Source organism: Actimicrobium sp. GrIS 1.19 (assembly GCF_035984655.1).
Lineage (GTDB): Bacteria > Pseudomonadota > Gammaproteobacteria > Burkholderiales > Burkholderiaceae_D > Actimicrobium.
The window spans coordinates 1-56482 of sequence record NZ_JAXCHT010000014.1 but is presented as its reverse complement, the minus strand read 5'-3'; the positions used below and the strand labels follow the sequence as shown (position 1 = coordinate 56482).

Sequence of the window (56482 nt, the reverse complement as noted above, 5' to 3'; positions counted from 1 at the left end):
CTTTCGGACTGGTGCCGCGGATGTCGGCGACTGTCAGCAGATACAGCGCCGTCAGGTGCCGCTCATCCTTGACCAGTGCGGCAAACTGCGCGATCACGTCGGGGTCGGACAAATCCTGCTTCTGGGCCGTTTGCGACATGATCAGGTGGTGTTCGACCAGAAACACGATCAGCCGGGTGTCGTCCTTTGACAGGCCGTGTTCGCGGCAGAATTTCTCGGCATCGGCCATGCCGAGTTTCGAATGGTCGCCGCCGCGCCCCTTGGCGATATCGTGAAACAGCGCCGCAATATACAGCAGCCAGGGCTGGCCGAAGTTGGCGATCAACTGGCTGCAAAACGGGTACTCGTGCGCATGTTCGGTCATGGTGAACCGGCGCACATTGCGCACCACCATCAGGATGTGCTGGTCGACCGTATAGACATGAAACAGGTCATGCTGCATCTGCCCGACGATGCGCCGAAAGTTCGGCAGATAGCGTCCGAGAATGCTGGTGCGGGTCATGTCGCGCAGGGCATGCGTGATGCCCTGCGGCGACTGGATGATGTCGATGAACAGCTTGCGGTTGAGCGGATCGCGGCGGAATTTCGCGTCGATCTTGAAGCGGGCATGCCACAGGGCGCGCATGGTGCGCGCGGTCATGCCCTTCAGGGCGGTGTCGTGCGCCAGCAGCAGGAACACTTCCAGCATGGTCGACGGAGTGCTGGCAAATGTATCGTCCTGCGCAATGTCGATCAGGCCGTTGAGCGCATTGAAGTGCGCATTGATCGGCACCGGGTTGGCCGGCATCGGAAACAGTTGTGCGCCAATGTTTTGCAGCAGGATCTCATTGAGTTGCGTGACCGCCTTGGCCGCCCAGTAGTAGCGCTGCATCAGGTATTCGCTGGCGCGGCGCGTGTCGGTGGTCTTGAAGCCGAAGGTTTCCGCGATCTGGGTCTGGACGTCGAACACCAGCCGGTCTTCGCGCCGGTTGGTAAGGATATGCAGCCGGATCCGGATGTCCTTGAAGGCGCGCTCCTTTTGCGTCAGCTGCCGTGCTTCGGTGCTGGTGATCAGGCCGCGCTGCGCCAGTTTGCGCCAGGAGTCGCCCAGGCCGGCGGCCTTGGCCACCCACAGGATCACCTGCAGGTCGCGCAGGCCACCCGGGCTTTCCTTGCAGTTGGGCTCCAGGCTGAATGGCGTGTCGTCATACTTGGCGTGGCGCTGGTGCATTTCGAGGCGCTTGGCCTGGAAGAACGCCTGCGGATCCATCGCGGCCGCACAGCGCTCCTGCAAAAATCGAAACAGCTTGCGGTTGCCAGTCACCAGGCGCGCTTCCAGCAGGCTGGTTTGCACCGTGATGTCGGCCGCGGCCTCGCTCAGGCATTCCGGAATGGTGCGGATGCTGTGTCCAACTTCAAGGCCGATATCCCACAGCGTCTGCACCAGCATTTCGAGTTTTTCCTGCAGCGCCGGGCCGGGCGCGTTCTGCAGCAGGATCAGGACATCGACGTCGGAGTGCGGGAACAGCTCGCCGCGGCCATAGCCGCCCACCGCGACCAGCGCGGCACTGGCCGGCAGGCCGACGCTGTGCCACGCCTGCGTCAGCGCGGCGTCGACGCTGCGACGCAGGCTGGTCAGCAACGCATCCGGCTTGCCATCGGCCTGGAAGGTGGCGATGGCGGCGGCGCGTCCGGCTTTGATCTGTTCCTTGAGTGCCAGTGCGAGCGAGGGCATCCTCAGGCAGCGATGGCGGTTTTGATAAACGCCGGCGGCGCTGGCATGCCCGGAGACACGGTCAGCACTTCGTAGCCGGTCGGCGTCACCAGTACGGTGTGTTCCCACTGCGCCGACAGACTGCGGTCCTTGGTTTTGATGGTCCAGCCATCACCCATTTCACGGATTTCGCGGCGGCCTGCGTTGATCATGGGCTCCACCGTAAAAATCATGCCGGCCTTCATTTCATCCAGCGTGCCGGGGCGACCGTAATGCAGGATCTGCGGTTCTTCATGGAACACCGTGCCGATGCCGTGGCCGCAAAATTCGCGCACCACGCTGTAGCCGGCATTTTCGGCGTGCTGCTGGATGACGAAGCCGATGTCGCCGAGGTGATTGCCCGGCTTGATCTTGGAAATACCCAGCCACATGCACTCATAGGTGATCTCGCCAAGGCGCTTGGCCATGATCGACGGCTCGCCGACGTAGAACATCCGGCTGGTGTCGCCGTGATAACCGTTCTTGATGACGGTAATGTCGAGGTTGACGACATCGCCATTCTTCAGGACCTTGTCGCCGGGAATGCCGTGGCAGATCACGTCGTTGACCGAGGTGCAGATCGCCTTTGGATACGGCGTGTAGCCCGGCGGGCAGTAATTCAGCGGGGCGGGAATGGTGTCCTGGACGTTGACCATGTATTCGTGGCACAGCCGGTCGAGTTCGCCGGTGGTGACGCCGACCTTGACGTAGGGCGCGATAAAATCAAGCACCTCGGCAGCCAGGCGGCCAGCAATGCGCATGCCTTTGATGTCGTCGTCGGATTTGATGGAAATGGAAGCCATAGTAAGAAAATGCCTGCTCAGGTCGGTAACAAGTGGTGGAGATGCGAGGGAGTTGCCGAATTATAGTCGACGCTGCACTGCTGCGCTGAGGCATCCCGGCCAAGAAAGTCGTTTCACGCTTGAAATCAGGGCCTGTTTTCGAGTACACTCTCGGGCTAGTCTGGAAAGTTCTTCTGGATGAACGTAGTAAATCGCGAATTCGTTCGACAAGGGTGTCGTTCCCAGCACGGTGAAAATCACGCTGAAAACGGTAACTGAACGGATTCCAGACCCCAACCCTGGAGAAAATTATGTCCGTAACAATGCGTGAAATGCTGGAAGCCGGTGTCCATTTCGGTCATCAAACCCGTTTCTGGAATCCAAAAATGGCCCCGTTCATCTTCGGCCATCGCAACAAAATTCATATCGTCAACCTGGAAAAAACCCTGGCCATGTACCAGGAGGCGATGAAGTACATCAAGCAGCTGTCGAGCAATCGCGGCACCGTTCTGATGGTTGGCACCAAGCGCCAGGCGCGCGAAATCATGGCAGCCGAGGCGCAACGCGCCGGCATGCCATACGTCGACCAGCGCTGGCTCGGCGGTATGCTGACCAACTTCAAAACCATCAAGACCTCGATCAAGCGCCTGAAGGAAATGGAAGCGTCGATCGAAGACGGTTCGGTCGAAAAGCTCAGCAAAAAAGAAGGCCTGATGTTTCAGCGCGAAATGATCAAGCTGCAAAAATCCATCGGCGGCATCAAGGACATGGGCGGCATTCCTGACGCCATCTTCGTCGTCGACGTCGGTTATCACAAGGGTGCCATTACCGAAGCCGCAAAACTGGGCATCCCGGTCATTGGCGTGGTCGATACCAACCACACCCCTGAAGGCGTTACCTACGTTATTCCTGGCAACGACGATTCATCCAAAGCGATCATGCTGTACGCTCGCGGTGTCGCCGATGCGATTCTCGAAGGCCGTGCCAGCTCACTGAACGACGTCGTCGAAGCCGTCAAGTCGGGCGACGAGTTCGTTGAGGTCAGCGAGCAGGCGTAATTTCAGCCGGATGGTTTGAGCTTCAAAAAAATGGGGCAACGCAGTTCGCCCCTTTTTTTCGAGCAAATTTTAAAGATCAATTTGATCCTGGACGACGAGTACGACGTCCTTCATGCATGGAGAATCTGATGACCACAATTACAGCAGCGATGGTAGGTGAGTTGCGCGCAAAGACCGACGCGCCAATGATGGAATGCAAAAAAGCGTTGACCGAAGCCGGCGGCGATGCCGTCAAGGCTGAAGAAATCCTGCGCGTCAAACTGGGCGGCAAGGCTTCCAAGGCCGCCTCCCGCGTGACCGCCGAAGGTGTCGTGACCTCGTTCGTCGCCGGCAATGTCGGTGCGATGGTCGAAGTCAATTGCGAAACCGACTTCGTCACCAAGAACGACGAATTCATTGCGCTGGCCAATGCCTGCGCCAAACTGGCTGCCGAGAAGAATCCTGCCGACGTGGCAGCGTTGCTGGCACTGCCGCTGGATGGCAAGACTGTTGATGAGCAACGCGCCGCACTGATCGGCCGCATCGGCGAAAACATGTCGATTCGCCGTTTCGTGCGTTTTGAGACTGCCGCCAAACTGGCAACCTATCTGCATGGCACCCGCATCGGCGTGATGGTCGAGTTCGACGCTGCCGATGACCAGGTCGGCAAGGACGTGGCGATGCATGTCGCTGCCATGAAGCCGGTGTCGCTGTCGTCCGATGAAGTGCCGGCCGAACTGATCGAAAAAGAGCGTTCGGTTGCGGCCTTGAAGGCTGCCGAATCGGGCAAGCCGGCCGAGATCGTCACCAAGATGGTCGACGGTTCGATCCAGAAATTCCTGAAAGAGGTGTCGCTGCTGAACCAGACTTTCGTCAAGAACGACAAGCAGACCATCGAGCAAATGTTGAAAGCCAACAGCGCATCGGTAAAATCGTTCACGATGTTCATCGTCGGTGAAGGCATTGAAAAGCGGCAAGATGATTTTGCTGCCGAGGTTGCGGCGCAGGTCGCTGCGGCGAAGCAGGCGTAAAGTAGTCGAACGGGCCGTAAGGCCCGTTTCTTCATGTCGGGCAACCACGTCCGCCTTGAGGCCCTATTTCCCACCCATGATTTCAACAACGAGATCATCACAAGGAGTTCAGTTCATGACCCAGCCAGCCTACAAACGCGTGCTTCTGAAACTGTCCGGTGAAGCCCTGATGGGCGATGATCCCTACGGCATCAACCGGGTAACGATCGAACGCATGGTGGCCGATGTTGCCGAAGTCTCGCAACTCGGTGTCGAACTGGCTATCGTCATTGGCGGCGGCAACATTTTCCGCGGTGTCGCACCTGGCGCCGAAGGCATGGATCGGGCCACCGCCGATTACATGGGCATGCTGGCAACCGTGATGAATTCGCTCGCACTGGCCGATGCCATGCGGCAGGCGGGCATCGTCGCCCGCGTCATGTCGGCCATCAGCATCGAGCAGGTGGTCGAGCCTTACGTGCGTCCCAAGGCGTTGCAGTACCTGGAAGAGGGCAAGATCGTCGTGTTCGCTGCCGGCACCGGCAATCCGTTTTTCACCACCGACACCGCAGCGGCATTGCGCGGCTCCGAGATCGGCGCCGAAATCGTGCTCAAGGCAACCAAGGTCGACGGCGTCTACAGCGCCGATCCGAAAAAAGACCCGCACGCCACACGTTACGCCACCATCACGTTCGACGAAGCCATCTCAAAGCATCTGCAGGTGATGGATGCGACCGCGTTTGCACTCTGCCGTGACCAGAAGTTGCCCATCAAGGTGTTTTCCATCGTCAAGCCCGGTGCGCTAAAGCGCGTCATCATGGGTGAAGACGAAGGTACACTGGTGCACATTTAATTTTAACTTTCGCTCGCATCAAGAAGAGGAGAGCAGCATGACCATTGCTGACGTCAAGAAGAATACCGATCAACGCATGCACAAGTCGATTGACACGCTCAAGGCCGATCTGGCCAAGGTGCGTACCGGACGCGCCCACGTAGGCATGCTCGACCATATCCAGGTCGACTATTACGGCAATCCGACCCAACTGACCCAGGTCGCCAACGTGACGCTGGTGGATGCCCGCACCATTGGCGTGCAGCCCTGGGAAAAGAAAATGATCAGCGTCGTCGAGAAGGCCATTCGCGACTCCGACATGGGACTCAATCCCTCGACCCAGGGCGACATGATCCGCGTGCCGACCCCGGCGCTGACCGAGGAACGCCGCAAGGAAATGGTCAAGCTGGTCAAGAGCGAGGCAGAAGATGCAAAAATCGCCATCCGCAACATTCGCCGCGATGCCAACGAGGCGCTGAAAAAGTTGCTGAAGGAAAAGGCCTGCTCCGAGGATGATGAACGGCGCGCCCAGGATGACATCCAGAAGCTGACCGACAAGTTTGTCGCCGAAATCGACAAGATGGTCATTGAGAAGGAAAAGGAAGTGTTGACCGTATAGGCAACGCTGCGACTTTCCACTTTTTTCCATAACACAGACCTGCCATGACGCATCCCAGTTCGACCGTAGCAGTACCGCCAGTGTCGGAAGTTCCTAAACATATCGCCATCATCATGGATGGCAACGGGCGATGGGCGACCAAACGGTTCCTGCCGCGCGTGACCGGCCATGTCAGGGGCGTTGATGCAGTGCGCGGCGTGGTCGAGGCTTGCGTCAAGCGGGGCGTCGACTTCCTGACGTTGTTTGCGTTCAGTTCGGAAAACTGGCGTCGTCCGGCAGAGGAAGTCTCGTTGCTGATGCGGCTGTTCGTGACCGCGCTGGATCGCGAAGTCGGCAAGATGCACGCCAATGGGATTCGCCTCAAAGTGGTTGGCGATCTGTCCCGCTTCGATGACAAGTTGCAGGAAATGATTGCCAGTGCAGAGCGCCGCACCGCATCCAATGCCGGACTGACCGTGACCGTCTGCGCCAACTACGGCGGCCGCTGGGACATTATGCAGGCAGTGAACAAACTGGCCGCAGCGCAACCCGGCCGCGCCGATTTCAGCGAGGACGAGCTCGCCGCTGAATTGTCGATGGCCTACGCGCCAGAGCCCGATCTGTTCATCCGCACTGGCGGCGAGCAGCGCGTATCGAATTTCCTGCTGTGGCAACTGGCGTATTCCGAGTTCTACTTCACCGATACCTGGTGGCCCGATTTCGACGCCGATCAGTTCGATCTGGCGATCGACTCCTACCAGCGCCGGGAACGCCGTTTCGGCCGCACCAGCGCACAAATCATCGAACAGAAAAAGGCGTCCTGATGCTCAAAACCCGTGTCATGACGGCGTTGGTGTTGCTGGCATTTCTGGTGGCCGTGGTGTTGTCGAAATCACCGATATTTTTCGTGATTGCGGCGACCGGATTCTTCGCCGCTGCCGTCTGGGAAAGCCATCGACTGTTTGGCGACAAGCGGCCGTGGCTGGGTGCGGCGCTGTGGACCGCGCTGTTTGCCTTCCTGATGTTCAATCCCGGCTATGTCAACCAGAAGATATTCTTCGGCACTTGTGTCGCGCTGTGGGTGTTGCGCTTTGCCCCGTCACTCAAGTTCGGCCTGCCGTTCATGCAGGGTTTCCCCAATCGCCTGCTCGGACTGGTGTATGCGTTGGCAGTGCTTGGATGCTTCCTGGCGATCGCGGTGCTGTACAGCTGGTCCCCGCTTTACCTGCTGTCGGTCATGGCACTGGTCTGGATTGCCGATATCGGCGCCTATTTTTCCGGCAAGGCCTTCGGCAAGCACAAGATGGCGCCCACGATTTCCCCCGGAAAATCATGGGAAGGCGCCCTTGGTGGTTGCCTCGCCGTCCTGGTGCTGGCCGCGATTTCGGTCGCGATTCCGGGCCTGGCCGATACCTTCGCGGTGCATGTGCAGGCCAAATGGGGCTGGCTCGGGCTGATCGCGGTGATGGTGCTGTTTGACGGCGCCAGTATTGTCGGTGACCTGTTCGAGTCGCAACTCAAACGCCGTGCCAATCGCAAGGACAGCAGCAATCTGCTGCCTGGCCACGGTGGCGTGCTTGACCGCATTGATGCGATGCTGCCGACGCTGCCGTTGGCCGTATTGCTCGGCTATTGGCTGTAACGATGGAAAAGGCGCCAATCCAAACCATCACGATACTGGGCTCGACCGGCTCGATCGGCATCTCGACGCTGGACGTCGTGGCGCAGCATCCGGACCGCTATCGGGTCTATGCGCTGACCGCGCACAGCAAGGTGGCCGAGCTGGCCGCGCAGTGCGTGCAGTTTCGGCCGGAGGTTGCGGTGGTCGGTTCGGCGGCGGCAGCGCAGGCGCTCTCCATCCTGTTGAAAGAGCAGGGCGTCGCCACCGAAGTCAGCTATGGTGAAGCAGCGCTCTGTGCGGTCGCACGGGCTTACGGCTGCGACATGGTGATGGCGGCGATTGTTGGCGCAGCGGGCCTTGCGCCGACGCTGGCCGCAGCGCAGGCTGGCAAGAAAATCCTGCTGGCGAACAAGGAAGCGCTGGTCATGTCGGGGCAATTGTTCATGGACGCCGTGGCCGACAGCGGCGCCGTGCTGCTGCCGATCGACAGCGAACACAATGCGATCTTTCAATGTCTCCCGCAGCAGTTCGGACGCCGGCTCGACGATCATGGCATCGTCAAGATCCTGTTGACGGCGTCGGGCGGTCCGTTTCTGCGGCGCGATGTCGCCACCCTGGACACGGTCACCCCGGACGAGGCCGTGGCGCATCCGAACTGGGTCATGGGCCGCAAGATTTCAGTCGACTCGGCGACGATGATGAACAAGGGGCTGGAAGTCATCGAAGCGCACTGGCTGTTCGGCGCCGCCGCCAACTGCATTGACGTCGTGATCCATCCGCAAAGCGTGATTCATTCGATGGTGTCGTATGTCGATGGCTCGGTGCTGGCCCAGCTGGGAAATCCCGACATGCGTACACCCATCGCGCACGCCCTGGCATGGCCGGAGCGGATCGCCTCGGGTGTCGCGCCGCTGGATCTGACAACGCTGGCGAATCTCGTATTCCAGCAACCCGACCTCGGACGTTTTCCGTGTTTGAAACTGGCGTATCATGCCCTCAACGCGGGCGGCTCCGCACCGGCGGTGCTGAATGCCGCCAACGAGGTTGCGGTGCAGGCCTTCCTTGATCTGCGCATCGGCTTTCGCCAGATCGACCAGCTGATCGCACGCGTGATGGACGCCGCATCGTTCGAAGCGGTGACCACCATCGATGCGCTGTTCGAACAGGATCAACGGGCCCGGCAACTGGCCCATTCACTGATGACATCATGACTTTGCTGCACACCATTCTGGCTTTCCTCGGCGCGCTGATTCCGCTGGTGATCGTGCACGAGCTCGGTCATTACTGGGTCGCGCGCTGGTGCGGTGTGAAAGTGTTGCGCTTCTCGGTCGGCATGGGAAAAATCATTTACTCGCGCAAGGTCGGCCCGGACCAGACCGAATGGGCGCTGTCGATGCTGCCGCTGGGCGGGTACGTCAAGATGCTCGACCTGCGTGAGCAGCCGGACATGCTGCTCAGTCCGGAAGAACGCAAGCGTGAATTCACCAACCAGACCGTCTGGCGACGCATGGCGATCGTGGTCGCCGGTCCGCTGGCCAATTTCCTGACCGCGATTGCGCTGTTCACCGGCCTGTACATCTACGGCATCCCCGAACCGACTCCGAAATTGCGCGCACCTGCAGAGCAAACCGCGGCCTACCAGGCAGGCTTGCGCGGGGGCGAATTGATTACCGCAGTCAATGGCGAGCCGATTCATATCTGGTCCGACCTGCGCTGGAAGCTGGTGCAGCTGGCGGTGGAAAAAGCGCCGGCAAGGCTGGCGGTCGAGCGCGTCAACACCGGTCCGAACGGCGGTACCGTGGGCAGCACCATCACGATCCCGGCCGACGCCCTGAAGACCGATGAAATGGATGGCGACTTCCTCGGGCGCCTGGGATTGGAACTGGGTCGTCCGAAAGCGATACTCGGCAAGGTCGCCGCCGACGGACCCGGTTTCCAGGCCGGCCTGCAGACCGGTGATCAGGTGCGCAGCGTCAATGGTCAGGCGGTCAATGATGGCGATGTGTTCGTCAATCTGGTCCGGGCATCACCGGGTCAGGCACTGCAACTGACCGTGCTGCGCGCCGGACGCGACGTGGCCGTGCAGGTCACCCCGAACAAGATCACGGTCGATGGCAAAAGCGTTGGCCAGATCAAGGTGGAGATCATGAGCGCGCCGGAGATGATCATCGCGCGCTCGGGGCCGATTGATGCGCTGGCGAAGGCAGCGGTGCGCACGTGGGACAGCAGCATCCTGCAGCTCAAGCTGCTGGGCAGGATCGTCACCGGCGAGGCGTCAGTAAAGAACATTTCAGGCCCGATCACGATTGCCGACTATGCCGGACAGACCGCCCGCGTCGGACTGATTACCTACCTCGGCTTTATCGCGGCCATCAGCATCGGCCTCGGCGTCATGAACCTGCTGCCAATCCCGGTTTTGGATGGGGGTCTTTTGCTGTATTATTCGCTGGAAGTTTTGACCGGACGACCGCTGTCCGAACGCGTCGGACAGTTCGGCCAGCGCCTCGGGATCGGCCTGTTGATGACGTTGATGCTGGTTGCTGTCTTCAACGATATCGTCCGCCTCATCACCTGATTCCTGGTCGTCATTGCCCGCCTGAATGTCATTGAACCCGCACTTACAATAACGATAGCCAATGAAATTACACTCTGCGCTTTATTCCCTTCCCGCTGCTCCACGTCATCTGGTCGCTCTTGCTGTCATTGCCCTGTGTTCCGGGCAAGCGATGGCGATCGCACCGTTCACCGTCAAGGACATTCGCGTCGAAGGAATTCAGCGTACCGAAGCCGGCACCGTGTTCAGCTATTTGCCAGTGCGTGTCGGCGACACATTTACCGACGACAAGGCCGCCGCGGCAATCAAGGCTCTGTACGCAACCGGATTCTTCAAGGACGTGCGGATCGAAGCCGATGGCGATGTGCTGGTGGTGCTGGTCGAAGAGCGCCCGGCGATTGCCGCCGTCGAGTTCACCGGCATCAAGGAATTTGACAAGGACCAGCTCAACAAGGCATTGAAGGACATCGGGCTGGGCGAATCGCGCACCTATGACAAGTCGCTGGTCGATCGCGCCGAGCAGGAACTCAAACGGCAATATCTGAGCCGCGGCCTGTACGGCGTGGTCGTCACCACCACGGTCACGCCAGTCGAGCGCAATCGCGTCAATGTGACGTTTGCCGTCGACGAGGGCGATACCGCCCGTATCCGGCAGATCAGTATCGTTGGCAACAAGGCCTTCAGCGACAAGGAAATCCGTAGCAATCTGGCCCTGACCACACCGGGCTGGTTCACCTGGTACACCAAGGCCGACCAGTACTCGAAGCAGAAGCTGACCGGCGATATCGAAGCGCTGAAGTCGTTCTACCTCAATCGCGGCTATCTCGAATTCCAGGTCGAATCGACGCAAGTGTCGATCACGCCGGACAAGAAAGATATTTACATCACGATCAACATCAGCGAAGGCGAGAAGTACACCGTCTCGTCGGTCAAGATCGAAGGCGAGACCTTCGGACGCGAAGACGAATTGCTGTCGCTGGTGCAACTGAAAGCCGGCGACCTCTATTCGGGCGAGAAGCTGACTGCCAGCATCAAGAAGATCACCGAGCGCATGGGTAACTTCGGCTACGCCTTTGCCAACGTCAACGCCAATCCCGATATCAATCGCGAGAAAAAGGAAGTGGCATTCACGGTGCTGATCGACCCGGGCAAGCGCGTCTATGTCCGCCGCATCAACGTCGCCGGCAACACCAAGACCCGCGACGAAGTCATTCGCCGTGAATTCCGCCAGTTTGAAGACTCCTGGTACGACGGTGAAAAAATCCGCTTGTCGCGCGATCGGGTTGACCGACTGGGCTACTTCAAGGAAGTCACCATCGACACGCCGGAAGTTTCCGGCACCAGCGATCAGGTGGATATCAACATGGCGGTGACCGAAAAGCCGACCGGTAACATCCTGCTCGGCGCGGGCTTCTCGAGCAGCGAAAAACTGACGCTGACCGGCTCGATCCAGCAGGCCAATGCCTTCGGCAGCGGCAATACGATTGGTCTGGACGTCAACACCAGTCAGCGCAATCGCACCATCGCGCTGTCGGAATCCAATCCGTATTTCACTGATGACGGCGTCAGCCACAGCTATGAAGTATTCCTGCGCACCACGCGCCCACCGGACATCAACACCGGCGATTACCGCGTGCAGCAGCTCGGCGCCAACACCAAGTTCGGTGTGCCGTTTTCGGAACTCGACACGGTGTTCTTCGGCCTGGGTGTCGAGCGCACGCGGGTGGAAACCTTCACCGGCGACCCATTGCATAACGACAGCCCTGAGCTGTACAAAACCTACGTCACCAACTTTGGCGATGGCACCAATGCCACCACCACCAGCTTTCCATTGACTGTCGCATGGCAGCGCGACAGTCGCGACAGTGCGCTGTCGCCGCAAAGCGGCCGCTATCAGCGTGCCAATCTTGAGCTGGCCCTGATCGGCGACCTGCGCTACTACCGCGCCATTTATCAACATCAGTACTTCCGGCCACTGTTCCGCACCATCACGCTGGCCACCAACGCCGAATTCGATTATGGCCGGGGCATGGGCGGGAAAGCATTCCCGGTCTTCAAGAACTTCTATGCCGGCGGTATCGGCTCGGTGCGCGGCTATGACAGTTCGTCGCTCGGACCGAAGGCGACCAATGGCGATCCGCTGGGCGGCTCGTCGCGTCTGGTGCTCAATGGCGAGTTGCAATTCCCGTTCCCGGGCGCCGGAACCGATCGCAGCCTGCGCTGGTATGTGTTTGCCGACGGCGGTAACGTCTACGCCGACAAGGCCGCGCTCGAATTGAAGCAGCTGCGCTACTCGGCCGGTATCGGGATCAGCTGGGTGTCACCGGTTGGTCCATTGCGCCTGAGTTTCGGCAAACCGTTGAACGCGAAGCCGGAAGACCGGATTCAGCGATTCCAGTTCCAGCTTGGCCAGGGCTTCTGACCAGCGGTGGCATAATCATGTTTTGCATTTGCGGAGAATCGCCTTGAAGTTAACGACAACATCCTCGACGGCCATTCGCATCGCTGCGTTTGCTGCACTGTGTTTGGCGCAGCAGGTTCAGGCGCAAACCCAGGAAGCCAAGATCGGCTTCGTCAATACGGAGCGCATTTTCCGCGAAGCGACACCGGCCAAATCGGCGCAGGTCAAGATTGACCAGGAATTCTCGAAACGCGAAAAGGAATTGCAGGAAACCGCTGCACGCCTGAAAGCATTGTCCGAGAAGCTCGACAAGGATGTCGCCGTCATTGCGGAGGGCGATCGCCTCAAGCGCCAGCGCGAACTGACCGATCTGGACAAGGATTTTCAGCGCAAGCAGCGTGAATTCCGTGAAGACTTGAACCAGCGCAAGAATGAAGAACTGGCCTCGGTCCTGGAACGCACCACGCGCGTGATCAAACAGATTGCCGAGGCTGAGAAATACGACATTGTGTTTCAGGACGCGGTCTATGCCAGCCCACGCATCGACATCACCGACAAAGTTCTCAAACTCCTCAATAAATAATTCTGACGAAAGCCATCATGAGTACTCGGCTGGTTGAATTGGTCGAACGCTTCGGTGGCCAGTTGCTTGGCGACGCCGACTTGCGTGTCGACGGCATCGCGGCGCTGGATCAAGCCAGCGCGGCGGACATTACCTTTCTTTCCAATCCCAAACTGCGCGCTGCGGCAAGCCAGACTTGTGCCGCTGCAATCATCCTGTCGGCCGCCGACGACGCCGTCATCGGCGCCGCGTTCAAGGGCAGCCGCATCGTGACGGATAATCCGTACGCGTACTTTGCCCGGGTCGCGCAATTGTTCGCGGCGCAGAATGCCATTCCGTTTGCGCCCGGCGTCCACCCGTCGGCCAGCGTCGAGCCCTCGGCAGTGATCGCATCGAGCGCCCACATTGGTGCGCAGGCGGTGATTTCGGCCAATGCCGTCATCGGCGAGCATGCGGTCATCGAGGCCGGTTGCTTCGTCGGCCATGGCGCGAAGATTGGCGTCGCCACGCATTTCCATGCCAAGGTGGTATTTCATGCCCGCTGCGAAATCGGCGCGCGCGGCATCATTCACTCCGGTGCGGTGATTGGCGCCGATGGTTTCGGTTTCGCCAACGAGCGCGGCGCCTGGATCAAGATTCCGCAAACCGGTCGGGTAATGATTGCCGATGATGTCGAAATCGGCGCCAACACCTGCATTGATCGCGGCGCGCTGGCCGATACCGTGATCGAAGAGGGCGTCAAGCTCGACAACCAGATCCAGATTGGCCACAACTGCCACATTGGCGCGCATACCGCGATGGCCGGTTGTGTCGGGGTTGCCGGCAGTGCGGTCATCGGCAAGTACTGCACCTTCGGCGGTGCGGCCATGGTGCTGGGACACTTGACGATTGCGGACAAGGTCCACATCTCGTCGGGCAGCATGGTGACCCGCTCGATAGCGGAGGCGGGCCAGTACACCGGCTTCTATCCGCTGGCCAAAAACGCCGATTGGGAAAAAACTGCGGTCGCCGTGCGCAATTTAGGGTCGATGCGTGAGAAAATCCGGCAACTCGAAAAATCCATCAAATTGCTCACTGAAAAGAATAATGAAAACCCTGGACATTAACCAAATCAAAGAATATTTGCCGCACCGTTATCCGATGCTGCTGGTCGATCGCGTGCTGGACTGGGACTCGGGAAAATCGATCTCGGCGATCAAGAACGTGACCGCCAATGAAGAATTTTTCAATGGCCATTTTCCGCACAAGCCGGTCATGCCCGGTGTGCTGATGATCGAGGCGATGGCGCAGACGGCAGCACTGCTATCGTTCCTGACCATGGGCCAAAAGCCCGATGAAAACAGCGTGGTCTATTTCATCGGCATCGACGGCGTGCGCTTCAAGCGCCCGGTCGTGCCTGGTGACCAGATGCGCATGGATGTCGAGATCGTGCGGCACGCCCGCGGCATCTGGAAATACCACGCCAAGGCCAGCGTCGACGGGCAGACTGTGGTCGAAGCCGATCTGATGTGCACCATGCGCAGCGCCAGCGACGCGACCCAGTCGACGGAGCAGTAATGACGACATTGATCCACCCGACCGCGCTGATCGATCCGAAGGCCGAACTCGACAGCTCGGTCGAAGTCGGTGCGTATTCGATCATCGGCGCGCATGTGCGGATCGGTTCCGGCACAAAAATCGGACCGCATGTGGTCATCGACGGCCACACCACGATCGGCAGCGACAATACGTTTTTTCAGTTCTCCTCCATCGGCGCCGCACCGCAGGACAAGAAATATGCCGGCGAGCCGACCCGGCTCGAGATCGGTCACCGCAACACCATCCGTGAATTCTGCACCTTCAATCTCGGCACCATCCAGGATGTGGGCGTTACCCGCCTGGGCGACGACAACTGGATGATGGCGTATGTCCATCTGGCGCATGACTGCCAGATTGGCAATCACACGATTTTTGCCAACAATGCCCAGCTGGCCGGACATGTGCACGTCGGCGACTGGGCCATCCTGGGCGGTTTTGCCAACGTCCACCAGTTTTGCCAGATTGGCGCGCACGCGATGATCGGCATGAGCACCAGCCTGACGCAGGACGTGCCGCCGTATTTCACCGTGGCCGGCAACCCTGCCGCGGTACACGGCGTCAACAGCGAAGGCATGAAGCGGCGTGGCTTCAGCGCGGCACAGATCTCGGCCATCCGCGCGGCTTACAAGCTGATTTACAAATCCGATCTGACCATGGAACAGGCCAAGGCCGCGCTGCAGGTTGAATCGGCCAATGGCGACGCAAGCTGCGTCGCGGCACTGGAACTGCTGCGCAGTTTCCTTGACAGCAGTACGCGTGGCATCGTCCGCTGAGGCCGGGAACGGGCCGGTGATCGCGATGGTCGCCGGTGAAAGTTCCGGCGATCTGCTGGCCAGCCGCTTGCTGTCCGGATTGCGGCCGCAGTTGCCGCTGGCACGCATGCACGGCATCGGTGGCCCGAAGATGGCCGAATATGGCTTCGTCAGTGACTGGCCGATGGAAAAACTCTCGGTGCGCGGCCTGTTCGAGGTGCTGGCGCACTATCGCGAAATCAAGAACATCCAGAATTCATTGCGCGCCGGCCTGGTGGCGGAGCGCCCGGCGGTCTTCATCGGTGTCGATGCGCCCGATTTCAATCTTGGCCTCGAAGCGGACCTGAAGCACGCGGGTATTCCGACCATGCATTTCATCAGCCCGTCGATCTGGGCGTGGCGCGGTGGCCGCATCAAGAAGATCGAACGCGCGGTGTCGCACATGCTGGTGGTGTTTCCGTTTGAAGAAGCGATCTATCGCAAGGCCGGCATCCCGGTGACCTATGTGGGGCATCCGCTGGCCGAGGTGATCCCGATGGTGCCGGATGTTGCCGCCGCGCGCATCCAGCTCGGTTTGCCGGTCGACGGCAGCGTGGTCGCAATTCTCCCTGGCAGCCGCATGTCGGAGCTGAAGTACAACGCCGTCGCCTTTGTCGAGACCGCCCGCCTGCTGCTGCTGCGCGAACCCGGCATGCGCTTCGTGGTGCCGATGGCAGGCGAGAACCTGAGCCGCTACTTCCATGAACTGATCGCCGCCGCCGAGTTGCGCGATGTGCCGATTCAGGTATTGCAGGGGCAGTCGCACGTCGCGATGGCCGCAGCCGATGCGGTGCTGGTGGCGTCCGGCACGGCGTCGCTGGAGGTGGCGTTGTTCAAGAAGCCGATGGTGATTGCCTACAAGATGCTGCGCGCAAGCTGGGAAATCATGCGTCACATGGGTTACCAGCCGTGGGTCGGCTTGCCGAATATCCTGGCGCAGGAATTCATCGTCCCGGAATTGCTGCAGCAGGCCGCCACTCCGCAGGCCATGGCCGATGCGCTGTGGACGCAGCTCAATGACCATGCCGGGCGCGCCACGCTCACCGAGCGCTTCACGCAGATGCACCATGCGCTGCTGCGCGACACGGCGCGCGAGAGCGCGAATGCGGTCATGAACCTGATCAATCGCGCACACCAGTGATCGAGCCGCTGACCATGCCTGCCTCCCTTGCCCTGTTTGACCACGATGGCGAACTGGTTTGCGGCGTCGACGAGGCCGGTCGCGGACCGCTGGCCGGGCCGGTGTTCGCCGCCGCCGTCATTCTCGACCCGGCGCGCCCGATCGCCGGTTTGCGCGACTCCAAGAAACTGACCGAAGCGCGTCGCGACGCGCTCGCCATCGAGATCAAGGCGCATGCCTTGTCGTGGGCGATCGCCGAATGCTCGCACGCTGAAATCGATCAGATCAATATTCTGCAGGCATCGCTGCTGGCGATGCGCCGCGCGGTGGAAGGATTGCATCGCGTACCCACGCTGGCCCTGATCGATGGCAATCGCTGCCCGGTCATGGCGATCCGCTCGGAAGCCATCGTCGGTGGCGATGACAAGGTCGATGCCATTTCGGCCGCCTCGATTCTCGCCAAGACCGCGCGCGATGCGGCGCTGTATGCACTGCATGAGATCTACCCGGAATACGCCTTCGATCGCCACAAGGGCTATCCCACCGCGCTGCACATGGAGCGATTGCGCCTGCATGGCGTCTCGCCGGTGCACCGGTTGTCGTATGCGCCGGTGCGCAAATTGCTGGCGGGCGGTCAACCATGAAACCCATTACCTCGCGCGAGAATCCGCTCTACAAGGAGCTCAAGCAACTGGCCGGCAGTTCGCAGGCACGCCGCAAGGCCGGGCGCACGCTGCTCGATGGCGTGCATCTGTGCGAGGCGTATTTGCAGCATCTGGGAGCGCCGCGTTTGTGCATCGTCAGTGAAAGCGCGCGCCTGCATCACGAAGTCGTGCCAATTGCGGTGCAATGCGAGGGCGGCGCCAGCCAATGCATTCTGTTGCCGGATGCGCTCTACAACGCGCTAAGCCAGGTCGAGCACGGCGTTGGCCTGATGTTTGTGGTCGACACGCCCGAGCTGACGGCGCCGGCCGCCTTGACCGGCTCTGCCGTGCTGCTCGACAACCTGCAGGACCCGGGCAACATGGGATCGATCCTGCGCAGTGCTGCTGCGGCCGGCATCGAATTCGTGCTGTGCAGTCCCGGCACGGCATTTACCTGGTCGCCGAAGGTGTTGCGCGCCGGCATGGGCGCCCATTTTGTGCTGAAGATTGCCGAAAACGTCGATCTCGCCGCGGTCATCCGCAGTGCCAGCGTACCGGTGCTGGCCACCAGCTCGCATGCCCGGCAAACGATTTTCGAGACCGACCTGAGCCAGCCGGTGGCCTGGTTGTTCGGTCATGAAGGGCAGGGCGTGGCGCAGGAGTTGCTGGCGCTGGCTACACACCAGGTCGCTATTCCGCACCTCGGTGCGATGGAGTCGCTCAATGTGGCTGCCAGTGCGGCGGTCTGTTTCTTCGAACAGGTGCGGCAACGCAGCGCCGCGCCGCGTTGACCAATTGGAGTCGCCATGGAACACCGCTTCCTGCTAAACATGTTGTTCTTTCTGGTGGCGGCGGTCGTGATGGTGCCGCTCGCCAAGCGCCTCGGCATGGGCGCGGTGCTTGGCTATCTATTGGCCGGAACGGCAATCGGACCGTGGGGACTGGGCCTGATCGACAACGTCGACGACATCCTGGAGTTTTCCGAATTTGGTGTCGTGCTGCTGCTGTTCCTGATTGGTCTCGAGCTCGAACCTGCGCGCTTGTGGGCGTTGCGCCGGCCGATCTTTGGCTGGGGTGGGGCGCAGGTCGCGCTGGTCAGTATCGGATTGGGCGCGGCGGCGCTGGCGCTGGGGGTGGACTGGAAGACTGCCATGGTGGCGGCACTCGGGTTGTCGCTGTCGTCCACCGCAATCGTGCTGGCCACGCTGGGCGAGCGCAAGCTGCTGCAAACACCGGCCGGTTCCGTCGGTTTCTCGATCCTGCTGTTCCAGGACATTGCCGCGATTCCGATGATCGGCTTGATACCGCTGCTCGGTGGCGTGGTGAGCGACAGCAGCGCACCGATGTGGCAACGCGTGGGCAAGCTGGTCGCCGTGCTGGCGGCGCTGATCATCGGCGGTCGTTTCCTGGTCAACCCGGCGTTTCGCTTCATCGCCCGCACCGGCCTGCGCGAGCTGTTCACCGCCTTCGCCCTGCTGCTGGTGATCGCCATTTGCCTGCTGATGCAATCGGTCAGCCTGTCGATGGCACTCGGCACCTTCATGGCGGGCGTGGTGCTGGCGGATTCGGAATACCGGCACGAATTGATCAGCGATCTGGAACCGTTCAAGGGCCTGTTGCTGGGCCTGTTCTTCATTGCGGTTGGCATGTCGGTCGATATCGGCGTCCTGCGCGCGCAGCCCTGGCTGATTCTGGCCGCTGTCAGCATCCTGCTGACGATCAAGCTCGGCATCCTGTATCTGCTGTCGAAACGCTTTGCGATTCCATCGAGCCAGCAGTTGTTCTTTGCGATGCTGTTGTCGCAGGGCGGTGAGTTTGCCTTTGTGATTTTTGGCGCCGCCACCGACGCCAGCGTGCTCAGTGCCGGCAATGCGGCGATCCTGGTGGTGGTGGTGACGCTGTCGATGGTGGCGACGCCCTTGCTTCTGCTGTTGCATGACAAGCTGATTGCGCCGCGCCTGCGGGCCGCAAAAAAAGTCCGCAAGGACGACCAGATCGAGGAACAGGACAACCCTGTCCTCATTGCCGGCTTTGGTCGTTTCGGCCAGATCATCGGCCGCCTGCTGTTCGCCAACAAGATTGGCGTGACCGTGCTGGATCACGATCCCGATCAGATCGAATTACTGCGCCGGTTCGGCTACAAGGTGTTCTATGGCGATGCGACCCGGCTTGATCTGCTGATCGCGGCCGGCATCGGCAATGCGCGCACGCTGGTGGTGGCGATTGACGACGTCAGCCAAAGCCTCGCGCTGGTCGACACGGTGCGGCGGAATTTCCCCGATCTGACCATTCTGGCGCGCGCGCGCAACGTCACCCATTTCTACCAGCTCAGAAATCGCGGCGTCACGCTGTTGCAACGCGAAGTCTTCGAATCTGCGTTGCAGCTGGGCGCGCAGGTGCTGGAGCAGCTGGGGTTCGAGGCGGAGCGCGCGCAACAGGCGGCGGCGACGTTTCGTGCCCACAACCTGAAGACGCTCGAAACGGTCTATCCGCATTACAAGGATATCGACAAGGTCGTCTCGCTCACGCGCAAGGCACAGCAAGAGCTGGAAGAGATGTTCTCCCAGGACGCCGCCGCATTCCACGCCGACCAGCAGGCTGCGTCAACATAGCCTTGGCGTGCTGGTGCGGCGCCTCAGGCGTCGGGCGCTTGCTTGAGCAGTGCCTCGAACTGCGCGATCGGCACTGGTCGACTGAACAGATAGCCCTGGTACGCCATGCAGCCATGCAGCTGCAGAAAGGCCAGTTGCGACTCGGTCTCGACACCTTCGGCGATCACATGCAGGCGGAAATTTTTTGCCAGGTCAATGATGGTCTTCACCATGACCGCGTCGTTCGGGTCGGTGGTGATGTCACGCACAAAACTCTGATCGATCTTGATCTGATCCAGCGGCAGTTGTTTCAGATAGGCGAGCGACGAATAGCCGGTGCCGAAGTCATCCATTGACAACTTCACGCCCAGTCCCTTGAGCGCGTACATCTTGCTGACCACGTCGTTGACATCGTTGAGCACCACGCTCTCGGTCAGTTCCAGCTTCAGTCGTGCCGCCACCGTGCCGTGCCGGCGCAGCATCGCCGCCAGCGTCTCGACAAAGTCCGCCTGCCTGAACTGCTGCGCGCTGACGTTCACCGCCAGCGTCAGGTCGCGCGTGGCGGCATGGCCGGCCCATGTCACCAGCTGCCGGCAGGCGGTCTCGAGCACCCAGCCACCGATATCGAGAATCAGCGAGCTTTCCTCTGCAACCGGAATGAACTGCATGGGCGGAACCATGCCGCGTTTGGGATGCAGCCAGCGCACCAGCGCTTCGGCGCCCAGCGCACGCTGGTCACTGTCGACCTGAATCTGGTAGTACAGCTGCAGCTGGCCGTCGGGTACCGCATGACGCAAATCGGCTTCCAGTGCGGCGTGCACTTCGACCGCCAATTGCATCGCTGGATTGAAGAAGCGCACCGCATTGCGGCCGGCATCCTTGGACTTGTACATGGCAATGTCGGCCTGGCGCAGCAAATCGCCGGGCGTCTCCTGGTTGCCGTGATACATGCTCACGCCAATGCTCGATGAGCAATGTTGTTCGTTGCCTCTGAGCTGATAGGGGCGGGTCAGGGCGAGGCGAATTTTTTCGGCAACCAAGGCAGTTTTCTGGGATGCCGTTCCGAGCTGCTCGTCCACTTCAACCAGCAGGACGACGAATTCGTCGCCGCCAATGCGGGCAACCGTATCGACCTCGCGCACGCAGGACCGAATGCGCGCTGTCGCTTCGATGAGCAGCAGATCGCCGAATTCATGTCCGAGTACGTCATTGACGGTCTTGAAGCGGTCCATGTCAATGAACAGCACGGCGCCATAGCAATTGCAACGCGTCGAGGCCGATAATGCCGAGTGGAATCGGTCGGTCAGCAGGCGGCGGTTCGGCAATCCGGTCAAGTCGTCGAAAAAGGCCAGGCTATGGATTTGCGCCTCCGCCTGTTTGCGCGCACTGATATCGTCGAAGTCGATGACGACCTGATTGAGGCTGCCGTCGGCTTGGAATTCCGGAAATGCATTCACCAGCAGCCACACCGGCTTCGCCGTTTTCGTTCCCGTTACCCCAAGCACCAGCCCTTCCATCGGTTTGAGCGAACGAATCACGCGGTTGACCGGGTACTCGTAGGGCGCCATCACCTGTCCATCCTCCGCAATGAAATTCCAGGCCGGATCCAGCGCGATTTTGCCGCGCATCTGGTCGTCGGACAACCCGAGAAGTTCAGACGCACGCGGGTTGCTGAACAGGATGCGGGTATCGGCGCCATGCACCACGATCGCGATGTGCAGGTTGCTGAGCAATTCGCGGTATTGACGTTCGGCGCGGAGTAGTAGCCGCTGTTTCTCCTGCAGTGCTTCCTCCGCCTGTTTGCGATGCGTGATGTCACGGGAGGAGTTGAACAGCACCAATTTGTCATTGAGATTGAGCGACTGGCCGCTGATCTCGACGTCGATCAGGCTGCCATCCTTGCGTCGATGGCGCGTCTCGAACTGGATGCGGACCGGCGCACTGAACTGCTGTGCCAGTCCGGTTCGAATTTCGCTTTCCGACAGCTGCGCATCCCATTGCGTGATGTGCATGCCGATCATCTCGGCGCGCTGGTAACCCAGCATGCTGCAAAATGAATCGCTCGCCTCGATCAATCTTCCGCTCAAATCGATGATGTGAATGCCGTCGCTGGCGTTATGCAGCAGCGCCAGGTTCTTCTCGTTCTCGGCCTGCAGTGCGACGCGCGTCTGCTCGTGCCGGGCGCGACTGCGCAAGGTCTGGATGCCATAGGAAATATTGCCGGCCAGCTCCTCCAGCAGCGTGACTTCCGCCGCGCCAAACGAGAACGGGTCGGCGGCATAGGTGCTGAAGACGCCACACACGCGATTCTCGGCAAACAGCGGCAGCGCAATGCTGGCGCGATAGCCGCGCTGGATCGCGCTGTCGCGCCACGGCTGCATCTGCGGGTTGGTCTCGTAGTCCTGGTTCACCGTGGTGGCCCCGGTCTTGATCGCAGTCCCGACTGGACCGCGGCCGAGGATGGAGTCGGACCAGGTGACAGTGGTGTGTTCCAGATAGCCCTGTTCGAATCCGGACTGGGCGACCGGCCGCACCGATTTTTCCGGATCGTCTTCGGCAAAGCCAATCCAGGCCATCCGGTAGCCGCCGGTGTCAACGGCGAGCGTGCAGATCGCACGCAGAAATTCTGCCTCGGTATGCGCCTGGATCATTGCGGTGCTGCAGGCACTGACCAGTTTGAGCGCGCGCGTGAGCGCGTCGCGTTGCGCATCGTTGCGTTTGCGTTCATCAATATTGACGGTGATGCCAACCAGTCGCCGCCCGGGCGCGTCGCGATCGGACAACTTGCCCTGTTTGGCGAACCAGACCCATCTGCCGTCGTTGGCGCGCAAGCGAAATTCACAGCGATATTGCGCGGTGATTCCGGCCAGATAGTCGGCCAAGCAGCTATCCAGCAACGCGATGTCGTCGGGATGCACGAAAGCCAGCATGCCGTCGTGCAGACAGGCGGCCGTCTCGGCGTCGCCATAACCAAGGCTGTCGAACAGGCGGGTCGGTTTGCGGGTCACTTCACCGGTCACCAGATCGTGATCCCACAGATCCAGTTCGGCCGCCTCCTTTGCAAATTGGAGATGCGCGCCAATGATGTTGTGTACGTCCCGATACGTCATGTGCTACTCCAGAACAGGTCGTCGTCGATGGCTCATTGAAATTTTGCGCCGCAGCCCGAACAGAAGCGGGCGTCGGTCAGCCTGGCTGCACCACATTCGCTGCAAAATCGATCTTGTGCGGCAGTTGCCGCCGGCGCCTTTGCCAGTCGCTGCAGATCGTCGGCCACGCTGCCCGGGCTGCCCTGCATCGCCGCTATCTTGTGCAGGTCATCCGCATTGGTCGGCGCGACGAACATGGAGCGATCGCGTGCGAAGGCCGACAGATGCGTTGCCAGGCCACTGGTGTTTTCGCTCTGACCATTCATGGCGGTAATCCAGCGCTTGCTCTCCTTGCCGAACACCACGGTTTCGAGACGGGCGGTCCAGACCCGCATCGTCATCGAATCGACATGGATGGCATTGCTTTCGGTGCGTACCGTGCTGGAAAAATCATTGCCGAGCTTGTTGCGTGCGGTGGTGTATTGCCCCGACAAATCCAGCCAGATGATTTCCGACACAAAATCGAATCGTCCCCACAGCCGCTGCGATGCCTCGAAACAGAAGCGTCCGACCGAAAAGGCAACGAAGGCAAAGGTGATGTTGGCGGTGATCGACATGTCAATGCCACCGGCTTCGAAGCGCATCACGAACAGCAGCAGTGCCACCGCTGCGGTGCACAGCATCAGCAATCCGTACACGTTGAGATACACCAGCCAGCGGGTGCGGTCGCCGGCCAGCGCGCTCGACAGCGACAACGATTGCAAACCCTTTGACGGCAGCGGCTGGGTCTCCTCGACGATCTCGCCGGTGAAGCTGCCGGTGGCGCTGTCGGAATTGATGACCGGGTCGATGCGCGCGTAGCGGCGGTTGGGGATTTTTTCGACCCATTTCTGCTGCATCACGCGATCGAACTCGCCGATGATCTGGGCTGGATGGGTATTGATATTCAGGCGCAGTACTTCGCAGCTGATGGTGGTTGCTTGCGCGGTAGCCAGCTGGCGCATCAAGGCGACAAAAAACAGCGCCACCGAGACCAGTACGGCGACCAGCAAGAACAAGGCCTGCCAGTGCAAGGTCAGCCAGGGCAGGTCAGGCAGCGAGCGCGCAAAAAAACCTACCGCGACGGGGCCGAGAATGGCCGCGACGACCAGCAGGATTACTGCGGTTTCATTGACGCGGCTGGCGCCTTGCCGCAGCGTTGTCATCGGCCGCAACACCAGCCAGCCTGCAAACAGGAAGTAAAACACCCCGATCCACTGCGCCGTGTGGGGGCGCGAAAATCCCAGCCACGCGACCAGCAGCGAGGCCAGCGTCAGCAGGATCACCAAGCCGTTGCGAAACTGCGACTGCGCCAGGGCCTGCACCGGTTGCGGCGCGAGAATCAGGCGTGGAAAACGGTCGTACAGCAGGCCGTTGAGCGCGCCGATCGGTTCTGGAAAACTCAGTGCGCCGCGGCGCAGGTCTTCCAGCACGACGTTGATCTGGCTGGATTTTCCGATCACGCCATTTTGCAATTCGGGCGCCAGGCCAACCGGCAGGGCGCGCCCGAAAAAGAAACGCAGTCGCGTCATGCCAATCGCGGCGCAGCGGATGCCGTAACCGATCAGCACAATGGCAGCGGCCAGCGGCACGATGAATTTGGCGCTCATGCCATCCAGATTGCTGCGCGCCACCATCAGGCACAGCAAGCCAGCGATCAGATAGAACGTGGCGACGGCGAACTGAAAAAAGTTATCGATGCGGTACGGGTTCGGTAATTCGAGACGCTGGCTTTCCGAGCTGTAATCGTAGGTCATCAGTCATTCCATCCAGGTTCAGTATTGATGTTTGTCGATTTTGATCTCTTGCAAAATCATCGTGGCGATCTCTTCGATCGACTTGGCAGTCGACGACATCCAGCGGATGCCCTCGCGGCGCATCATGGCCTCGGCTTCGTTGACCTCGTAACGGCAGTTTTCGATTGCGGCGTATTTGCTGCCCGGCCGGCGCTCGTTGCGTACCTCGGACAAGCGATCCGGCGTAATCGACAGGCCGAAGATCTTCGACTTGTACGGCAACAGGCCGCTGGGTAATTTGGCGCGCTCAAAGTCTTCGGGAATCAACGGATAGTTGGCCGCCTTGATCCCGTATTGCATGGCCAGGTACAGCGTGGTCGGCGTTTTTCCGGAGCGCGAGACACCCACCAGAATCACGTCGGCCATGGCCAGGTTCTTGTGCGACTGGCCATCGTCATGCGCCAGCGAGAAGTTGATCGCCTCGATGCGATTCTTGTAATCGTCCGAGTCGGCGATGTTGTGACTGCGTCCTACCGAGTGGGTCGATTTTGCATCGAGTTCCTGCTCCAGCGGTTCGACAAAGGTATGGATCAGGTCCATGTACATGCCGGCCGATTGCTGAATCACGACCGACAGATCGTCCTGCACCAGCGTTGAAAAGACAATCGGGCGCTTGCCGTCGGAGAGAAAGGCCTGGTTGATGCGCTTGGCCGCATCGTGCGCCTTGTCGCGCGTATCGACGAATGGCATGCGGATCTGCCGGAAGCGCAAGTCGAACTGCGTGAGCACCGCATGACCAAAGGTTTCGGCAGTAATGCCGGTGCCGTCGGAGACAAAAAATACCGTGCGATCGATTGGTGGGAGTTGGTGTGCTGCAATTTCAGGAGGGTTCATCGTGTTCACGAGGTCAATTGGCGAGGTCAAAAACGGTTGCAGCGGGTAAAATGGCCGCCAGTGTTGATTCCGCGGGCCGCGCTGGCAACTTCAGCAAGTTGAAAGTGTACGGGCCAACGCGGTACGCGTGCAGATTTCTTATCATCAAAGCAGAGGTTCTCATGATTAACGCACTTGAAGCAGCAACAACAGGAGCAGTCCAGGAAGCCAGTTATGTAGTCGCATTCGAAAACCTGCGTATGGACGATGTCGATTCGGTCGGCGGGAAAAACTCCTCGCTGGGCGAAATGATCAGCCAACTGGCCGGCGCCGGTGTGCGCGTGCCGGGTGGTTTTGCCACCACAGCGCAGGCCTTCCGTGATTTTTTGTCGTACAGCGAAAACGGCGGCGCGACGCTCGCGCAGCGCATCGCCGACCGTCTGGTGTCGCTCGACATCGATGACGTGCGCGCACTGGCGCAGGCCGGCAATGAAATTCGCGAGTGGATCGTGCAGACCCCGTTCCAGCCGCGCCTGCAGGAACAGATCAACACCTTCTACCAGCAACTGGTGGCCGATTCGGTTGGCGAGATGTCGTTTGCAGTGCGCTCGTCGGCCACCGCCGAAGATTTGCCCGACGCGTCGTTTGCCGGGCAACAGGAAACCTTCCTCAATGTGGTCGGCATCGACAACGTCCTTGAGGCGATGAAGCATGTGTTCGCATCGCTGTACAACGACCGGGCCATTTCGTATCGGGTGCACAAGGGCTTCACCCACGCCGAGGTGGCCTTGTCCGCCGGTGTGCAGCGCATGGTGCGCTCGGACCTGGGCGCAGCCGGCGTGATGTTCACGCTGGATACCGAATCCGGCTTCCGCGATGTCGTCTTCATCACGTCCAGCTACGGACTGGGCGAAACAGTGGTGCAGGGCGCCGTCAATCCGGACGAGTTTTACGTGCACAAGCCAATGCTGGAACAAGGCAAGCTGCCGATCATCCGGCGCAACATCGGCTCGAAGCTGATCAAGATGGAATTCACCGCCGATGCCAAGGCTGGCCGTTCGGTCAAGACCGTCGATGTGCCGATCGAAATGCGCAATCGCTATTCGCTCACCGACACGGAAATCGTCGAGCTGTCGAAGTACGCCGTCATCATCGAAAAGCATTACGGCCGTCCAATGGACATCGAGTGGGGCAAGGATGGCCGCGACGGCAAGCTGTACATCCTGCAGGCGCGTCCGGAAACCGTGAAGTCGCAGCAGAAGGCGACCGACGCGCAGCAGCGCTTCAAGCTCAAGGGCAGCAGCACGGTGCTGGTGTCGGGGCGCGCGATTGGCCAGAAAATTGGCGCCGGTCCGGTGCGCGTGATTCACGATGCGGCCGACATGGAACGGGTCCAGCCGGGCGACGTGCTGGTGGCTGACATGACCGATCCGAACTGGGAGCCGGTCATGAAGCGGGCCGCCGCCATTGTCACCAATCGCGGTGGTCGCACCTGTCACGCGGCGATCATCGCGCGTGAACTGGGCGTTCCTGCAGTAGTGGGCTGCGGCGATGCCACCGAGTTGCTCAAGGATGGCACCTTCGTCACCGTGTCCTGCGCCGAGGGCGACGAGGGCCGCATCTACGACGGCCTGCTGGAAACCGAGATCACCGAAGTCATGCGCGGCGAGCTGCCAAAGCTGCCACTGAAAATCATGATGAACGTCGGCAATCCGCAACTGGCATTTGATTTCCAGTCGATTCCGAACAATGGCGTCGGCCTGGCCCGTCTTGAGTTCATCATCAACAACAACATCGGTGTCCATCCGAAAGCGATTCTGGAATATCCGAATATCGATCCGGATCTGAAGAAAGCGGTCGAGTCAGTCGCGCGCGGTCATGCATCACCAAAGGCGTTCTACGTCGACAAGCTGGCCGAAGGCATCGCCACCATCGCCGCCGCCTTCTGGCCCAAGCCGGTCATCGTGCGCCTGTCGGACTTCAAGTCGAATGAGTACAAAAAGCTCATTGGCGGGTCGCGCTACGAGCCGGACGAAGAAAACCCGATGCTCGGTTTCCGCGGCGCGGCGCGTTACCTGTCGGCCGATTTCGCCGAGTCGTTCGAAATGGAATGCCTGGCCATGAAACGGGTGCGCAATGACATGGGCCTGTCCAATGTCGAAATCATGGTGCCGTTTGTACGTACGCTGGGCCAGGCCGAAAAAGTGGTGGACCTGCTGGGCAAGAACGGTCTCAAGCGCGGTGAAAACGGTTTGCGCCTGATCATGATGTGCGAAGTGCCATCGAATGCGATCCTGGCCGAACAATTCCTCGAATTCTTCGACGGCTTCTCGATCGGTTCGAACGATCTGACCCAGTTGACGCTGGGCCTGGATCGCGATTCCGGCATGGAATTGCTGGCCGCCGATTTCGACGAGCGTGACCCGGCAGTACGGGCCTTGCTGTCGAAAGCCATTGCGGCCTGCCGCGCGCAGGGCAAGTACATCGGCATTTGCGGTCAGGGTCCGTCGGATCACCCGGATTTTGCGGAATGGCTGATGCTGGAAGGGATTGAGTCGATCTCGCTCAACCCGGATTCGGTGATTGATACCTGGCAAAAACTGGCTGCGTTAAAAGCGTCTACTTAACGCAACAGCGATTGTCATTTAATTATTAGTACTCCGGTAATATCGACTAGACTCGTTTGACATTGAATCGAATAACAAATCAAACAGTTCTATCTTGAAAAGTTAAACCCTCGTGGCTTTCTGGCTGCGGGGGTTTTGTTTTTTTTGGCGACGCTTTGGCGCGCTTGCCGGTTGAATTGAAAGACGGGAAAAATCATGGCGCAATGGATGGCGTGGGCGATCGCAGCCGGTCTGCTCGTAATGCTGGAGATCTTCACCGGGACGTTCTATCTGCTGATGATCGCATTCGGCATCATCGCCGGCGCGATTGCCGCCGCATTGGACCTGCCATCGGGCGTGCAATTCATCGTCGCGGCAGTGGTGGGCGCCGTGGCAACGGTGGCGCTGAACCGCAGCAAGCTGGGCAAGACCACCCGTACCGACTCCGCGCGCGATCCAAATGTCAATCTGGATATCGGACAAGCGGTCACGATTGCAGTCTGGACCATGCCGGAAGGCGGCACGCCGGTAGCGCGCGTGATGCATCGCGGCGCGCAATGGGATGTCGAATATGCCGGCAGCGGAACGCCGGCGCCTGGCATCCATCAGATCATCGAAATCCGCGGCAGTTGTCTGCTGGTCAAACCAATGCATTCTCACAAGGGGTAAAACATGGAATTGAATTTCGGCGGTGTCTCTCTGATCATCTTCATCCTGGCGGTGGTGTTCGTAATGAAGACCATCAACGTGGTGCCGCAACAGCACGCACTGGTGGTCGAACGGCTCGGCAAATTCCACACCATTCTCACGCCTGGCCTGCATATCGTGATTCCGTTCATCGATCGCATCGCTTACAAGCACATCCTCAAGGAGATTCCGCTCGACGTGCCGCCGCAAGTCTGTATCACCAAGGACAACACGCAGCTGCAGGTCGATGGCGTGCTGTACTTCCAGGTGACTGATCCGATGCGCGCGTCGTATGGCACGTCCAACTATCTGGCCGCGATTACGCAACTGGCGCAGACCACGCTACGCTCGGTCATCGGCAAGATGGAACTCGACAAGACTTTCGAAGAGCGTGATCACATCAACACCACCATCGTCAATGCGATCGATGAATCGGCGGCCAACTGGGGCGTCAAGGTGCTGCGCTACGAGATCAAGGATCTGACGCCACCGAAGGAAATCCTGCACGCGATGCAGGCACAAATCACCGCAGAACGTGAGAAGCGGGCGCTGATCGCGGCCTCCGAAGGACGCAAGCAGGAGCAGATCAATATCGCGACCGGTGAACGCGAAGCCTCGATCGCCAAATCCGAGGGCGAGAAACAGGCCTCGATCAACCGTGCCGAAGGCCAGGCCGCCGCCATCGTCGCAATTGCCGAAGCCAGTGCCGAGGCGCTACGCAAGACCGCTGCCGCGATTCGCGAGCCGGGTGGCGCCGACGCGGTGAATCTGAAAGTCGCGGAGCAGTATGTGGCGGCGTTCGCGCATCTTGCCAAGACCAACAATTCGATCATCGTGCCCGCCAACCTGAGCGACATGAGTGGCCTGATTGCCGGCGCCATGCAGGTCGTGAAGTCGCAGCAAAAAATCTGACGCGCTGCAGCGCAACGCTGCATCGGTGTCGCCGCATCTGGGCGGCGACACCGCCCTGGTCGTCAGAGGTGGCGGAAGGGTCGCACGTACATTGACGTGCGTCAGTACATCCAACCGCGAATCCGCGGAACGTTCAGGTTCGTATTAATTGATATGGCGCGAGTGACGTTGGTCGCCTGGAGCGGCTCACCGTCCTCAAATCATCAGTGGAACATTGATCGATCGCATCAATACGGTTGAAAGGCGGTGCTTTGCCGCTTGCGCGTGTTGACGAATTGACCATTCATTATTACTGTTGGTTAAATTGACAAAGTAACCATGGAGTTAATTCGTGCGAACCCTATTTTTTGCATCGCATCACCCGCTGAATGGCCGCGCCTCGACCTGGACAGGAGCTCTGCAATGAGGGACCTTGAATTGCCCGGATTTGGCAAATCCGACATCGAAGCCTGTCTGGACAAGGCGTCCGACGGGGATATCGACAGACTCGATTTCGGCGCGGTTGAGGTCGACAGGAGCGGGGTGGTCGTGAAATGCAATGCGACGGAGGGCGCGCTGGTCGGCTGCGACCCGGCACTTGCGATCGGGAAGAATTTCTTTACCGACGTCGCTCCCTGCACTGCAACACCGGCGTTCAAGGGCGTGTTTGAGACCGGTGTGCGGGATAACAGCTTGAATACGATGTTCGAGTTTCTGCTGGACTGCGGCAGGGCCTCGACCAGGGTCAAGGTCCACATGAAAAAAGCACTGGGCGGCGAGACCTGCTGGATCTTCCTCAAACCGTTGTAACCGATATTGGCAAGACCCTTCCGGACCGTCAGCGACGGTGCGTCTTCATCGCCTGCGCCACTTCGCGCTTGCCATCGCGTTCCCGTTCGGTATCGCGCTTGTCATGTTCCTTCTTGCCTTTTGCCAGGCCGATTTCGCACTTGATCCGGCCACCCACGTAATGCAGGTTGATCGGCACAACGGTATAGCCGGAGCGGTCCACCTTGCCGATCAGCTTCTTGATTTCGGCGGCATGCAGCAGCAGCTTGCGGGTGCGCGTGGCTTCCGGATGCACGTGGGTCGAGGTTGAGGTCAGTGCACTGATATGGGCGCCGAACAGGAACAGCTCGCCGCCGCGCTCAATCACGTAGGCTTCCTTGAGTTGCACGCGCCCGGCGCGGATCGACTTGGCCTCCCACCCTTGCAGCGAAAGACCGGCTTCGAAGCGCTCTTCGACAAAATAATCGTGAAAGGCTTTTCTGTTATCAACTATGGTCATGAGGTAAAAATGGATGCAGTCGGTTAGAATTTCGGACTTCTGATGTTATGAAACGGTATAAACGCAATGGCAGTGGTTCACAAATCAGTTTTTCTTGGTTTTAGTGCCGAACAAATGTTTGCACTGGTCGACAAGGTCGAAGACTATCCCACATTTCTGCCATGGTGTGGCGGAGTCGAAGTGCATCGCACCGAAGAAAATCGGCTGACGGCGACGCTGCAAATCAATTATCACGGTATCAGGCAAACCTTTACCACTGAAAATACCAACCAGCCGCCCGGCTTGATGACGATGCGGCTGGTCGACGGACCCTTCAAGTCGTTGCACGGCACCTGGACATTCAAGTCGTTGCGCGCCGACGCCTGCAAGATTGATTTTGATTTGCAATATGAGTTTTCGAATCGCCTGATCGAGGGCGTCATTGGCCCGGTCTTCAACATGATCGCCAACAGTTTCGTCGATTCGTTCTGCAAGCGCGCCGAAGTGGTGTATGGCTGACGCGTTGCTGCCGGTGCAGGTGTGCTACGCGCTGCCGGAGCGGCAACTCTGCATTGACCTGCAAGTCGCGCTCGGCAGCACGATTGCCGACGCGGTCGCGCTGGCGATGCCGGACATCGACCTGACGCGGCACCGGGTCGGCATCTTTGCCCGGCTCAAAACGCCCGAGACAACTTTGCGCGCGCATGACCGGATCGAAATCTACCGGCCGTTGGTGGCCGATCCCAAGGACGCACGGCGCCGACGGGCCCGCAAGGAAACTTGATCCGGCGCGATTATTTGCAGTCGCTGATCACGCGCTGGGTATTCTTGACTTCGGTGGCACGTTGTTCATCACTGAGGATGCTGCGCTCGCCGTTTTTGTCGGTGGTCGAAATTCGCACACCGTCGTCGAGGGTGCGTGCATAAGAGCGCGCTTTTTCGCAATTGGCGGCCTTGTCAGCCAGCTGCTTTGCCTTGTCAGCGGCTTTCTTGTCGCTGTCGGCCTGTTCCAGTTTGCGTTTCTGGAAATCGGCATTGCGCTCCGCGGTGGTCAGTGGCGCCGGTGCTTTCGCGGCATCGACCGCGCCGCCCTCGGCCGGCGTTGTGGCCGCCGGCGGTGCGGCGCGCGTGACGCCGGGTTCCTTGAGGATCTGACTGCGCGGAATCGATGCCGGTGGTGGCACGTCGGAGTATTGCTTGACGCCTTTGCCATCGACCCACACGTACTGGGCGATGGCCAGGCTGCCGGCGCTGGACAGAAGCAGGCCAAGGAACAGGGTGCGAATGGTGGGGAAATGCAGTTTCATGATGTGCTCGACCTTCGAATTTGATTCGTGGCAACTATTTCGCCATGCTTTGACCCCCCTGTCAATGCGCGCACCCTGATTTTGGTTGACGATCGGCACTTTCTGAACGGACGGGGCAAAAGGTTTTCTGTATAATTCGGTTTTGCGCCAATAGGAAACACTATGCGTCTAGTTCAAAAGGCACTCACGTTCGATGATGTGCTGCTCGTTCCCGCTTATTCCAACATCCTTCCAAAAGATACCTCCCTAAAAACACGCCTGTCACGCAACATCACGCTCAACATTCCCTTGTTGTCGGCGGCGATGGATACCGTGACCGAGTCGCGCCTTGCGATTGCAATGGCGCAAGAAGGGGGTATCGGCTTCATCCACAAGAATCTCACGCCACGCGAACAGGCCCGTGAAGTCTCCCGGGTCAAGCGGTTCGAATCCGGTGTCGTGCGTGACCCGATCACGATTCCGCCGAACATGCGCATCCGCGATGTAATTGCACTGTCGGCCCAGCATGGAATCAGTGGCTTCCCGGTCGTCGAAGGGAAAAAAGTCATCGGCATCATCACCAACCGCGATTTGCGCTTTGAAGAAGATCTGGATGCCGAGGTCCGCTCCAAGATGACTTCGCGCGACAAGCTGGTGTTCGTCAAGGATGGCGCCGAGCTGTCCGAAGCCAAGCGACTGATGAACAAGCACCGGCTGGAGCGGGTGCTGGTGGTGGATGATGATTTCGAATTGCGCGGCCTGATTACCGTCAAGGACATCCAGAAATCCACTGAGCATCCGTTTGCCTGCAAGGACGAATTCGGCAAGTTGCGCGTTGGCGCTGCGGTCGGGGTCGGTTCCGACAATGACGAGCGCATTGAATTGCTGGTCGCTGCCGGGGTCGATGTGATCGTCGTCGATACAGCGCACGGCCATTCGCAGGGCGTGCTGGATCGGGTGCGCTGGGTCAAGAAGCATTTCCCGCACGTCGATGTCATCGGTGGCAACATTGCCACCGCTGCCGCGGCCAAGGCGCTGGCAGATCATGGCGCCGACGGTGTCAAGGTCGGCATCGGCCCGGGCTCGATCTGCACCACGCGCATCGTCGCGGGTGTCGGTGTGCCGCAGATCACGGCCATTTCGAATGTCGCGCAGGCCCTGAAGGGCACGGGCATTCCATGTATCGCCGATGGCGGCATCCGCTATTCCGGCGACATCTCGAAAGCACTGGCGGCTGGCGCCTCCAGCGTCATGATGGGCAGCATGTTCGCCGGCACCGAAGAAGCGCCTGGCGAAGTGATTCTGTATCAGGGCCGCAGCTACAAATCGTATCGCGGCATGGGCAGCCTGGCGGCGATGGCCGATGGCTCGGCCGACCGCTATTTTCAGGATGCGGGCAACAGCAACGACAAGTTTGTCCCGGAAGGCATCGAAGGCCGGGTGCCGTACAAGGGCAGCGTGCTGGCCATCCTGTATCAGCTGGTTGGCGGCGTGCGTTCCTCGATGGGCTACTGCGGTTGCGAAACCATCGAGGACTTGCGCGAACGCGCCGAGTTCGTCGAGATTACGTCGGCCGGCATGCGCGAGTCCCATGTGCATGATGTCCAGATCACCAAGGAAGCGCCGAACTACCGCGCTGATTGATCGGCTCGCTGTTGTAAATCAAAGCAGGGCTGCCGGTATTGCCGGGCAGCCCTGCTGACGTTTTATCCATCGCATTCATTTACTTTTCCGACAACTGCCATGCATTCAAAAATTCTGATTCTCGATTTCGGTTCACAGGTGACCCAGCTGATCGCACGCCGGGTGCGCGATGCGGGTGTGTTTTCCGAGGTGTTTCCCTACGACGTCAGCGATGAATTCGTGCGCAACTACGGTGCTGCCGGCGTGATTTTGTCAGGCGGGCCGAACTCGGTCATCGATGGCGAAACGCCACGCGTGCCGCAAGCCGTGTTCGAACTGGGTGTGCCGGTGCTCGGGATCTGCTACGGCATGCAGGCAATGGCAGAGCAACTGGGCGGCAAAGTTGAGAATGGCACGGTGCGTGAATTCGGCTACGCGGAAGTGCGCGCACGCGGCCACACGACGTTGCTGTCGGATATCAGTGATTTCGTCACGCCGCAAGGCGAGGGCATGCTCAAGGTCTGGATGAGCCACGGCGACAAGGTCACCGAGATGCCGGCCGGATTCAAGGTGATGGGATCGAACCCGAGCTGCGAGATCGCCGCCATGGCCGATGAGACGCGCAAGTTCTACGCGGTCCAGTTCCATCCGGAAGTCACGCACACGCTGCAGGGCAAGGCCATCCTGGGACGGTTCGTGCATCAGATCTGCGGCCTCAAATCCGACTGGAACATGCCCGACTATATTGCCGAAGCAGTCGCGTCGATCCGCGCCCAGGTCGGCAGCGACGAGGTGATCCTGGGATTGTCCGGCGGCGTCGACAGCAGCGTTGCGGCAGCCCTGATTCATCGCGCGATCGGCAGCCAGCTGACCTGCGTGTTCGTCGACCACGGCCTGTTGCGTCTCGACGAAGGCAAGATGGTGATGGAGATGTTCGCCGATCATCTGGGCGTGAAAGTCATCCGCATCGATGCCGCCGAAACCTTCCTCGGACATCTGGCCGGTGTCACCGATCCGGAGGCCAAGCGCAAGATCATCGGCCGCGAATTCGTCGAGGTGTTCCAGGTCGAGGCCGGCAAACTCAAGAATGCCAAATGGCTGGCGCAGGGCACGATTTATCCGGACGTGATCGAAAGCGCCGGCAAGGGCAAGAAGGGTCACACCATCAAGAGCCACCACAACGTTGGCGGCTTGCCGGAAACACTGAACCTGAAGTTGCTGGAGCCGCTGCGCGAACTGTTCAAGGATGAGGTCCGCGCACTGGGCGTGGCACTGGGCTTGCCGGCGACGATGGTGTATCGCCATCCGTTCCCGGGACCGGGCCTGGGCGTACGCATTCTGGGTGAAGTCAAACGGGAATTTGCCGATCTGCTGCGGCGTGCCGATGCGATCTTCATCGACGAGCTGCGCAACGGCACGATGGACTTGCCTGCCGGCGTCGACAGCCAGGGTGAGTACAAGAACTGGTACGAGGCCACCAGCCAGGCCTTTGCCGTGTTTCTGTCGGTGAAGTCGGTCGGCGTCATGGGCGATGGCCGCACCTACGAATACGTGGTGGCATTGCGCGCCGTGCAAACGCAGGATTTCATGACCGCACATTGGGCGCATTTGCCGCATGCCTTGCTGGGCCGGATCTCCAACCGCATCATCAACGAAGTCCGCGGCATCAACCGCGTGGTCTACGACATCTCCGGCAAGCCGCCGGCGACGATCGAGTGGGAATGATTTTAGGTCTTTCGGCAGCTTTCGTGGACTATCGGGAAAGTCACTTAACTTATTGATTTATATAAGTTTATTCCACGAAAGCTATCCGCATCTATTGACGACAAGCGAAACGTTTTGTCGGTAATCCTGACGGTAATGAAAGCTAGGCAAGTCATCTAAAAATATTTACCGTCTGACTGTTTTCGGCTCTGACGGTAAAAAATAAGAGGAAGAGCTAGTATTCATGCGGGTTTCAGAGCATTCTGTGTCTTTTGAGCCGTTGACGGTAAAATTGCCGTTCTCAGGAGGACACCATGCTGACCGATACCGCACTGAAGAATCTCAAACCCAAGGATGCGCCCTACAAGGTGACGGACAGGGATGGAATGTATGTGACGGTATCGACGGCGGGTACCGTCACGTTCCGTTATGACTACCGGATCAATAGCAGGCGCGAAACGCTGACGATTGGCCGTTATGGGCCAGGCGGTCTGTCGCTGGCCCGTGCACGCGAAAAGTGCATCGACGCGAAGCGGGCAGTTTCGGAAGGACAGTCCCCGGCGCAGGAAAAGCAGCGAGAGAAGAGGCGCCTTTCGGACGCCAAAACCTTCCAGGAATTTACCGACGAGTGGTACAAGGGTGCGCGGATGGCCGACAGCACGCGGTCGATGCGCAAGAGCATCCTTGACCGGGACATCCTGCCTGTGTTCAAGAGTCGCTTGCTGAGCGAGATCAGTCCTGATGACCTGCGCGATCTGTGCGGCAAGGTGAAGGGGAGGGGAGCGCCAGCAACGGCAATCCACGTTCGCGACATCATCAAGCAAATCTACGGTTTTGCCATCTTGCACGGTGAGAAGGTGGCCAATCCTGCCGACGACGTTGGACCATCGTCGATTGCCACTTTCGTGGCACGGGATCGCGCGCTGTCGCCGTCCGAGATACGCATCATGCTCAAGCAGTTGGAGTACGTCGCGTCGTACCCGACCATCAAACTGGGTCTGCGGCTGATCTTGCTCACGCTGGTGCGCAAAGGCGAACTGATCCACGCGACATGGGATGAGATCGACTTCGAGAATGCGCTGTGGACTATCCCAAAAGCCCGCATGAAGGCCGGCAAGGCCCACAACATCTACCTGTCGCAGCAGGCGCTCGACATCATGATCGCACTGCGCACCTGCGCCGGTGGCTCAAGATACCTGTTGCCTTCGCGCTATGACGGCGACAAGTGTATGTCGAACGCCACGCTGAACCGTGTCGGGCAGATAGTCGTGGAGCGGTCGAAAGCGAAGGGTCTGCCAATCGAAAATTTCACTGTGCATGACCTGCGCCGCACCGGTTCGACCATCCTCAACGAGTTGGGCTTCAACGGTGACTGGATCGAGAAGTGTCTTGCCCACGAAGACGGCCGTTCATCACGCGGCATCTACAACAAGGCTGAATACGCCGAGCAGCGCCGCCACATGCTGCAAGAGTGGGCCGACATGGTTGACGCCTGGGTGGCCGGCGAATCGCACACCCCGACGTTGCTGCCCCCGTCGATGAAGATCATCACGACACAGGCGTTGCTTTGACGGGGCGGTGCTTGCGCTGACGCACGTCCGGCGAGGGGGCTCGTTTTATCTGCGCGCTGTCGGAGGCTTGGCGGCGCGCATCGAGCCATGCCTCTACCTCCGTCAAATCCCACACCACGCAGCGTGCGGTTAGATTGAACCTGCGCGGAAATTCACCGCGCCGTTCCATGTCGTAGATCGTGGTGTCGGCCAGAGGCACGATTTGTCGCAACTCGGGACGGCGGATCGTGCGTCGGAACGGCAAGATATTCGGCGCGATCAGTCGTGGTAGCGGCATGCCGTGCAGGTCGTTTGCATCAGAGTCGTTGTTCGATCTCGCGGCCTGCAAACTTCGATCTGCTTTGTTCATGATCTTCTCCATCAGCAGGGCAGTTGCAGCGTGCATTGCAACGGCCGATATAAATGCGGTCCTGTGATGGTGATCTTTCCGGCATCTATTGAAAACTCGCTCAGGCGTGCATGAGCGTATTCCGATTGCGCTCACGCGGCGTGGTTGTGCATCACTTCGCCATGCTCTTCTTGAAGCCGCGATCCCGCACCATGAACGCTTCGAGCGGAGCATGTGCGGGATCAGCGTCGTGGCATCAATCGGCTCGCCGTAGTTCTGAGCATGTTGCGCGGCGTAGCGTTCCAAATCGGTCTTCAACGCAGTGGTGAGCGCAATGGTGATTTTGACTGTCTCGGTCTTGGTCGGCAGCGGCCCCAGCCGCAGCTTATTGGTTGGCGGATATATAGTTAAAACGCGGCTAAATTCAAGAAAATCAACTGTTAAGTTATTTTCATAATTTGCTTTATCAAAAAGTGAAAATCACGACTGACTCTGCCAGAGTCGCGACCGCTCGTGCAAGAGTGCGTTAGCGCACAGACGCTTGCTCGACATGGGGCGTATGGTCTGAGCGCAGCCATTTATTCTCTGTGGCCGCAACGCGGCAGATGGAGATGCAATGTGACTTTCAGCGTCGCGCGAAACCAGGTACCTCAGCAATAGTTACTAATCAAAGAATTCCAAGGAACAGTTATGGCTCAGCATCATGCGTTGTCGGGTGAATTGATTGACATTCGTCAATATAAAAGCGATCTCAAAAACGCAACCACGAAAACGCTCTACAAATCGGATCGCCTTGAAGTGTTTCGTATGGTTCTTCTAGCAGGTAAGTCAATGCCAACGCACCAAGTTACAGGTGAAATTACCGTTCAATGCATCGAGGGAAGTATAGAGTTTTCGGCTGCGGGAACTAACCAGTTGATGCGCGAGGGAGATCTAATATGCTTGGCCGGCGGCGAGGTCCACGCACTAAAGGCAGTAGAAGATTCCTCCGTACTTGTCACCATTTTGTTGCATGGCGCGTAAGCGCCTTTCATAACTTTTTCTATCTCCATGAATATCGACATCGCAGCGACAGAACCGCTCATCTGCACGATTGGCCATTCGAATCGACCGCTGGACATATTCCTCGATCTGCTTCAAATCAATGAAATTGTCCGAGTGCTGGATGTGAGAACCGTACCTCGGTCACGCCATAATCCGCAGTTCAATCAAGACGCGCTCCCGACATCATTAGACGCAGTCAAAATTTCTTATACACATCTTCCTGGTCTCGGAGGATTGCGCCATGCGAGAGCCGATTCTCCCAACGCCGGGTGGCACAATCTTTCGTTTCGAGGCTATGCAGATTACATGCAGACATCGGAGTTCGCCGAGAACGTTCAATCGGTCGCAAACTTGGCGCGTACTGAGCGTTGTGTCTTGATGTGCGCAGAAGCGGTTCCTTGGCGCTGCCATCGATCGATGATCGGGGACGCGCTTCTGGTCCGAGGCATTCGCGTCGAGGACATTATTGGACCGAAGGGACGCAAACCACACGCGCTTACAACCTTCGCCCACGTTGATGGAACGCAAATCACCTATCCGCCGCTCACGCTTGATCGGCATGAGCAACCGTAACTTGCAACGTAAATTTTAATGAAAGTCGAGCCATGACACTCAAATTCAAAGTTGGTGATCACGTTACCTGGAATTCGGAGGCTGGGCACGTCTCCGGAAAAATTATCAAAACACACACAAAGGACGTTGCTTACAAGGGCTATACGCATCATGCGAGCAAGGATGAACCACAATATGAAATTCAGAGTGACAAGAGCGACCACATCGCAATACACAAAGAGTCGGCGTTGCACAGGGTAAGCAATTGAATCAGCGAGTACGCAGCACATTTGAAGGATATTGTGAATAAAACGAAATATCCCACCCTTGGCATGTTGCTGGTCGCAGTACGAAAATGTCGTGCTTGCGTACCACACTTGCCGCTCGGTCCGCGTCCGATATTGCAGGTCGGCGAAGCGGCGCGCATCCTCATCGTGGGTCAAGCGCCGGGTGCTCGAGTACATGCTTCTGGGACGCCATGGGATGATCCAAGCGGAGAACGTCTGCGAAAATGGATGGGGCTGGACGTTGCGCGGTTTTATGACGAATCGCAAATTGCAATTATTCCAATGGGATATTGTTATCCTGGCCGGGGGAATGGCGGTGACTTGCCGCCGCGCCGGGAATGCGCGACCTTGTGGCTCGATCATTTATTGACGAAGTTGCCAAGAGTTGAATTGACTCTACTGATCGGTCTGCATGCGCAACGGCATTTCCTGGGCAATCGCCGCAAGCCGTCATTGACTGACACGGTCAAGGCATGGCGCGAGTTTGTGCCTGAATATCTTCCATTGCCGCACCCTTCGGCGCGCAACACGCCATGGTTCCAGCGTAACCCTTGGTTTGAACATGAACTGTTGCCCGTGCTGCGCGAACGGATCGAGTCGCTTTCCGACCAACACGCAAAATCACCACAGAGGTCGAAATGAGAAGAGCCGTATTCTTCAACTTGACCCAGATTCAAATGCCGGTTGGCGCCGTGACATCGATCACCCATCGGATCACCGGCATTTTGCTGGCGATCGGCATCCCGTTCTGCGTCTATCTGCTCGATCTGTCGCTGCAAGGCCCGCAAACCTATGCTTGGGTAACCGAGCTGTTCGGGCATGCGGCTCTCAAGGTTGTTGCGCTCGCCTTCATCTGGGCGCTGGCACACCATCTATTGGCTGGCGTGCGACATCTGTTGAGCGACATTGACATCGGTTCGCGCTTGCCAGCCGCGCGGCGTAGCGCGTGGAGCGTGAACCTTGGCGGGATCGCCGTGGCGCTGCTGGCTGCAGGAGCATTGTTTTGAGACGGGCCGTTTCCGGCCTGCGCGCGTGGCTGGTGCAGCGCGTGACCGCAGTCTACATGCTGATGTTCCTCGTGTTTCTGCTAGCACATTTTCTGTTTGACCGGCCTTCATCGTATCTAGCTTGGCATGCCTGGATCGTGAGCCCAGTGATCAGCATCGCCGCGTTCGTTTTCTGCGCTGCTTTGTTGGCGCACATGTGGGTCGGCCTGCGCGATGTCATTCTCGACTACGTCAAACCGCTTGCCGTTCGCGTTGGAACTCTGGCGGTGCTGGCGCTCGGTCTGATCGGACTTGGCGCATGGGTGATTCGCATCTTGTGGCAGGCGAACAGCTGACCTGCATTTCAAATACATAAGGAATTGGGAGACACAATGAAATTTTCAATTTTTCGCTTCAATCCGGAACAAGATAAAAAGCCGTACATGCAGGACTATGAAATTGAGTTGGAAGCAACCGACCGGATGTTGCTGGACGTTATTCTGCGCATCAAGATGCAAGATGATTCGCTGACCATCAGAAAATCATGTCGTGAAGGAGTCTGCGGTTCTGACGCAATCAATATCAATGGTCGCAACGGACTAGCATGCGTCACCCGGGTATGGGATCTCAAGGAGCCCGTGGTGTTACGCCCCTTGCCGAGCTTTCCGGTGATCCGCGACCTGGTGGTGGACATGACCCAGTTCTTCAAACAGTATCACTCCATCAAGCCTTATCTGATCAACGATGAACCTCCTCCAGAAAAGGAGCGCCTGCAGTCGCCGCAGGAACGCGATAAGCTCGATGGTCTTTATGAGTGCATCTTGTGCGGATGCTGTACCAGTCAATGTCCGTCATCATGGTGGAACCCAGACAAATTCGTCGGGCCAGCCGGCCTGCTGCAGGCCGAACGCTTCATCGTTGACAGTCGGGATCGGGCCACGCAGGAACGTCTCGACGACTTGAACGATGTTTATCGGCTATTTCGCTGCCGTACGATCATGAACTGCACCGAAGTGTGTCCCAAGGGGCTCGCGCCATCACGGGCAATCGAGCAAATCCGGTTGACGATGGTCAAGAACTCGCTATGACGAACGCAACTGCAATTCGTGACCACCGATGGGTGACATTGAAAGAAATTGCATGACATTCGTCGTGACCGAAAGCTGCATCAAATGCAAATACACGCATTGCGTAGACGTTTGCCCGACTGATGCATTCCGCGAGGGGACGAATTTCCTGGCAATCGAACCGGATGATTGCATCAATTGCATGTTGTGCGTTGTGGAATGCCCGGTTGACGCGATTTTTGCAGAAGATGACGTCCCACAAGATCAGACGCGTTTTATTGCGCTCAACCTCGAACTAGCACGCAGCTGGAAACCGATCATTAAGAGGAAGGCTGCTCCGCCCGATTCGGACGAGTGGGCCAAGATCAAGGATAAATACTACCTGTTGATGCGCTAACGGATTGTTCATTGCTTGCAACCAGCCCATACGTAAGGACGCTATGGCTCCATCGCTACTGGAGAAACATGATGTCACAGAACAAAAAAGATGCCAATATGACAACAATTCCATGCGCACAATGCCGAAAGGAGGTGCCGCTGTCCGAAGCAAAGGTGGCCGAGGCGGTTGATTATGTAGCCTACTTCTGTGGGTTGCAATGTTATGCGAAGTGGGCAGCACAGGCAGAGATACCTGAACTCCCGTCTTCGAAGGCTGATGCACCGACTTTAAATCTAACGCTGACTGACACGAGCGAGAATGACACGGCCAACGAACTGAAATTAAAACATTTGGACGCAGCCCTTGATGAAGCGTTGACGGAATCGTTCCCTGCCAGCGATCCAATAGCGATCAATTTTTCTTGCGCTGTTGCGAGCAAATCAAGTCAACATGTCGCAACTACGGTGACTACACCCACGGCATGCACTACGCTACCCATGCTGAAATGAGGGCCGCGAGCTTTGAATATATCGCAGTCTTTTATAACCGAATCCGCCAGCACTCAACGCTCGGCTATCAATCACCGATCCAGTATCTCCATCGCTGGAGGGGTGATCAAAATCAGGAAAAGCTGGCAGCATAAAAATCATCTGATGGCAGACGAAATATCGAGGAAAGCTTAGTCCACTGGGTGGCACTCCATAGCCCCAGCAAAGTGGTGGCGAAAACCATTGTGATCTGGCCAATCAGCACGCCGGTCGGCACCATGCGCTACCCCTCTTGTGATTTCTCGATTCAGTCCATTTCAATGGGCCGTCAGCGCGGTACACGCGAATCAGGATCGGCCGATCGTTACGGTTCGAAGCGGCACCGAAACGGCACCGTTTTAAGCATCACAAGTTTGGGGGCGCCGTGAGTATGAGCAAACCTGCTCCGGCGAAAGTCGGCTAAGAGGGGAGTACAGCGATGAATATTTACGTTCAGCGCTGATCGTTTAATGGTTCGACGGTTCGAGCAGAGCGGGTGCCTTTGCGCGAAAGGATCTGCGACATTCGATGTCGTAGCGAGTTCGGACGTGTGAGGGCAGTTGCTCGGTGCTCTGCGGCGCGCGTGGCACATGCAGACAAACCGACTGACGGTGACGCGTAGCGACCTTGGCCGCTGTACAACGCAATACATCGTCAGCGGTCATGATTTAGCGAAAGATCAATAGTGCGTTACCGAACAGACGGCGCGGGCCCTGCGGGTGCACAGTGATGGTCGGAGGCATAGCCTGACGGATGCTCCTGGCCCGGCCAGGTAGTCTCTGAGACGCGAAGGAAAACCTGTGGAACTCAAGAACAAGATCATCCTTGCTGCTGGCGTCCTGCTCATCGTCAGCGCGAGCGCAGCCGGCGTGATCTACGCGTATTGGGACAAAGCAGTGCCGCTGGCCGGCATGGCGATCAATTTCGTGCGGACGTTGAACGCTCCGACTGGCACAACGACTACAGAAGAGGCGGCGGCGTCGACGAGTGCAGAGGTCCAGATGAATGCGTCGACAGCGGCGTCCCTGCCGGCGGTAAGCGCCGATGACTGGCCGAGTTACAACAAAACGCTCACGTCGGAACGCAACTCGCCGCTCAATCAGCTCACCACGGCCAACATTGGCCGGCTAGACGTTCTCTGCACCTATGATACCCGGCAATACACCGCCTTCGAACCCGGCTTGATCGTTGTCAATGGTTCCATGATCGGAACCACGGAACACGACATTTTCTCGCTGGATCCTGCGACCTGCCGCGAGAACTGGCGGACGCACGAGGATTACATTCCGGCCAGCGTCTTGGCGGTCAACCGCGGCGCCGCCTACCTGGACGGCCTGCTGTTTCGCGGCACCGAGGACGGGCGGGTGCTGGCGTACGACTTCAAGACCGGCAAACGGGTCTGGGAAACGACCATCGCGAACCCGAAGCTCGGCGAGTCGACACCTGCCGCGCCGATCGCGTGGAACGGACTGGTCTTCATCGGCAATGCCGGCGGAGACAACAAGGGCGTGAAAGGGCGCATGTATGCGCTCGAGGCGAAGACCGGCAAGATTGTCTGGGAGTTCTATCTGGTCCCGAAGACGGAGGGCGACCTGACCCGCGGTCCGCAAGGCGCGACGCCGCTCGAACTGACAACTTGGCGAAACGCCTCGGGCATTCCAATCACCGGTGGAGCTACGTGGACCTCCTACACGCTAGACCCGACCACTGGGGAGTTGTACATCCCTGGCGGTAATCCCGCGCCCGACTTCGCAAGCGGTCCGCGCGAGGGCGGGAATCTGTATTCCGGCTCGGTCGTCGTCCTCGATGCCAAATCCGGAGCCTATAAGAACCATTTCAAGCTCGTACCCAAGGACTGGCACGACTGGGACGTATCCACCGCGCCTGCCTTGATACGTACTCGAGGTGGCAAGAGACTGCTGTCGGTCGCACCCAAAGATGGCCACCTCTATGGCTTTGATCTGGCCACCAATGCTCTGCTGTACCGCACGCCGGTTACTCGCGTCGAGAACGTGGACGCAACTTTTGCGGTCGGGAAGCCCGTCCGTTTCTGCCCGGGCACGGTGGGCGGAGCGGAATGGAATGGTCCCGCCTACGACCCGGCGACCAATCTCATCCTGATCGGAGAAGTCGATTGGTGCGCCACGGTGACGCTGCAGAAGGACGAAGAGATTCAGAAGGTGACCCCCGGCCAGCCATGGTCCGCAATGGCGACGCACAATCCTTATGACACCTATGGCAAACCCGACTCGTTCGGGCAGTGGGCGGGATGGGTCTACGCAGTCGACGCTGACACCGGCGTGTGGAAGTGGCGGCTGAAGTCGAATTACCCGATCCTGAGTGGCATGACCCCCACCGCTGGAGGGCTCGTCTTCTTCGGCGACATGGGCGGAAATTTTTATGCGCTGAATGCCGCCACTGGCCAACGGCTATGGGGGCAGAAAATTGGCGGCGCGATCGGCGGGGGAGTCATCACCTACACTGCGAACGGCGACCAGAAGGTCGCGGTCGCAGTAGGCTTCACTTCCATTCTTTGGCCGACTGAAGTTGTGACCGGGAAAATCGTCATTCTGGGGCTCGGGGGCGCTCGTCAGTGAGCACGCATGATCCTCTTGAGGGAGCGCTCAGCGCCGCCGACGACCGCGTCCGTTTGAACCATTGGCTGCCGCCGCAGGCCGGCGTCGTGCCGAAGGTTCGGTTCGGCCGGCATTGGGTCAATGTCCTCTGGGCTTTGCCGCTGATTTTCGTGCTGCTCGTGATCGGCGTGGCCGTATCTCAAGCTTTGCGACAAGTCCCGGTTGTGCAGGAATTCCTGATGCGCTACCCAGGCATTCCGACCTCCGCGCTGCCGGTCACGACCGGGTTCCCAGGCTGGTTGAGATTGCTGCATTTCCTCAACCTGTTTTTCATGGCCTTCATCATCCGTGCCGGAGTGCAGATTCTTGCCGACCATCCGCGGCTCTACTGGAAGCGCGACTGCACGCCCGGGACCGAATGGTTTCGCTTCCAGACCGCAGTGCCGACCGGCCGGATCTGGACGGCGAAGGACGACTCGGTCACCTTGCCTTCCTGGCTCGGTATTCCTGGCATCCGCCACTCGATCGGCTTGGCGCGCTGGTGGCACTTCTCGGTGACGCTACTTTGGATGATCAACGGCATTGTCTACTACGTTCTTCTGTTCGCCACCGGCCAGTGGCTGCGCATCGTCCCGACGACATGGGACGTCTTTCCGAACGCCGTCTCGACGGCGCTGCAATACCTCTCGCTCACGTTTCCTGTCGACGAGAGCTGGACGCGCTACAACGGCATGCAGCAGCTTGCCTACTTCATCACCGTCTTTATTGCCGCGCCTACATCGATCATCACCGGCTTGATGCAAAGCCCGGCGATCTCGAACCGGCTCGGCTGGTTCGGCCGGGTGCTGAACCGGCAAAAGGCCCGCTCGATCCATTTCATCGCGCTCTGGTGGTTCTTGCTCTTCATCCTGGCCCATGTGACGCTCGTCTTCGTTACCGACGCTCGCGTCAACCTCAACATGATGTGGGCGGGGGTGCACGACAACTCCTGGAGTGGCTTTGCGATCTTCGTCCCGGCCATTTTGCTGGTGGCAGTCGCTTGGTGGTGGGCCTCGCCGTTCACCTTGCGCCATGCGCGACTGGTGCAAAGAATCGGTGAATTCATGAGCCGGCCGTTCGGTGCGGCGACCCAGTCGTGGGACGCGAAGAGCCAACTCACCGAGCAAGACATCTCGCCTCACTTCTGGCCCAACGGCACGATGCCGAAGTCGGCCGAGTTCGATGCGCTCGTCGCAACCGACTTTGCCGGCTACCGGCTCCGGGTCGGCGGCCTGGTCGAGAACCCGGTCGAGCTATCGCTCGCCGAGCTGAAGGCGATGCCAAAGCAGGAGCAGATCACGACGCACTTCTGCATCCAGGGCTGGTCGGGCGTCGCCAAGTGGGGCGGCGTGCCAGTGCGCGACATCCTCGACCTCGTCAAGCCGACGGCCGAGGCACGCTATGTTGTGCTCTACTCGCTCGCCGACGGTGGCGACGGCGGCCGCTACTACGACACCCACAGCCTGGCCAACATGCGCCACGCGCTGACGATCCTCGCCTACGAGATGAATGGCGCACCTGTCAGCGTGCTGCACGGCGCGCCGCTGCGCCTGCGCTGCGAGAACGAGGTCGGCTTCAAGATGGTCAAGTGGATCGCAGCCATCGAGCTCGTGCACGACTATGCCGATCTGGGAGCGGGCGAGGGCGGCTACAACGAGGATCACGAGTTCTACGGCTACCGGGTGCCGATCTGATGGGTGTTCGAGGAGATGCTCTCCGGACCCGGCAGACGCGATCCTGAACGGTCGAACCCATGTAGCGCGGGCTATCGCTGGCGTACGTCGTGTTCGGCCATCGGCGACCCCATCTACGGCTCGGCGAACGGGTAGGTGATTCGCTCGCCCTGGACGCGGGCAAACGGAGTCAGCTTGTGCGGCTGCAGGCGGTTCGGACTGACGATCTCGCATGTGGCGATTCCGTGCACGAGCAAGGCGTCGGCGATCAGCGAGCGGTGGCCGCGCCAGGGTACCGCTTCGGCGCACATCAGCGCGACGCGGTCATTTCGGGCGAGCTCGATGACACTCGCGAGGTTCGCGGCGAAATCGGTCGTCTGCATGTAGTCGGCATAACCACGAAACGACGGGTTGCGCTAGGAGGCGTTGGGCGAGTCCGGTGTCGTCGGCCGAAAGCCGCCGAGGCCGCTTGCGTGGGCGTACCCGATGTTCGCGGCGGCCAGCGGCGCCGGCAAGGCATCCTTGTTGAACTGTGGGTTGTGGCGCGAGCGCGGCACGGTGCGAACATCGACCAATTGCGTGACGCCGTGGGCGACGAGCAACTCAATGAACGCCCCGATGGGCCGGGTCGAGTGGCCGACGGTCAGCACGCTGCAGCGGTTTTCATCGTCGTCCAACGATCGTTGAGGCGAAGCGACGGCCCGCGACAACGCCGCGGTCGGAGCAGCGCGTCGACGGCGCGGCGGCTCAGTCGGCAACGAGTTGGCGAACGCTACGGCGCAACACAGGCAGTAGTTCATCATCGAACCAGGGATTGGCCATGAACCAGGCGACGTTGCGCGGCGAAGGATGCGGCAGCGGAATGATCCCGGGCGCGTGCGCACGCCAGCCTCGCGTCGTCGCCGTCACCGATACATGACCTTTATCGCGCAGGAAGTGGGTTTGCGCATATTGGCCGACGAGCAAGGTGAGCTCGATGCGCGGCAGCTTGGCAAGCAGGCGGTCCAGCCACAATTCAGCGCATTCGCGCCGTGACGGCAGATCGCCGCTCGCAGCCCGCCCCGGGTAGCAGTAACCCATCGGCAAGATCGCGATGTGCGTCTTGTTATAGAAAGTCTCGGCATCGATGCCCATCCAATCGCGCAGGCGCTTACCGCTCCGGTCGTCCCACGGTACGCCGCTGACATGCACCTTTGCGCCGGGCGCTTGTCCGACGACGAGAATTCGCGCCGCCGCACCGGCCTGCACGACCGGGCGCGGCCCGAGCGGAAGATGCGCGTCGCACGTGCGGCACGCGCGCACGGCAGTGAGCAGGCCCTCCAGCGTCCGGTGGAGCTTGACCGGCGAAGTCTTGACGATCTCGTTTGAGTGCGATTTCACAAATGACGGTGGTGACTTGATTGGCACCGCGTCCCTCAGGGGGCTCATGTGCGCGCAGGTTAACGCGAATGAGTATAGTCGAACCTTCCGTCCGACCATCTCACGTTGACGGCAAAAACCTCGCGAACGTGTCCGAGTTCGGGGTCGAGTGACACGCTGACAGCCGAGATGATCAAGCATTGCGACCTGATCGCAATCGCAATCGCAATCGCTTCGGAATCGGAATCGGAATCGGAATCGGAACAGGCTCGTTGTGCCGGACATGTCTCGGGTATGTGGTTTGCTGGTGCAGTGCAGCGCGCTAAGGTGCCGTAGTGCCCCTAGCAGGTCAATGATCGCCGTATTCAATTAAGCACAGCACCCGATTGTGTGCGGCAGCGCACAGACGCGCGATCCGCGTCACGCGTACGGTCTTTAAAATAATGGTGGCGCTGAGCAGTTCCAGCTTCTCTATTTGTCGCTCGCAACCGTCGAGATGAGGTGACTGTGTCCGAAACCGTAACGCCGGTCGGACGAACTCAGGTGAGAGTGAACATTCTCTGGCGATCAAGGAAGGTTATCCCATGCGTACTCCCGCGAGCATCTACAAGCATCCCATCCACGGGATGCTGGTTGTCTTTCCAATCGGACTTTGGATCTTTTCCCTTGCCTGCGATTTGATCCGTCTGGCCGGCGCCTCTTCAGAGATCTGGACCAACGTCGCGTTCATTGCCATGGTCGGCGGCTTGATCGGCGCGCTCTGCGCGGCTGTACCTGGAGCTATCGACCTGCTCTACTACAAGGGGGGCGCTCCGCCGGTCAAGAAAATCGCCTTGACCCACATGGCAATCAATCTCACCGCAGTCGTGCTCTACGCGATAAACATCTGGCTGCGCGCCAGCGGTCCCACCCCAATGGACGCAGGCATGAGCACTCCCGTGCTGCTTTCGATTGTCGGCGTAGCACTTATCGCCGTATCGGGCTGGCTCGGTGGCCAGATGGTGCATGTCTATGGCGTAGGCGTCGAAGGTCACGAATAGCGGACGCCTCGGATCCACCCCCCATTTGCCGTCTTGACCAATAGATGCGCTTGGTGATCGAACGGTGCATGCGGTGGCAATTGGCTGGAAAGTGAAAGTACATCTACCTCGAAGGAGAGATGAATATGGCTACTAAGAATGAAGCGTTCGACACGATCCCCGTTGGCACAAAAGTGTCATGGCACTACCGCAGCGCCATCGGCCATGGCACGGTTACTGGCGTGTCCAAGATGGGCACCAACCCAGACAACACGATGTACAGCGTGCGCGAGACTGACCACCACCCGGGCGAACCCGCCATCGTGCACCACTCAGGCAAGGCGCTCACGCGCGCATGAGTGGCACCTGCGCGTACTCCACTCATCTTTCGCCTCGGGAAAATCATATGAGCGATACAAAGAACGAACCTAGCGGACCTGACCTCGTCAAAGGCGTTTCGCTTTCGCGAATCGCAGACGGCGCGATGCTCTTGGGCCATGCGCACAATGAACCTGTGTTGCTCGCGCGGCGCGGAGACGAGCTGTTTGCCATCGGCGCCATTTGCACGCATTACGGCGCCCCGCTCGCCGACGGGCTGCTCGTCGGCGACACGGTTCGGTGCCCTTGGCATCATGCCTGTTTCAGCCTGCGCACCGGCGCGACACTGCGCCCCCCAGCGCTCGACCCGGTCTCTTGCTGGAACGTCGAGCAGAGAGACGGCAGCGTCTATGTCGGCGAGAAGCTCGCCCGTGCAGAACCCCAACGAATTCCGCTGAAGGAAGACAAGCCGCACGCGGTGATCATCCTCGGCGCCGGCGCCGCAGGCAACGAGGCGGCCGAGACGCTGCGTCGCGAAGGCTATGGCGGCCGCATCACCATGCTGAGCGCCGATGCGTCGGTCCCCTGTGATCGGCCCAACCTTTCGAAAGGATTCCTGGCGGGCACGGCGCCCGCAGAGTCGAATTCGCTGCGATCTCGGGCGTTTTACATCGACCACGACATCGACTTGAAACTGAACGCGCCCGTTGCCAGCCTCGACGCGAAGAGCCGACATGTGCAGCTCGCGGACGGCAGCCGCCACGGCTATGACGCGCTGCTGCTCGCCACCGGTGCCGAGCCGATAAAGCTCGACGTACCGGGTGCCACTCTGGGCCATGTCCACTACTTGCGCACGCTCGCCGACAGCCGCGCGCTCGTCGCCAAGGCTTTGACTTCACATCGAGCGGTGGTGATCGGGGCAAGCTTCATCGGCCTCGAAGTGGCGGCATCGCTGCGCGCACGCAATGTCGACGTGCACGTGGTCGCGCCGGACGCTGTTCCCATGGAGAAAATCCTCGGCGCGGATGTCGGGAATTTCATTCGCAAGCTCCACGAGCAACACGGCGTGACGTTTCATCTCGGCACCACAGCCGTTTCGATCGACGCGCAAAGCGTCCGATTGAAGAATGGAGAAACTCTCCAAGCCGATCTTGTCGTCATCGGGATCGGTGTACGACCGCTTGTCGAATTGGCCGAACAGGCGGGGCTCGCCGTCGATCGTGGCGTCACGGTCGACGAATACCTCGAGACGAGCGTCCCCGGCATCTTCGCGGCCGGCGACATTGCTCGCTGGCCGGACCGACTCACGGGGGAGCGTATCCGCGTCGAACACTGGGTGCTGGCCGAACGCCAGGGGCAGACCGCCGCGCGCAACATGCTCGGTCGGCGCGAGCGGTTCGACGCTGTGCCATTTTTCTGGACCGAGCAATACGATTTCGGCCTCGCGTATGTGGGTCATGCCGAGCGCTGGGACCAGGCCGAAATCGACGGGCAACTCGACCTTGGAACGCGAAACTGCAAGGTCACGTATCGCCACGGTGGCAAGAAGCTCGCCGTGGCCATCGTCAATCGCGATCTCGAGGGATTGCGGGAAGAAGTCGAGCTCGAGCGGACGATGACCGCCGAAGAATGACCAGGACACCCATCATGACTGCAAAATTCAAGGTTGGAGATCACGTCACCTGGAACTCGGAGGCCGGCCATGTCAGCGGCAAGATCATCAAGGTTCATACAAGAGACAGCGATTACAAGGGCTATACCCATCACGCGACAGTCGATGATCCGCAGTATGAAATCAAGAGCGACAAGACCGATCACGTCGCGATTCACAAAGGCGGCGCGCTGAAGAAGACGCATGCCTGACAAGAAGCGCATTCTGACGGAGATCAGACCGACGGCGCCGTTGCACCTCGGCCATTACGCGGGCGCTCTCGAAAACTGGCTCGAGTTGCAGGACACCTACGACTGCTACTTCCTGATCGCTGACTACTAAGTCTCGGACCATGCGGGAGATCTCCCGCGCGTGCGTAACGCTGTCTGGGAAATAGCGGTCGACTGGCTGGCGGCTGGGCTCGATCCCTAACCTGCCAGCTTCGTCATCGAAAGCGGCGTGCCTGAGCACGCGGAATTGACAACGTGGCTGGCGTGGTTCCTTCCCGTCGGTATGCTCGAACGCAACCCAACACTGAGGACCGAGATGAAGGCGATCGTGGCTCCCGAAGACGCGACTACGAAAGAGAAATCGGTTCCGGTCGCTTTCTACATTTATCCCGTGATGCAGGTCGCGAACATCCTCCTGTCACGTGCGCATCTCGTGCCGGTCGGCGCAGACCAGTTGCCGCACGTCGAGCTGGCTCGGGAAACGGCGCGCCGCTTCAACCGCGATTTCAAGCCGATCTTCCCGGAGCCCGAAGCGCTCGTCGGCCGGGTGCCGCGTCTCTTGGGCACCGACGGCAACGCGAAGATGAGCAAGTCGCGCGGCAACACGATCGACCTGAGGGACGGCGCCGACGTTGTGGCGAAGAAGGTGCGTGCCATGTACGCCGGCCCGCCGCGCGGTGCCAGGGAGCCGGGCGAAGTCGAGCCGAATCCGGTCTTCGACTATTTCGATGCCTTGGACAACGACGTTGCCGAGGTGAGCGACCTGAAGGAGCGCTATGCACGTCACGGCGTGAGCAACGCCGAGTTGAAGGATCGGCTGACACGCGTGCTAAACGAGTTGCTCGAGCCGATGCGGCGACGGCGAGCGCAGTTCGCAGGCAACATGGCGCGGGTGCGCGAAGCGCTTGAGCACGGCGCAGAGCGCTCGCGCGCGATCGCCAGGCAAACGATGGAGAAGGTCCACGATGCGCTCGACCTCGACTATCTGCGGAAGTACAGATGACGCCGCCCTCCGATCAGAGGTATTCCGACGCTCCGGGCAGCCACTCGGGCCGAGAGCATCCGGGCGCGGGCGTCGGAGTGGACACGCCGGTTCGATCGCCTCGCCCCGTTTTTCTCGACCTGATGAGGATTCAAATGCCGGTCGGTGCGCTGACCTCGATCTGACATCGGATCAGCGGCGTCGTTCTTGCGGCAAACGTTCCGGCAGCCGTCTATCTGCTCGGCCTTTCGCTGCGCGACGAAGCCGGCTTCGCTCAGGTGACGGCGTTGTTCGGGAATTTCGCCTTCAAGGCCGCGGTGGTCATCGCGGTCTGGGCGCCCGCCCACCACGTGTTCGGCGGCGTGCGCCACCTGCTGAGCGATTTCGATATCGGTTCGCCGATGTGGGTGGCGCCTCGCAGTGCCTGGTTCGTGAACCTGGCCGGCGTCGCCGCATCACTTCGCCGTGATCTTCTTGAAGCCGCGGTCCCGCGCCATGAACGCTTCGAGCATGTGCGGGATCAGCGTCGTGGCATCAATCGGCTCGCCGTAGGTCTGAGCATGTTGCGCGGCGTAGCGTTCCAAGTCGGTCTTCAACGCGGTAGTGAGCGCAATGGTGATTTTGACTGTCTCAGACTTGGTCGGCAGCGGCCCCAGCCGCAGCTTGGTGGTGGTCGTACTCATTGCGACGATCCCCTCTGAAAGAACAGCGGCTGGTACGGCCGTAGGATCAGATCCTTGTTCACCATGACCCGCATCGGAAAGCCAGGCCGGATAGTAAGCGTCGGCTGGATGCTCACATTGCGTTTGGTGATCTCCTGACCGACCTGGTTCACTGTGTCCTGCCCGCTCTGGCGCGTGGCGATGATGATCTTGCTATCGCTGCCGGTGCGATCTGGTGCTGCCAATTCGGCACCGACTCCGAGCAGCGTGGACAACGCAGCACCGGCGAGGATGCGATCCCAATGCCAATCGACGCCATCTTCCAGTCCGGCATAACCCGCCGGGTCGATGCCGGGCAGGCGGTCGAGCGAAATGGATGAGGTATCGGGCAGGATCAACCGTGTCCACACAAGTAATACGCGCCGCTGACCGAATGACACCTGGCTGTCGTAGCGGCCGATCAGGCGCGAACCCTGCGGAATCAGCAGGAAGCGACCTGTCGCCGTGTCGTAGACCGCCTCGGTGACGTTGGCGATGACCTGTCCCGGCAGGTCGGAGTTGATGCCCGTCACCAGCGCTGCCGGAATGATGGTGCCCGCCATCACCTGATAGGGAGAGGCTGGCAGTTGCAAGCTGGCCGGATTACGGGTTGCGGTGTCGCCGCCAGTAGCGACAAATGCCTGCTTCTGATCCTGCCGGTTTTGCACCGCCGTTGGGTCGGTCGGTTGCGCCGATGCGACCGCAGGCGCCATCGGATTGAATGGTTGGTTGCCCGATACCGGCTCGGGCATGGCCGTACTCGCATTGGGCGACGCTGCCGCCTTGACCGCACCGCTGCGAAAGAAAACCCCCGAATGTGCCGCCTCGTCGGCATCACCTGGCTGTGCAATGCGCCCAGTCTGCGCGGGCGCTCCCGCATTACGCTGTGCCACTATGGCCGGACCCAAATCGCCCGGCAATGGTTCACCCAAAACGGGCACCGGCTTGGCAGCCACCGGCACCTTGGAATAGTCCTTGGGCAACTGGTCGAGGTTCTCGGCATGCGAGACACGATCCACGTTGTACAGCTCGGCGGCCGCGTTGCGCTCGCGTTTGTGCGATTGCAGCGACCACAGTGTGCCGCCCAACACGACCGCGCCCAGCGTTCCCGCAAGGACGGCCAGCATGCGCCGGTTCAGTCGCGTGACCGGGCGCGGCGAAGCGCGCAGAGCCATGGTGTCCGGGTCGGCCTTATTCGACCCAGTTGGTGGTGGCGTGGTGGACGTGCTCATGCTCAATGCCTCCTTGCCGTGCTGCCCACGCCATCGGTACGCTCGATGCGAACAACAGCGGCCTTGTCAGCGCCCAGCCGCAACTCGGCCGCACCGAACAGCCGATCCACCACGTAGTACGGCGAGCGGAAGCGGTAGTTCACGAGTTGGCCATCACCCTGCGCCCCGATCACGAACAGCGGCGGCAATTCGCCTTGCGCGATGCCGGCGGGGAACTGGATGTAGACCCGCTCGCCGTCGTCGAAGGCGCGCAGCGGCTTCCACGGCGGGCTGTCGCCGGAAATCGCGTAGCGGAACTTGATCTGCTCCAGCGATAAGCCCGAGTCCACCGGCGCTGCCGTCTGAGCCTGCTGCGCTTGCTTTTGCAAGGCCAGCAGGCGGTCTTTCGGGTAGTCCCATGATGCGGACGCCATCCACGCCTGCGGCGTCGAAGACAGTTCAAGCAGGTAGGTGCGGCGATTGGTGGTGATGACCAGGTTCGTCTTCAAGCCGATGCGCGTTGGTTTCACAAGGATGTTCACACGCAGGCTGGCGCCCGCGCCGCTGGCCGTGTCGCCGACGATCCAGCGCACGGTGTCACCGGCCGAGACCGTCACCAGTTCTTCGCCCTGCTGCAAGGCGATGACAGTGACGCGGCCCGGACTTGTGTAGACCTGATACAGCGCGCCGTCCGCATAAGGCCAGACCTGGATGGCGTTGATATAACCCTCGCGGCTCGGTGCCACGCGCGCTTCGGCATTGGCGCGCGCCACGCGCGTTTTCTCATCGGGTGATTCAGTTGCCGGTTTGTCCTCGGGCGCGTTGCGCAAGGACTTCAACTGCTCGGGTAGCGGCAGCGGTTTTGGCACCTCGACTACCTCGATGGGTTTGGGTGGCTCAGGCAGTGCGTGCGCGGCGACAGATTCATCCAACGTGATGTCAGGTGGCGGCTGTCCATGCGTGGCGCAGCCGGTGATGGTTGCCACGGCGACGCTCAGGATTAACGGTAAAGCGTAAGCACCGTACATGCGGATTTGTGTTTTCATGGTTTCTTCACTCCTTCAGTTGCGTCGAGTTCACGGCTCCAGGACAGGCCGTTGACATAGATTCCCAGCGGGTTCTTGCGCAGCCGTTCTTCGGTGCGTGGCGGCTGCAACACCACGGACAGCATGGCGGTCCAGCGCTCGGTGCCCGAGGGCGAACCGTTCGCATAGTTGCGCTCGATCCAGCGCACCTGGAACGAGGATTCGCTGGCGCGAACCACACTGGTGATCTCCACCGCCGTCGAGGTCTGGCCGATGCGCGCGAATGGATCGTTGGTGCGTGCGTAGTCGTTCAGCGTGGCCGCACCCTTGTCCGTCGTGTAGTCGTAGGCTTCGAGCCAGTTTTGGCGGACAACGATCGGATCGATCGACAGCGAACGCACGTCGGTGACGAAGCGCGCCAGGTGGTAGGCAATCTGCGCGTCGTTCGGCTTGTACGGCGTGGCCGCTTCGCCGACCGCGCGCACCTGGCCACCGGCGGCCACCTCCACCACATACGGCGTGACGATGGATTGCGCTGAGCGCCACACCAGACCGCCCGCCATCAGCAATGCCAGCGACAGACAGCCGAAGGCCATCAGTCGCCAGTTCTTCGCCTGCACGCGGGCGCTGCCGATACGCTGGTCCCAGACCTGCGCAGCAGCCTGGTAGGGAGTGACAGGCTCGGGCGTTTCCGAGTAGCGCACCTGGGGTCGTTTGAATAGCATGAATTTATCTCCTCAAGGGTTGGCGTCAAGTGCTGGATTCGTCGCGCAGGCTCGGGCTGGCGCCGCTGCCACCGTGGTCGCCCGAGCGCAACGTGTGCGCCGCCGTCGAGACCGCACTGCTTGCCTGCTGTTTGCGCCGCATTTGTTTGGCCCAAGCGGGCTCGCCCGCAGGGGGCTTGGCGTCAGTCGATTCGGCTGATTCGGGTGCGCCGGCTGCCGCCGCAGGCGCAGCAGCCTCCGCGACGAAATTCGCTACGCGGTCCTTGACCGCTTTCGCACCGGCTGCGACGCGCTGGCCGACAGCACCGGCGCCGCTCTTGGCTGTTGCCGCTGACCGAAAAGTGACCCACTTGAAGGGGTTCTGCTGATTCAAAACTGACCCAGGTGTTCTACTTGTCCTGCCTAATTTTTAGGCAGGAGATAAAAAGGTGATCACCATGGAAATGTTAGGAAGAATACGGCGGATGCATTTGCGCGACAAACTGTCGTTGCATGAAATTACCAAGCGCACGGGCTTGTCGCGCAACACAATACGGCGATGGCTTCGCGAAGCGGAGGACGTGGCGCCGCCAGCGTAT

Annotated in this window: 57 protein-coding genes and 5 pseudogenes (1 of these 62 cut by a window edge); 45 read left to right on the top strand and 17 right to left on the bottom strand. The window is 59.7% G+C overall.

The features are described 5' to 3' along the window. Positions 1 to 1714 carry the 5' portion of a [protein-PII] uridylyltransferase gene (locus tag RCH09_RS11540; protein WP_326941229.1) on the bottom strand. It extends 839 nt beyond the left edge of the window, so 1714 of the gene's 2553 nt are visible here — the first part of the coding sequence; it begins with the start codon at positions 1712 to 1714; the stop codon falls past the left edge of the window. Positions 1715 to 1716: 2 nt separating this feature from the next. Beyond that, a complete protein-coding gene (gene map / locus RCH09_RS11535) occupies positions 1717 to 2556 on the bottom strand; it encodes a type I methionyl aminopeptidase (RefSeq protein WP_326941277.1) in 840 nt (279 codons plus the stop codon). A gap of 269 nt (positions 2557 to 2825) precedes the next feature. Between map and rpsB the strand changes: the two genes are divergently transcribed. From rpsB to kefC, 17 genes are all read left to right on the top strand, one after another. Further along, positions 2826 to 3572, top strand: coding sequence for a 30S ribosomal protein S2 (gene rpsB, locus RCH09_RS11530; RefSeq protein WP_326941228.1), 747 nt, complete (start codon positions 2826 to 2828; stop codon positions 3570 to 3572). 128 nt (positions 3573 to 3700) lie between these two features. Then, positions 3701 to 4582: a translation elongation factor Ts gene (gene tsf / locus RCH09_RS11525; RefSeq protein WP_326941227.1), complete on the top strand. Its 882-nt coding sequence runs from the start codon at positions 3701 to 3703 to the stop codon at positions 4580 to 4582. 115 nt (positions 4583 to 4697) lie between these two features. Then, positions 4698 to 5414, top strand: a complete 717-nt coding sequence (pyrH, locus tag RCH09_RS11520) for a UMP kinase (RefSeq protein WP_326941226.1) — start codon at positions 4698 to 4700, stop codon at positions 5412 to 5414. Between the two features lie 37 nt (positions 5415 to 5451). Next, on the top strand, positions 5452 to 6012 hold the full coding sequence (gene frr, locus RCH09_RS11515; RefSeq protein ID WP_326941225.1) for a ribosome recycling factor: 561 nt from the start codon (positions 5452 to 5454) through the stop codon (positions 6010 to 6012). A gap of 44 nt (positions 6013 to 6056) precedes the next feature. Next, positions 6057 to 6815, top strand: coding sequence for a polyprenyl diphosphate synthase (uppS, locus tag RCH09_RS11510; RefSeq protein WP_326941224.1), 759 nt, complete (start codon positions 6057 to 6059; stop codon positions 6813 to 6815). Further along, the gene (locus RCH09_RS11505) at positions 6815 to 7633 is read left to right on the top strand and encodes a phosphatidate cytidylyltransferase (protein ID WP_326941223.1); all 819 of its coding nucleotides are present in this window, start codon (positions 6815 to 6817) and stop codon (positions 7631 to 7633) included. Before uppS ends, RCH09_RS11505 begins: the two co-directional genes overlap by 1 nt. Before the next feature lie 17 nt (positions 7634 to 7650). After that, positions 7651 to 8823 (top strand): 1-deoxy-D-xylulose-5-phosphate reductoisomerase, encoded by a 1173-nt coding sequence (ispC, locus tag RCH09_RS11500; RefSeq protein WP_326941276.1) that lies wholly within the window; start codon positions 7651 to 7653, stop codon positions 8821 to 8823. Then, positions 8820 to 10187 (top strand): RIP metalloprotease RseP, encoded by a 1368-nt coding sequence (rseP, locus tag RCH09_RS11495; RefSeq protein ID WP_326941222.1) that lies wholly within the window; start codon positions 8820 to 8822, stop codon positions 10185 to 10187. The genes ispC and rseP overlap by 4 nt, the downstream gene beginning before the upstream one ends. Positions 10188 to 10248: 61 nt before the next feature. Continuing rightward, positions 10249 to 12588, top strand: coding sequence for an outer membrane protein assembly factor BamA (gene bamA, locus RCH09_RS11490; protein WP_326941221.1), 2340 nt, complete (start codon positions 10249 to 10251; stop codon positions 12586 to 12588). A 43-nt stretch (positions 12589 to 12631) separates the two neighbouring features. Then, positions 12632 to 13150 carry an OmpH family outer membrane protein gene (locus tag RCH09_RS11485; protein WP_442785032.1) on the top strand — a complete coding sequence of 173 codons (519 nt, stop codon included), beginning with the start codon at positions 12632 to 12634 and terminating at the stop codon, positions 13148 to 13150. Between the two features lie 17 nt (positions 13151 to 13167). Beyond that, complete coding sequence (gene lpxD, locus RCH09_RS11480; RefSeq protein ID WP_326941220.1) at positions 13168 to 14235, top strand: UDP-3-O-(3-hydroxymyristoyl)glucosamine N-acyltransferase; 1068 nt, start codon at positions 13168 to 13170, stop codon at positions 14233 to 14235. Beyond that, positions 14216 to 14686 carry a 3-hydroxyacyl-ACP dehydratase FabZ gene (fabZ, locus tag RCH09_RS11475; protein WP_326941219.1) on the top strand — a complete coding sequence of 157 codons (471 nt, stop codon included), beginning with the start codon at positions 14216 to 14218 and terminating at the stop codon, positions 14684 to 14686. Before lpxD ends, fabZ begins: the two co-directional genes overlap by 20 nt. Then, positions 14686 to 15480 (top strand): acyl-ACP--UDP-N-acetylglucosamine O-acyltransferase, encoded by a 795-nt coding sequence (gene lpxA / locus RCH09_RS11470; protein WP_326941218.1) that lies wholly within the window; start codon positions 14686 to 14688, stop codon positions 15478 to 15480. Before fabZ ends, lpxA begins: the two co-directional genes overlap by 1 nt. Before the next feature lie 25 nt (positions 15481 to 15505). Then, on the top strand, positions 15506 to 16639 hold the full coding sequence (gene lpxB, locus RCH09_RS11465) for a lipid-A-disaccharide synthase (protein ID WP_326941274.1): 1134 nt from the start codon (positions 15506 to 15508) through the stop codon (positions 16637 to 16639). A gap of 14 nt (positions 16640 to 16653) precedes the next feature. Then, positions 16654 to 17262 (top strand): ribonuclease HII, encoded by a 609-nt coding sequence (rnhB, locus tag RCH09_RS11460; protein WP_326941217.1) that lies wholly within the window; start codon positions 16654 to 16656, stop codon positions 17260 to 17262. Further along, positions 17259 to 18053, top strand: a complete 795-nt coding sequence (locus RCH09_RS11455; protein ID WP_326941215.1) for a TrmH family RNA methyltransferase — start codon at positions 17259 to 17261, stop codon at positions 18051 to 18053. Before rnhB ends, RCH09_RS11455 begins: the two co-directional genes overlap by 4 nt. 15 nt (positions 18054 to 18068) lie before the next feature. Then, the gene (gene kefC / locus RCH09_RS11450; RefSeq protein ID WP_326941214.1) at positions 18069 to 19874 is read left to right on the top strand and encodes a glutathione-regulated potassium-efflux system protein KefC; all 1806 of its coding nucleotides are present in this window, start codon (positions 18069 to 18071) and stop codon (positions 19872 to 19874) included. A 23-nt stretch (positions 19875 to 19897) separates the two neighbouring features. Here the strand turns inward: kefC and RCH09_RS11445 are convergent, their stop codons facing one another. From RCH09_RS11445 to ppsR, 3 genes are read right to left on the bottom strand one after another with little or no spacing between them, the layout of a single operon-like run. Next, on the bottom strand, positions 19898 to 22963 hold the full coding sequence (locus tag RCH09_RS11445; RefSeq protein ID WP_326941213.1) for a sensor domain-containing phosphodiesterase: 3066 nt from the start codon (positions 22961 to 22963) through the stop codon (positions 19898 to 19900). A gap of 32 nt (positions 22964 to 22995) precedes the next feature. Beyond that, positions 22996 to 24738: a zinc ribbon domain-containing protein gene (locus RCH09_RS11440; RefSeq protein WP_326941212.1), complete on the bottom strand. Its 1743-nt coding sequence runs from the start codon at positions 24736 to 24738 to the stop codon at positions 22996 to 22998. A gap of 18 nt (positions 24739 to 24756) precedes the next feature. Then, positions 24757 to 25611, bottom strand: a complete 855-nt coding sequence (gene ppsR, locus RCH09_RS11435) for a posphoenolpyruvate synthetase regulatory kinase/phosphorylase PpsR (protein ID WP_326941211.1) — start codon at positions 25609 to 25611, stop codon at positions 24757 to 24759. A gap of 161 nt (positions 25612 to 25772) precedes the next feature. Here ppsR and ppsA point away from each other — a divergent pair, with 161 nt between their 5' ends. From ppsA to RCH09_RS11415, 4 genes are all read left to right on the top strand, one after another. Further along, positions 25773 to 28217 (top strand): phosphoenolpyruvate synthase, encoded by a 2445-nt coding sequence (ppsA, locus tag RCH09_RS11430; RefSeq protein WP_326941210.1) that lies wholly within the window; start codon positions 25773 to 25775, stop codon positions 28215 to 28217. Positions 28218 to 28412: 195 nt separating this feature from the next. Next, the gene (locus RCH09_RS11425; RefSeq protein ID WP_326941209.1) at positions 28413 to 28865 is read left to right on the top strand and encodes an NfeD family protein; all 453 of its coding nucleotides are present in this window, start codon (positions 28413 to 28415) and stop codon (positions 28863 to 28865) included. Positions 28866 to 28868: 3 nt separating this feature from the next. Next, the gene (locus RCH09_RS11420) at positions 28869 to 29795 is read left to right on the top strand and encodes an SPFH domain-containing protein (RefSeq protein ID WP_326941208.1); all 927 of its coding nucleotides are present in this window, start codon (positions 28869 to 28871) and stop codon (positions 29793 to 29795) included. 402 nt (positions 29796 to 30197) lie between these two features. Next, positions 30198 to 30584: a PAS domain-containing protein gene (locus tag RCH09_RS11415; protein WP_326941207.1), complete on the top strand. Its 387-nt coding sequence runs from the start codon at positions 30198 to 30200 to the stop codon at positions 30582 to 30584. Between the two features lie 28 nt (positions 30585 to 30612). Here RCH09_RS11415 and smpB read toward each other — a convergent pair whose 3' ends face one another. Continuing rightward, positions 30613 to 31062 (bottom strand): SsrA-binding protein SmpB, encoded by a 450-nt coding sequence (smpB, locus tag RCH09_RS11410; protein ID WP_326941206.1) that lies wholly within the window; start codon positions 31060 to 31062, stop codon positions 30613 to 30615. Positions 31063 to 31128: 66 nt separating this feature from the next. On the opposite strand from smpB, the gene RCH09_RS11405 reads away from it, so the two are divergent. Both RCH09_RS11405 and RCH09_RS11400 read left to right on the top strand, forming a co-directional pair. After that, a complete protein-coding gene (locus RCH09_RS11405) occupies positions 31129 to 31560 on the top strand; it encodes a type II toxin-antitoxin system RatA family toxin (protein ID WP_326941205.1) in 432 nt (143 codons plus the stop codon). Next, the gene (locus RCH09_RS11400) at positions 31553 to 31825 is read left to right on the top strand and encodes an RnfH family protein (protein ID WP_326941204.1); all 273 of its coding nucleotides are present in this window, start codon (positions 31553 to 31555) and stop codon (positions 31823 to 31825) included. Before RCH09_RS11405 ends, RCH09_RS11400 begins: the two co-directional genes overlap by 8 nt. 10 nt (positions 31826 to 31835) lie before the next feature. On the opposite strand, the gene RCH09_RS11395 is transcribed toward RCH09_RS11400, so the two are convergent. Next, entirely contained in the window at positions 31836 to 32348 is a 513-nt protein-coding gene (locus tag RCH09_RS11395; protein WP_326941203.1) for a DUF4124 domain-containing protein, read from the bottom strand. 162 nt (positions 32349 to 32510) lie between these two features. Between RCH09_RS11395 and guaB the strand changes: the two genes are divergently transcribed. The 3 genes from guaB (at position 32511) to RCH09_RS11380 (ending at position 37225) form a co-directional block, all read left to right on the top strand. Continuing rightward, entirely contained in the window at positions 32511 to 33971 is a 1461-nt protein-coding gene (guaB, locus tag RCH09_RS11390) for an IMP dehydrogenase (RefSeq protein WP_326941202.1), read from the top strand. A 99-nt stretch (positions 33972 to 34070) separates the two neighbouring features. Further along, positions 34071 to 35675 (top strand): glutamine-hydrolyzing GMP synthase, encoded by a 1605-nt coding sequence (guaA, locus tag RCH09_RS11385; protein WP_326941201.1) that lies wholly within the window; start codon positions 34071 to 34073, stop codon positions 35673 to 35675. Between the two features lie 293 nt (positions 35676 to 35968). Further along, positions 35969 to 37225, top strand: a complete 1257-nt coding sequence (locus tag RCH09_RS11380) for a tyrosine-type recombinase/integrase (protein WP_326941200.1) — start codon at positions 35969 to 35971, stop codon at positions 37223 to 37225. Here RCH09_RS11380 and RCH09_RS11375 read toward each other — a convergent pair. Together RCH09_RS11375 and RCH09_RS11370 are read right to left on the bottom strand one after the other, a co-directional pair. Continuing rightward, positions 37203 to 37574: a helix-turn-helix transcriptional regulator gene (locus RCH09_RS11375; protein WP_322118364.1), complete on the bottom strand. Its 372-nt coding sequence runs from the start codon at positions 37572 to 37574 to the stop codon at positions 37203 to 37205. The genes RCH09_RS11380 and RCH09_RS11375 overlap by 23 nt on opposite strands. Positions 37575 to 37725: 151 nt before the next feature. Then, positions 37726 to 37958, bottom strand: a pseudogene (locus RCH09_RS11370) (DUF2274 domain-containing protein). A gap of 285 nt (positions 37959 to 38243) precedes the next feature. On the opposite strand from RCH09_RS11370, the gene RCH09_RS11365 reads away from it, so the two are divergent. The 10 genes and pseudogenes from RCH09_RS11365 to RCH09_RS11320 all read left to right on the top strand — a co-directional run. Beyond that, positions 38244 to 38576, top strand: coding sequence for a cupin domain-containing protein (locus tag RCH09_RS11365; protein ID WP_326941199.1), 333 nt, complete (start codon positions 38244 to 38246; stop codon positions 38574 to 38576). 27 nt (positions 38577 to 38603) lie between these two features. Then, complete coding sequence (locus tag RCH09_RS11360; RefSeq protein WP_326941198.1) at positions 38604 to 39170, top strand: DUF488 domain-containing protein; 567 nt, start codon at positions 38604 to 38606, stop codon at positions 39168 to 39170. 32 nt (positions 39171 to 39202) lie between these two features. Further along, positions 39203 to 39418, top strand: a complete 216-nt coding sequence (locus RCH09_RS11355; RefSeq protein WP_326941197.1) for a DUF2945 domain-containing protein — start codon at positions 39203 to 39205, stop codon at positions 39416 to 39418. A 63-nt stretch (positions 39419 to 39481) separates the two neighbouring features. Next, positions 39482 to 40078 carry a uracil-DNA glycosylase family protein gene (locus RCH09_RS11350; RefSeq protein WP_326941273.1) on the top strand — a complete coding sequence of 199 codons (597 nt, stop codon included), beginning with the start codon at positions 39482 to 39484 and terminating at the stop codon, positions 40076 to 40078. Further along, entirely contained in the window at positions 40075 to 40443 is a 369-nt protein-coding gene (gene sdhC, locus RCH09_RS11345) for a succinate dehydrogenase, cytochrome b556 subunit (protein ID WP_326941196.1), read from the top strand. Before RCH09_RS11350 ends, sdhC (RCH09_RS11345) begins: the two co-directional genes overlap by 4 nt. Next, positions 40383 to 40778 (top strand): succinate dehydrogenase, hydrophobic membrane anchor protein, encoded by a 396-nt coding sequence (sdhD, locus tag RCH09_RS11340; protein ID WP_326941195.1) that lies wholly within the window; start codon positions 40383 to 40385, stop codon positions 40776 to 40778. Before sdhC (RCH09_RS11345) ends, sdhD begins: the two co-directional genes overlap by 61 nt. A 36-nt stretch (positions 40779 to 40814) precedes the next feature. Continuing rightward, positions 40815 to 41510, top strand: a complete 696-nt coding sequence (locus tag RCH09_RS11335; protein ID WP_326941194.1) for a succinate dehydrogenase iron-sulfur subunit — start codon at positions 40815 to 40817, stop codon at positions 41508 to 41510. 52 nt (positions 41511 to 41562) lie between these two features. After that, positions 41563 to 41886 (top strand): ferredoxin FdxA, encoded by a 324-nt coding sequence (gene fdxA / locus RCH09_RS11330; protein ID WP_326941193.1) that lies wholly within the window; start codon positions 41563 to 41565, stop codon positions 41884 to 41886. Positions 41887 to 41954: 68 nt separating this feature from the next. Next, positions 41955 to 42377 carry a DUF3330 domain-containing protein gene (locus tag RCH09_RS11325; protein ID WP_326941192.1) on the top strand — a complete coding sequence of 141 codons (423 nt, stop codon included), beginning with the start codon at positions 41955 to 41957 and terminating at the stop codon, positions 42375 to 42377. Next, positions 42368 to 42511 (top strand): annotated as a pseudogene (locus RCH09_RS11320) (IS3 family transposase); the annotation flags it as partial. The gene RCH09_RS11325 and the pseudogene RCH09_RS11320, both read left to right, overlap by 10 nt. Here RCH09_RS11320 and RCH09_RS11315 read toward each other — a convergent pair. Further along, positions 42490 to 42636: a hypothetical protein gene (locus tag RCH09_RS11315; protein WP_326941279.1), complete on the bottom strand. Its 147-nt coding sequence runs from the start codon at positions 42634 to 42636 to the stop codon at positions 42490 to 42492. The pseudogene RCH09_RS11320 and the gene RCH09_RS11315 overlap by 22 nt on opposite strands. 559 nt (positions 42637 to 43195) lie before the next feature. On the opposite strand from RCH09_RS11315, the gene RCH09_RS11310 reads away from it, so the two are divergent. Both RCH09_RS11310 and RCH09_RS11305 read left to right on the top strand, forming a co-directional pair. Further along, entirely contained in the window at positions 43196 to 44992 is a 1797-nt protein-coding gene (locus RCH09_RS11310) for a pyrroloquinoline quinone-dependent dehydrogenase (protein WP_326941191.1), read from the top strand. After that, positions 44989 to 46704, top strand: a complete 1716-nt coding sequence (locus RCH09_RS11305) for a molybdopterin-dependent oxidoreductase (protein WP_326941190.1) — start codon at positions 44989 to 44991, stop codon at positions 46702 to 46704. Before RCH09_RS11310 ends, RCH09_RS11305 begins: the two co-directional genes overlap by 4 nt. A 113-nt stretch (positions 46705 to 46817) precedes the next feature. Here the strand turns inward: RCH09_RS11305 and RCH09_RS11300 are convergent. Both RCH09_RS11300 and RCH09_RS11295 read right to left on the bottom strand, forming a co-directional pair. Beyond that, positions 46818 to 47333: pseudogene (locus tag RCH09_RS11300) on the bottom strand (DUF488 domain-containing protein). Positions 47334 to 47430: 97 nt separating this feature from the next. Continuing rightward, entirely contained in the window at positions 47431 to 48090 is a 660-nt protein-coding gene (locus RCH09_RS11295) for a uracil-DNA glycosylase family protein (RefSeq protein WP_442785031.1), read from the bottom strand. 536 nt (positions 48091 to 48626) lie between these two features. Between RCH09_RS11295 and RCH09_RS11290 the strand changes: the two genes are divergently transcribed. The 6 genes and pseudogenes from RCH09_RS11290 to sdhC (RCH09_RS19725) all read left to right on the top strand — a co-directional run. After that, entirely contained in the window at positions 48627 to 49082 is a 456-nt protein-coding gene (locus RCH09_RS11290) for a DUF2231 domain-containing protein (protein ID WP_326941187.1), read from the top strand. Between the two features lie 125 nt (positions 49083 to 49207). Beyond that, the gene (locus RCH09_RS11285) at positions 49208 to 49420 is read left to right on the top strand and encodes a hypothetical protein (RefSeq protein WP_326941186.1); all 213 of its coding nucleotides are present in this window, start codon (positions 49208 to 49210) and stop codon (positions 49418 to 49420) included. Positions 49421 to 49467: 47 nt separating this feature from the next. Then, on the top strand, positions 49468 to 51012 hold the full coding sequence (locus RCH09_RS11280; RefSeq protein WP_326941185.1) for an FAD-dependent oxidoreductase: 1545 nt from the start codon (positions 49468 to 49470) through the stop codon (positions 51010 to 51012). A gap of 14 nt (positions 51013 to 51026) precedes the next feature. After that, on the top strand, positions 51027 to 51242 hold the full coding sequence (locus tag RCH09_RS11275) for a DUF2945 domain-containing protein (RefSeq protein ID WP_326941184.1): 216 nt from the start codon (positions 51027 to 51029) through the stop codon (positions 51240 to 51242). Next, positions 51235 to 52263: pseudogene (trpS, locus tag RCH09_RS11270) on the top strand (tryptophan--tRNA ligase). The gene RCH09_RS11275 and the pseudogene trpS overlap by 8 nt, the downstream one beginning before the upstream one ends. Positions 52264 to 52433: 170 nt before the next feature. Then, a pseudogene (gene sdhC / locus RCH09_RS19725) lies at positions 52434 to 52688 on the top strand (succinate dehydrogenase, cytochrome b556 subunit); the annotation flags it as partial. 9 nt (positions 52689 to 52697) lie between these two features. On the opposite strand, the gene RCH09_RS11265 reads toward sdhC (RCH09_RS19725), so the two are convergent. The 5 genes from RCH09_RS11265 to RCH09_RS11245 are packed head-to-tail and all read right to left on the bottom strand — an operon-like array spanning position 52698 to position 56277. Continuing rightward, positions 52698 to 52925: a DUF2274 domain-containing protein gene (locus RCH09_RS11265; RefSeq protein ID WP_326941183.1), complete on the bottom strand. Its 228-nt coding sequence runs from the start codon at positions 52923 to 52925 to the stop codon at positions 52698 to 52700. Next, entirely contained in the window at positions 52922 to 54175 is a 1254-nt protein-coding gene (locus RCH09_RS11260; protein ID WP_326941182.1) for a TrbI/VirB10 family protein, read from the bottom strand. Before RCH09_RS11260 ends, RCH09_RS11265 begins: the two co-directional genes overlap by 4 nt. A 2-nt stretch (positions 54176 to 54177) precedes the next feature. Next, a complete protein-coding gene (gene trbG / locus RCH09_RS11255; protein WP_326941272.1) occupies positions 54178 to 55182 on the bottom strand; it encodes a P-type conjugative transfer protein TrbG in 1005 nt (334 codons plus the stop codon). Positions 55183 to 55196: 14 nt separating this feature from the next. Then, a complete protein-coding gene (gene trbF, locus RCH09_RS11250; protein WP_322119664.1) occupies positions 55197 to 55904 on the bottom strand; it encodes a conjugal transfer protein TrbF in 708 nt (235 codons plus the stop codon). A gap of 25 nt (positions 55905 to 55929) precedes the next feature. Beyond that, on the bottom strand, positions 55930 to 56277 hold the full coding sequence (locus RCH09_RS11245) for a hypothetical protein (RefSeq protein WP_326941181.1): 348 nt from the start codon (positions 56275 to 56277) through the stop codon (positions 55930 to 55932). Between the two features lie 64 nt (positions 56278 to 56341). Here RCH09_RS11245 and RCH09_RS11240 point away from each other — a divergent pair. Beyond that, a partial coding sequence (locus tag RCH09_RS11240) for a helix-turn-helix domain-containing protein (protein ID WP_326941271.1) occupies positions 56342 to 56482 on the top strand: 141 nt, incomplete at its 3' end.

Bases quoted from the DNA above. Each gene is read 5' to 3' on its own strand.
- fabZ (WP_326941219.1), top strand. From the start codon at position 14,216: ATGAAAACCCTGGACATTAACCAAATCAAAGAATATTTGCCGCACCGT.
- RCH09_RS11415 (WP_326941207.1), top strand. From the start codon at position 30,198: ATGAGGGACCTTGAATTGCCCGGATTTGGCAAATCCGACATCGAAGCC.
- RCH09_RS11260 (WP_326941182.1), bottom strand. From the start codon at position 54,175: ATGAGCACGTCCACCACGCCACCACCAACTGGGTCGAATAAGGCCGAC.
- RCH09_RS11265 (WP_326941183.1), bottom strand. From the start codon at position 52,925: ATGAGTACGACCACCACCAAGCTGCGGCTGGGGCCGCTGCCGACCAAG.
- uppS (WP_326941224.1), top strand. From the start codon at position 6,057: ATGACGCATCCCAGTTCGACCGTAGCAGTACCGCCAGTGTCGGAAGTT.
- RCH09_RS11315 (WP_326941279.1), bottom strand. From the start codon at position 42,636: ATGGTGCCGACCGGCGTGCTGATTGGCCAGATCACAATGGTTTTCGCC.
- RCH09_RS11445 (WP_326941213.1), bottom strand. From the start codon at position 22,963: ATGACGTATCGGGACGTACACAACATCATTGGCGCGCATCTCCAATTT.
- RCH09_RS11375 (WP_322118364.1), bottom strand. From the start codon at position 37,574: ATGAACAAAGCAGATCGAAGTTTGCAGGCCGCGAGATCGAACAACGAC.
- trbG (WP_326941272.1), bottom strand. From the start codon at position 55,182: ATGTACGGTGCTTACGCTTTACCGTTAATCCTGAGCGTCGCCGTGGCA.
- lpxD (WP_326941220.1), top strand. From the start codon at position 13,168: ATGAGTACTCGGCTGGTTGAATTGGTCGAACGCTTCGGTGGCCAGTTG.
- RCH09_RS11380 (WP_326941200.1), top strand. From the start codon at position 35,969: ATGCTGACCGATACCGCACTGAAGAATCTCAAACCCAAGGATGCGCCC.
- RCH09_RS11440 (WP_326941212.1), bottom strand. From the start codon at position 24,738: ATGACCTACGATTACAGCTCGGAAAGCCAGCGTCTCGAATTACCGAAC.
- RCH09_RS11280 (WP_326941185.1), top strand. From the start codon at position 49,468: ATGAGCGATACAAAGAACGAACCTAGCGGACCTGACCTCGTCAAAGGC.
- RCH09_RS11400 (WP_326941204.1), top strand. From the start codon at position 31,553: ATGGCTGACGCGTTGCTGCCGGTGCAGGTGTGCTACGCGCTGCCGGAG.
- lpxA (WP_326941218.1), top strand. From the start codon at position 14,686: ATGACGACATTGATCCACCCGACCGCGCTGATCGATCCGAAGGCCGAA.
- RCH09_RS11355 (WP_326941197.1), top strand. From the start codon at position 39,203: ATGACACTCAAATTCAAAGTTGGTGATCACGTTACCTGGAATTCGGAG.
- RCH09_RS11290 (WP_326941187.1), top strand. From the start codon at position 48,627: ATGCGTACTCCCGCGAGCATCTACAAGCATCCCATCCACGGGATGCTG.
- rseP (WP_326941222.1), top strand. From the start codon at position 8,820: ATGACTTTGCTGCACACCATTCTGGCTTTCCTCGGCGCGCTGATTCCG.
- RCH09_RS11455 (WP_326941215.1), top strand. From the start codon at position 17,259: ATGAAACCCATTACCTCGCGCGAGAATCCGCTCTACAAGGAGCTCAAG.
- tsf (WP_326941227.1), top strand. From the start codon at position 3,701: ATGACCACAATTACAGCAGCGATGGTAGGTGAGTTGCGCGCAAAGACC.
- RCH09_RS11395 (WP_326941203.1), bottom strand. From the start codon at position 32,348: ATGAAACTGCATTTCCCCACCATTCGCACCCTGTTCCTTGGCCTGCTT.
- ppsR (WP_326941211.1), bottom strand. From the start codon at position 25,611: ATGAACCCTCCTGAAATTGCAGCACACCAACTCCCACCAATCGATCGC.
- lpxB (WP_326941274.1), top strand. From the start codon at position 15,506: ATGGTCGCCGGTGAAAGTTCCGGCGATCTGCTGGCCAGCCGCTTGCTG.
- RCH09_RS11335 (WP_326941194.1), top strand. From the start codon at position 40,815: ATGAAATTTTCAATTTTTCGCTTCAATCCGGAACAAGATAAAAAGCCG.
- rpsB (WP_326941228.1), top strand. From the start codon at position 2,826: ATGTCCGTAACAATGCGTGAAATGCTGGAAGCCGGTGTCCATTTCGGT.
- pyrH (WP_326941226.1), top strand. From the start codon at position 4,698: ATGACCCAGCCAGCCTACAAACGCGTGCTTCTGAAACTGTCCGGTGAA.
- sdhC (WP_326941196.1), top strand. From the start codon at position 40,075: ATGAGAAGAGCCGTATTCTTCAACTTGACCCAGATTCAAATGCCGGTT.
- RCH09_RS11285 (WP_326941186.1), top strand. From the start codon at position 49,208: ATGGCTACTAAGAATGAAGCGTTCGACACGATCCCCGTTGGCACAAAA.
- RCH09_RS11425 (WP_326941209.1), top strand. From the start codon at position 28,413: ATGGCGCAATGGATGGCGTGGGCGATCGCAGCCGGTCTGCTCGTAATG.
- RCH09_RS11365 (WP_326941199.1), top strand. From the start codon at position 38,244: ATGGCTCAGCATCATGCGTTGTCGGGTGAATTGATTGACATTCGTCAA.
- RCH09_RS11405 (WP_326941205.1), top strand. From the start codon at position 31,129: ATGGCAGTGGTTCACAAATCAGTTTTTCTTGGTTTTAGTGCCGAACAA.
- ppsA (WP_326941210.1), top strand. From the start codon at position 25,773: ATGATTAACGCACTTGAAGCAGCAACAACAGGAGCAGTCCAGGAAGCC.
- fdxA (WP_326941193.1), top strand. From the start codon at position 41,563: ATGACATTCGTCGTGACCGAAAGCTGCATCAAATGCAAATACACGCAT.
- frr (WP_326941225.1), top strand. From the start codon at position 5,452: ATGACCATTGCTGACGTCAAGAAGAATACCGATCAACGCATGCACAAG.
- kefC (WP_326941214.1), top strand. From the start codon at position 18,069: ATGGAACACCGCTTCCTGCTAAACATGTTGTTCTTTCTGGTGGCGGCG.
- bamA (WP_326941221.1), top strand. From the start codon at position 10,249: ATGAAATTACACTCTGCGCTTTATTCCCTTCCCGCTGCTCCACGTCAT.
- smpB (WP_326941206.1), bottom strand. From the start codon at position 31,062: ATGACCATAGTTGATAACAGAAAAGCCTTTCACGATTATTTTGTCGAA.
- RCH09_RS11505 (WP_326941223.1), top strand. From the start codon at position 6,815: ATGCTCAAAACCCGTGTCATGACGGCGTTGGTGTTGCTGGCATTTCTG.
- guaA (WP_326941201.1), top strand. From the start codon at position 34,071: ATGCATTCAAAAATTCTGATTCTCGATTTCGGTTCACAGGTGACCCAG.
- rnhB (WP_326941217.1), top strand. From the start codon at position 16,654: ATGCCTGCCTCCCTTGCCCTGTTTGACCACGATGGCGAACTGGTTTGC.
- RCH09_RS11325 (WP_326941192.1), top strand. From the start codon at position 41,955: ATGATGTCACAGAACAAAAAAGATGCCAATATGACAACAATTCCATGC.
- RCH09_RS11420 (WP_326941208.1), top strand. From the start codon at position 28,869: ATGGAATTGAATTTCGGCGGTGTCTCTCTGATCATCTTCATCCTGGCG.
- RCH09_RS11350 (WP_326941273.1), top strand. From the start codon at position 39,482: ATGTTGCTGGTCGCAGTACGAAAATGTCGTGCTTGCGTACCACACTTG.
- RCH09_RS11275 (WP_326941184.1), top strand. From the start codon at position 51,027: ATGACTGCAAAATTCAAGGTTGGAGATCACGTCACCTGGAACTCGGAG.
- trbF (WP_322119664.1), bottom strand. From the start codon at position 55,904: ATGCTATTCAAACGACCCCAGGTGCGCTACTCGGAAACGCCCGAGCCT.
- RCH09_RS11360 (WP_326941198.1), top strand. From the start codon at position 38,604: ATGAATATCGACATCGCAGCGACAGAACCGCTCATCTGCACGATTGGC.
- guaB (WP_326941202.1), top strand. From the start codon at position 32,511: ATGCGTCTAGTTCAAAAGGCACTCACGTTCGATGATGTGCTGCTCGTT.